Source organism: Bacillus sp. G402 (assembly GCF_051172515.1).
Classification (GTDB): Bacteria; Bacillota; Bacilli; order Bacillales; family Bacillaceae; genus Bacillus; species Bacillus altitudinis.
The window spans coordinates 230,687-274,546 of record NZ_JBPIZC010000004.1; the positions used below are offsets into that span (position 1 = coordinate 230,687).

General features: G+C 41.3%; 50 protein-coding genes, 1 rRNA gene and 1 pseudogene (1 of these 52 running past the window's edge). 35 read left to right on the forward strand and 17 right to left on the reverse strand.

The genetic code is table 11. The features are described from left to right. A protein-coding gene (locus ACSBQP_RS16830; protein ID WP_175387078.1) for an ABC transporter substrate-binding protein crosses the window boundary here: on the forward strand, positions 1 to 859 show its 3' portion. 68 nt of this gene lie to the left of the window's left edge; 859 of the gene's 927 nt are visible here — the last part of the coding sequence; its start codon lies beyond the left edge, outside the window; its stop codon occupies positions 857 to 859. Between the two features lie 12 nt (positions 860 to 871). Continuing rightward, positions 872 to 2,587, forward strand: a complete 1,716-nt coding sequence (locus ACSBQP_RS16835; protein WP_435028655.1) for an ABC transporter ATP-binding protein — start codon at positions 872 to 874, stop codon at positions 2,585 to 2,587. Between the two features lie 55 nt (positions 2,588 to 2,642). Here ACSBQP_RS16835 and ACSBQP_RS16840 read toward each other — a convergent pair whose 3' ends face one another. Beyond that, positions 2,643 to 2,969 (reverse strand): YnfA family protein, encoded by a 327-nt coding sequence (locus ACSBQP_RS16840; protein ID WP_017358827.1) that lies wholly within the window; start codon positions 2,967 to 2,969, stop codon positions 2,643 to 2,645. 354 nt (positions 2,970 to 3,323) lie between these two features. Here ACSBQP_RS16840 and ACSBQP_RS16845 point away from each other — a divergent pair, with 354 nt between their 5' ends. From ACSBQP_RS16845 to ACSBQP_RS16870, 6 genes are all read left to right on the forward strand, one after another. After that, positions 3,324 to 3,890 carry an RNA polymerase sigma factor gene (locus tag ACSBQP_RS16845; protein ID WP_008341682.1) on the forward strand — a complete coding sequence of 189 codons (567 nt, stop codon included), beginning with the start codon at positions 3,324 to 3,326 and terminating at the stop codon, positions 3,888 to 3,890. Next, entirely contained in the window at positions 3,887 to 4,645 is a 759-nt protein-coding gene (locus ACSBQP_RS16850) for an anti-sigma factor (protein WP_435028656.1), read from the forward strand. The genes ACSBQP_RS16845 and ACSBQP_RS16850 overlap by 4 nt, the downstream gene beginning before the upstream one ends. 99 nt (positions 4,646 to 4,744) lie before the next feature. Next, positions 4,745 to 5,242, forward strand: a complete 498-nt coding sequence (locus ACSBQP_RS16855) for a hypothetical protein (protein WP_417901226.1) — start codon at positions 4,745 to 4,747, stop codon at positions 5,240 to 5,242. An 89-nt stretch (positions 5,243 to 5,331) separates the two neighbouring features. Then, entirely contained in the window at positions 5,332 to 6,339 is a 1,008-nt protein-coding gene (locus ACSBQP_RS16860) for a zinc-binding alcohol dehydrogenase family protein (RefSeq protein WP_435028657.1), read from the forward strand. Positions 6,340 to 6,352: 13 nt separating this feature from the next. Next, positions 6,353 to 6,880, forward strand: a complete 528-nt coding sequence (locus ACSBQP_RS16865; protein WP_129548176.1) for a YfiT family bacillithiol transferase — start codon at positions 6,353 to 6,355, stop codon at positions 6,878 to 6,880. Positions 6,881 to 6,892: 12 nt separating this feature from the next. Further along, on the forward strand, positions 6,893 to 7,177 hold the full coding sequence (locus ACSBQP_RS16870) for a hypothetical protein (protein ID WP_217967417.1): 285 nt from the start codon (positions 6,893 to 6,895) through the stop codon (positions 7,175 to 7,177). Positions 7,178 to 7,194: 17 nt separating this feature from the next. Here the strand turns inward: ACSBQP_RS16870 and ACSBQP_RS16875 are convergent, their stop codons facing one another. Further along, complete coding sequence (locus ACSBQP_RS16875) at positions 7,195 to 7,674, reverse strand: MarR family transcriptional regulator (RefSeq protein ID WP_008341672.1); 480 nt, start codon at positions 7,672 to 7,674, stop codon at positions 7,195 to 7,197. A 168-nt stretch (positions 7,675 to 7,842) separates the two neighbouring features. Here ACSBQP_RS16875 and mprF point away from each other — a divergent pair, with 168 nt between their 5' ends. The 3 genes from mprF to ACSBQP_RS16890 all read left to right on the forward strand — a co-directional run bounded on the left by mprF (position 7,843) and on the right by ACSBQP_RS16890 (position 11,860). Further along, entirely contained in the window at positions 7,843 to 10,413 is a 2,571-nt protein-coding gene (gene mprF, locus ACSBQP_RS16880) for a bifunctional lysylphosphatidylglycerol flippase/synthetase MprF (RefSeq protein ID WP_060832188.1), read from the forward strand. Between the two features lie 93 nt (positions 10,414 to 10,506). Next, entirely contained in the window at positions 10,507 to 11,055 is a 549-nt protein-coding gene (locus ACSBQP_RS16885; RefSeq protein WP_217816680.1) for a thioredoxin family protein, read from the forward strand. A 337-nt stretch (positions 11,056 to 11,392) separates the two neighbouring features. Then, positions 11,393 to 11,860: a thiol-disulfide oxidoreductase DCC family protein gene (locus ACSBQP_RS16890; protein WP_007496690.1), complete on the forward strand. Its 468-nt coding sequence runs from the start codon at positions 11,393 to 11,395 to the stop codon at positions 11,858 to 11,860. 35 nt (positions 11,861 to 11,895) lie between these two features. Here ACSBQP_RS16890 and ACSBQP_RS16895 read toward each other — a convergent pair whose 3' ends face one another. Then, complete coding sequence (locus tag ACSBQP_RS16895; RefSeq protein WP_217816681.1) at positions 11,896 to 13,152, reverse strand: transcriptional regulator; 1,257 nt, start codon at positions 13,150 to 13,152, stop codon at positions 11,896 to 11,898. Positions 13,153 to 13,422: 270 nt separating this feature from the next. Here ACSBQP_RS16895 and ACSBQP_RS16900 point away from each other — a divergent pair, with 270 nt between their 5' ends. After that, on the forward strand, positions 13,423 to 14,010 hold the full coding sequence (locus ACSBQP_RS16900; RefSeq protein WP_235702167.1) for a nitroreductase family protein: 588 nt from the start codon (positions 13,423 to 13,425) through the stop codon (positions 14,008 to 14,010). Between the two features lie 35 nt (positions 14,011 to 14,045). On the opposite strand, the gene ACSBQP_RS16905 is transcribed toward ACSBQP_RS16900, so the two are convergent. The 3 genes from ACSBQP_RS16905 to ACSBQP_RS16915 form a co-directional block, all read right to left on the reverse strand. Beyond that, positions 14,046 to 14,201, reverse strand: a complete 156-nt coding sequence (locus ACSBQP_RS16905; protein WP_008341997.1) for a YfhD family protein — start codon at positions 14,199 to 14,201, stop codon at positions 14,046 to 14,048. A gap of 61 nt (positions 14,202 to 14,262) precedes the next feature. Next, positions 14,263 to 14,373 (reverse strand): YfhE family protein, encoded by a 111-nt coding sequence (locus ACSBQP_RS16910; protein ID WP_017358836.1) that lies wholly within the window; start codon positions 14,371 to 14,373, stop codon positions 14,263 to 14,265. A 52-nt stretch (positions 14,374 to 14,425) separates the two neighbouring features. Next, positions 14,426 to 15,322, reverse strand: a complete 897-nt coding sequence (locus ACSBQP_RS16915; protein ID WP_435028658.1) for a TIGR01777 family oxidoreductase — start codon at positions 15,320 to 15,322, stop codon at positions 14,426 to 14,428. A 95-nt stretch (positions 15,323 to 15,417) separates the two neighbouring features. Between ACSBQP_RS16915 and recX the strand changes: the two genes are divergently transcribed. Together recX and ACSBQP_RS16925 are read left to right on the forward strand one after the other, a co-directional pair. Continuing rightward, positions 15,418 to 16,209, forward strand: a complete 792-nt coding sequence (gene recX / locus ACSBQP_RS16920) for a recombination regulator RecX (RefSeq protein WP_268439293.1) — start codon at positions 15,418 to 15,420, stop codon at positions 16,207 to 16,209. 3 nt (positions 16,210 to 16,212) lie between these two features. Further along, positions 16,213 to 16,527, forward strand: a complete 315-nt coding sequence (locus ACSBQP_RS16925; RefSeq protein WP_008341991.1) for a YfhH family protein — start codon at positions 16,213 to 16,215, stop codon at positions 16,525 to 16,527. A 62-nt stretch (positions 16,528 to 16,589) separates the two neighbouring features. On the opposite strand, the gene ACSBQP_RS16930 is transcribed toward ACSBQP_RS16925, so the two are convergent. After that, positions 16,590 to 16,763 carry a YpzG family protein gene (locus ACSBQP_RS16930; RefSeq protein ID WP_003217811.1) on the reverse strand — a complete coding sequence of 58 codons (174 nt, stop codon included), beginning with the start codon at positions 16,761 to 16,763 and terminating at the stop codon, positions 16,590 to 16,592. 25 nt (positions 16,764 to 16,788) lie between these two features. After that, the gene (locus ACSBQP_RS16935) at positions 16,789 to 16,938 is read right to left on the reverse strand and encodes a small, acid-soluble spore protein K (RefSeq protein WP_003217849.1); all 150 of its coding nucleotides are present in this window, start codon (positions 16,936 to 16,938) and stop codon (positions 16,789 to 16,791) included. 116 nt (positions 16,939 to 17,054) lie between these two features. Here ACSBQP_RS16935 and ACSBQP_RS16940 point away from each other — a divergent pair, with 116 nt between their 5' ends. From ACSBQP_RS16940 to ACSBQP_RS16950, 3 genes are all read left to right on the forward strand, one after another. Then, positions 17,055 to 17,327 (forward strand): YfhJ family protein, encoded by a 273-nt coding sequence (locus ACSBQP_RS16940; protein ID WP_017358840.1) that lies wholly within the window; start codon positions 17,055 to 17,057, stop codon positions 17,325 to 17,327. A gap of 301 nt (positions 17,328 to 17,628) precedes the next feature. Next, positions 17,629 to 18,612 carry a glycosyltransferase family 2 protein gene (locus ACSBQP_RS16945; protein WP_008341983.1) on the forward strand — a complete coding sequence of 328 codons (984 nt, stop codon included), beginning with the start codon at positions 17,629 to 17,631 and terminating at the stop codon, positions 18,610 to 18,612. An 87-nt stretch (positions 18,613 to 18,699) separates the two neighbouring features. After that, positions 18,700 to 21,294 carry a YfhO family protein gene (locus tag ACSBQP_RS16950; RefSeq protein ID WP_435028659.1) on the forward strand — a complete coding sequence of 865 codons (2,595 nt, stop codon included), beginning with the start codon at positions 18,700 to 18,702 and terminating at the stop codon, positions 21,292 to 21,294. Positions 21,295 to 21,317: 23 nt separating this feature from the next. Here ACSBQP_RS16950 and ACSBQP_RS16955 read toward each other — a convergent pair whose 3' ends face one another. Further along, positions 21,318 to 22,451 carry an FAD-dependent oxidoreductase gene (locus tag ACSBQP_RS16955; protein ID WP_426995562.1) on the reverse strand — a complete coding sequence of 378 codons (1,134 nt, stop codon included), beginning with the start codon at positions 22,449 to 22,451 and terminating at the stop codon, positions 21,318 to 21,320. Positions 22,452 to 22,657: 206 nt separating this feature from the next. On the opposite strand from ACSBQP_RS16955, the gene ACSBQP_RS16960 reads away from it, so the two are divergent. Then, positions 22,658 to 23,125 carry a DinB family protein gene (locus ACSBQP_RS16960; protein ID WP_435028660.1) on the forward strand — a complete coding sequence of 156 codons (468 nt, stop codon included), beginning with the start codon at positions 22,658 to 22,660 and terminating at the stop codon, positions 23,123 to 23,125. Between the two features lie 4 nt (positions 23,126 to 23,129). On the opposite strand, the gene ACSBQP_RS16965 is transcribed toward ACSBQP_RS16960, so the two are convergent. The 3 genes from ACSBQP_RS16965 to ACSBQP_RS16975 form a co-directional block, all read right to left on the reverse strand. Further along, positions 23,130 to 23,552 carry a regulatory YrvL family protein gene (locus ACSBQP_RS16965; protein WP_435028661.1) on the reverse strand — a complete coding sequence of 141 codons (423 nt, stop codon included), beginning with the start codon at positions 23,550 to 23,552 and terminating at the stop codon, positions 23,130 to 23,132. A 67-nt stretch (positions 23,553 to 23,619) separates the two neighbouring features. Beyond that, entirely contained in the window at positions 23,620 to 24,783 is a 1,164-nt protein-coding gene (locus ACSBQP_RS16970; protein WP_035391265.1) for an oxalate decarboxylase family bicupin, read from the reverse strand. A gap of 94 nt (positions 24,784 to 24,877) precedes the next feature. Continuing rightward, a complete protein-coding gene (locus ACSBQP_RS16975; RefSeq protein WP_003217819.1) occupies positions 24,878 to 25,042 on the reverse strand; it encodes a YvrJ family protein in 165 nt (54 codons plus the stop codon). A 166-nt stretch (positions 25,043 to 25,208) separates the two neighbouring features. On the opposite strand from ACSBQP_RS16975, the gene ACSBQP_RS16980 reads away from it, so the two are divergent. Next, positions 25,209 to 25,811, forward strand: a complete 603-nt coding sequence (locus ACSBQP_RS16980) for a sigma-70 family RNA polymerase sigma factor (protein WP_047947015.1) — start codon at positions 25,209 to 25,211, stop codon at positions 25,809 to 25,811. Beyond that, the gene (gene rsoA / locus ACSBQP_RS16985) at positions 25,759 to 25,980 is read left to right on the forward strand and encodes a sigma-O factor regulator RsoA (RefSeq protein ID WP_035391262.1); all 222 of its coding nucleotides are present in this window, start codon (positions 25,759 to 25,761) and stop codon (positions 25,978 to 25,980) included. The genes ACSBQP_RS16980 and rsoA overlap by 53 nt, the downstream gene beginning before the upstream one ends. Positions 25,981 to 26,007: 27 nt before the next feature. On the opposite strand, the gene ACSBQP_RS16990 is transcribed toward rsoA, so the two are convergent. After that, the gene (locus tag ACSBQP_RS16990; RefSeq protein WP_035391259.1) at positions 26,008 to 26,988 is read right to left on the reverse strand and encodes a metal-dependent hydrolase; all 981 of its coding nucleotides are present in this window, start codon (positions 26,986 to 26,988) and stop codon (positions 26,008 to 26,010) included. Positions 26,989 to 27,179: 191 nt separating this feature from the next. Here ACSBQP_RS16990 and mutY point away from each other — a divergent pair, with 191 nt between their 5' ends. Beyond that, complete coding sequence (gene mutY / locus ACSBQP_RS16995; protein WP_017366880.1) at positions 27,180 to 28,280, forward strand: A/G-specific adenine glycosylase; 1,101 nt, start codon at positions 27,180 to 27,182, stop codon at positions 28,278 to 28,280. On the opposite strand, the gene ACSBQP_RS17000 is transcribed toward mutY, so the two are convergent. After that, positions 28,267 to 28,491, reverse strand: coding sequence for a hypothetical protein (locus tag ACSBQP_RS17000; RefSeq protein WP_008341962.1), 225 nt, complete (start codon positions 28,489 to 28,491; stop codon positions 28,267 to 28,269). The two genes, mutY and ACSBQP_RS17000, sit on opposite strands and share 14 nt — an antisense overlap. An 81-nt stretch (positions 28,492 to 28,572) precedes the next feature. On the opposite strand from ACSBQP_RS17000, the gene fabL reads away from it, so the two are divergent. The 10 genes and pseudogenes from fabL (at position 28,573) to ACSBQP_RS17050 (ending at position 38,121) form a co-directional block, all read left to right on the forward strand. After that, positions 28,573 to 29,325, forward strand: a complete 753-nt coding sequence (gene fabL, locus ACSBQP_RS17005) for an enoyl-[acyl-carrier-protein] reductase FabL (RefSeq protein WP_007496726.1) — start codon at positions 28,573 to 28,575, stop codon at positions 29,323 to 29,325. A 75-nt stretch (positions 29,326 to 29,400) separates the two neighbouring features. Continuing rightward, positions 29,401 to 29,550 (forward strand): annotated as a pseudogene (locus ACSBQP_RS17010) (gamma-type small acid-soluble spore protein); the annotation flags it as partial. Positions 29,551 to 29,724: 174 nt separating this feature from the next. Beyond that, positions 29,725 to 29,985, forward strand: a complete 261-nt coding sequence (locus tag ACSBQP_RS17015; protein WP_136945040.1) for a YgaB family protein — start codon at positions 29,725 to 29,727, stop codon at positions 29,983 to 29,985. A gap of 147 nt (positions 29,986 to 30,132) precedes the next feature. Continuing rightward, on the forward strand, positions 30,133 to 30,663 hold the full coding sequence (gene ntdP / locus ACSBQP_RS17020) for a nucleoside tri-diphosphate phosphatase (RefSeq protein ID WP_008341956.1): 531 nt from the start codon (positions 30,133 to 30,135) through the stop codon (positions 30,661 to 30,663). Positions 30,664 to 30,758: 95 nt separating this feature from the next. Continuing rightward, positions 30,759 to 32,501, forward strand: coding sequence for an ABC transporter ATP-binding protein (locus tag ACSBQP_RS17025; RefSeq protein ID WP_435028662.1), 1,743 nt, complete (start codon positions 30,759 to 30,761; stop codon positions 32,499 to 32,501). A gap of 112 nt (positions 32,502 to 32,613) precedes the next feature. Next, a complete protein-coding gene (locus ACSBQP_RS17030; RefSeq protein ID WP_435028663.1) occupies positions 32,614 to 33,636 on the forward strand; it encodes an ABC transporter ATP-binding protein in 1,023 nt (340 codons plus the stop codon). Then, positions 33,605 to 34,582, forward strand: coding sequence for an ABC transporter ATP-binding protein (locus ACSBQP_RS17035; RefSeq protein WP_435028664.1), 978 nt, complete (start codon positions 33,605 to 33,607; stop codon positions 34,580 to 34,582). Before ACSBQP_RS17030 ends, ACSBQP_RS17035 begins: the two co-directional genes overlap by 32 nt. Continuing rightward, a complete protein-coding gene (locus ACSBQP_RS17040) occupies positions 34,557 to 36,143 on the forward strand; it encodes an ABC transporter substrate-binding protein (RefSeq protein WP_335372612.1) in 1,587 nt (528 codons plus the stop codon). The genes ACSBQP_RS17035 and ACSBQP_RS17040 overlap by 26 nt, the downstream gene beginning before the upstream one ends. Positions 36,144 to 36,204: 61 nt before the next feature. After that, on the forward strand, positions 36,205 to 37,206 hold the full coding sequence (locus ACSBQP_RS17045; RefSeq protein WP_017358852.1) for an ABC transporter permease: 1,002 nt from the start codon (positions 36,205 to 36,207) through the stop codon (positions 37,204 to 37,206). 18 nt (positions 37,207 to 37,224) lie between these two features. Then, the gene (locus ACSBQP_RS17050; RefSeq protein WP_007496739.1) at positions 37,225 to 38,121 is read left to right on the forward strand and encodes an ABC transporter permease; all 897 of its coding nucleotides are present in this window, start codon (positions 37,225 to 37,227) and stop codon (positions 38,119 to 38,121) included. 29 nt (positions 38,122 to 38,150) lie between these two features. Here the strand turns inward: ACSBQP_RS17050 and ACSBQP_RS17055 are convergent, their stop codons facing one another. Together ACSBQP_RS17055 and ACSBQP_RS17060 are read right to left on the reverse strand one after the other, a co-directional pair. Continuing rightward, on the reverse strand, positions 38,151 to 39,224 hold the full coding sequence (locus ACSBQP_RS17055; RefSeq protein ID WP_007496742.1) for an FUSC family protein: 1,074 nt from the start codon (positions 39,222 to 39,224) through the stop codon (positions 38,151 to 38,153). A gap of 247 nt (positions 39,225 to 39,471) precedes the next feature. Further along, positions 39,472 to 40,767 carry a glutamate-1-semialdehyde 2,1-aminomutase gene (locus ACSBQP_RS17060; protein WP_435028665.1) on the reverse strand — a complete coding sequence of 432 codons (1,296 nt, stop codon included), beginning with the start codon at positions 40,765 to 40,767 and terminating at the stop codon, positions 39,472 to 39,474. Between the two features lie 129 nt (positions 40,768 to 40,896). Between ACSBQP_RS17060 and bcp the strand changes: the two genes are divergently transcribed. Beyond that, entirely contained in the window at positions 40,897 to 41,364 is a 468-nt protein-coding gene (gene bcp, locus ACSBQP_RS17065) for a thioredoxin-dependent thiol peroxidase (RefSeq protein WP_007496746.1), read from the forward strand. 159 nt (positions 41,365 to 41,523) lie between these two features. Beyond that, positions 41,524 to 41,961, forward strand: coding sequence for a peroxide-responsive transcriptional repressor PerR (perR, locus tag ACSBQP_RS17070; protein WP_003217782.1), 438 nt, complete (start codon positions 41,524 to 41,526; stop codon positions 41,959 to 41,961). A gap of 35 nt (positions 41,962 to 41,996) precedes the next feature. Here the strand turns inward: perR and ACSBQP_RS17075 are convergent, their stop codons facing one another. Next, the gene (locus tag ACSBQP_RS17075; protein WP_007496750.1) at positions 41,997 to 42,344 is read right to left on the reverse strand and encodes a YgzB family protein; all 348 of its coding nucleotides are present in this window, start codon (positions 42,342 to 42,344) and stop codon (positions 41,997 to 41,999) included. Positions 42,345 to 42,533: 189 nt separating this feature from the next. Here ACSBQP_RS17075 and ACSBQP_RS17080 point away from each other — a divergent pair, with 189 nt between their 5' ends. Together ACSBQP_RS17080 and ACSBQP_RS17085 are read left to right on the forward strand one after the other, a co-directional pair. Further along, a complete protein-coding gene (locus tag ACSBQP_RS17080; protein WP_435028666.1) occupies positions 42,534 to 43,412 on the forward strand; it encodes a nucleotidyltransferase-like protein in 879 nt (292 codons plus the stop codon). 318 nt (positions 43,413 to 43,730) lie between these two features. Next, positions 43,731 to 43,860 (forward strand): 16S ribosomal RNA (locus ACSBQP_RS17085); the annotation flags it as partial.

Here is a 43,860-nt window from a genome sequence, read left to right on the forward strand (position 1 = left end):
ACAGGCCAAAACAGCAGAATCAAAGCAAGAAACGAAAACGGTTGAAACAGTGAAAGGAAAGATAGAGATTCCAGCTGAACCTAAACGAATTCTCGTAGATGGATATTTAGGGAGTGTGATTGCACTTGACGTTCAGCCTGTTGGATCGACAACGCAGGATTTAAAGAACGTACACTTAAAGGGCAAGATAAAAGGAATAGAGGACATCAGTGACGAGCGTTCAGCTGAAAAAGCACTTAGCTTAAAGCCTGATCTGATTATCACAGCCGTACAGGATGAAAAAGTCTATGATGTGTACAAAAAAATAGCCCCTACCATCGTGTATCCTTACGGCTCTTTCAAAGATGCGCATGAAGAATTGACGACACTGGCAAAAATTTTAAATAAAGAAGAGGAAGGAAAAGCATTTCTCACCGCCTTCGATCAACGAATTGAGGCTGCTAGGAAAAAAGTGAAGTCTGCTTTAAAAGAGAATGAAACGGTCTCGATCATGGGCGCTTTTAAAAATGATGTCTATGTATATGGTAACGGAATTTACCGAGGCGGGCAGGCATTATATGAGCAATTACAGGTAAACCCGCCAAAACAGGTCAGAGATACGATTTTAAAAAGTAAAACAGGGTATGAAGTCATTTCTTATGAAACCCTTCCTGAATATGCAGGAGACTACATTTTCATTGATGAAAGCAACGGCGGAACATTTGATAAAAACAATTCTATTTGGAAGAGTCTAGAATCTGTCAAAAAAGAGCAGACCTATCAAATGGATACAGAGTTCTTCTGGCCTTACGATCCGATTGCAGTAGCCAATCAAGCGGAAGAGTTTGCTGACATATTGACAGAAATGTCTGATCGGTAGGAGGTCTGTCAATTGTTAAAGCGTTTCTTCTCATACTACAAACCATATATGGGGCTGTTTATATTAGATTTTTCCTGTGCGGTACTGGCAGCCTTACTCGAATTATCCTTTCCCCTTGCCATCAGTAAAGTGATGGACGATTTGCTGCCAAATGGTGATTGGGATGCCATTTGGTTTTGGGGTATTCTGCTCCTCAGTTTATACGTGATCAGCTCTACGATGCATTATGTCGTGACCTATTTTGGGCACAAATTAGGCATTAATATAGAAACGGATATGAGGAATCAGCTATTTTCTCATGTACAAAGAATGTCCTTTCGCTTCTTTGACAAAAAGAAAACGGGAAAACTCGTGTCCCGTATGACAAATGATTTAATGGATATTGGAGAAATCGCGCATCATGGCCCGGAGGATTTATTTATCGCTATCATGACACTCACGGGTGCCTTTGGCTTGATGCTGTCGATTAATTGGCAGCTGGCAGTTCTCACATTTATTGTCGTTCCATTCTTGATCGGATTATCCGTCTACTTTACGAAAAAAATGTCTGCTGCTTTTGATAAAATGTTCTCGAGTATTGGTCAATTCCATTCACGTGTGGAAAACAATATTAGTGGCATAAGGGTTGTGAAAGCATTCGGAAATGAATCACATGAAATGGACCGATTTATTGAACATAACGAGCAATTTAGAAAGACAAAGCTAACCACATATCAAATGATGGCTGTGCATACCGCTGTCAGTCATTTTCTTATTAAGAGTGTGACAGTGTTTGGCCTTGTATGCGGCGCATGGTTTGTGCTGCAAAAAAATATGACGTATGGGGAATTTGTATCATTTGTGCTATTAACAGGCATCTTCTTAGGACCCATTCAACAAATCAATGCAGTCATTGAAATGTATCCAAAAGGTGCAGCGGGCTTTAAACGATTTGTATCACTCATCGATCAATCACCTGATGAAAAGGATGCGGATGATGCCATTGAAGTTGATCAGTTAAAAGGGGATATCGTTTTTGAGCATGTGTCTTTTCAATATGAATCAGACAAACCGGTTCTTCATGACATCAATCTTGAGGTGAAACAAGGAGAGACCATTGCGGTCGTAGGTCCCTCTGGTGCTGGGAAATCGACGCTTTGCAGTTTACTGCCACGCTTTTACGAATGGCAGGAGGGAACCATTACAATTGATGGCATAGAGACACGAAAGATGACACTGCCTTCGTTGCGGAGACAAATTGGTGTCGTCCAGCAAGATATTTATTTATTCCATGGGACCATCCGAGAAAACATTTTATACGGAAAACTCGATGCATCTGATGAAGAAGTGTGGCAGGCAGTGGAGAAAGCCCAACTGAAGGATCTTGTAAATAGCTTGCCAAATGGGCTTGATACGATCATCGGTGAACGCGGGATGATGTTATCTGGCGGACAAAAACAGCGTATCTCCATTGCACGTATTTTCCTTAAAAATCCGCCAATTTTTATTTTAGATGAAGCCACATCTTCTCTGGATACGGAGACAGAATCCTTTATTCAGGGCTCACTTGAAGAACTATCTGAAGGACGAACCACGTTTATTATTGCGCATCGCCTAGCGACCATCCAGCATGCTGACCGGATTGTGGTTTTAACAAAAGAGGGTATCAAGGAGCAAGGCAGGCATGAAGACCTGCTGGAAATGGACGGGATGTACCGGCGTTTGTATGAAACACAGTTTAGAATGTAAAAGAGGAAAAGCCGGCATATTGCCGGCTTTTTAGCGTGTGATCATCATCCGACCTTTAACTACGGGGGGCAAATAACATCACACTGACACCAGCTAAACAGATCAAAGCACCCATCCAGTCATAGAAATCAGGGGTTTTGCGATCGACCCACCAGCCCCAAAACACAGCGAGAACGACAAAAACACCGCCATAGGCCGCATAAACCCGCCCAAAGGTCGGGAACTGCTGGAATGTAGGGATGACGCCGTAAGCGACCAAGATGAGGCTACCTGCGATTCCGTAGCTGACGGGTTTTGCTTCACGCAGCCACAGCCAGACAAGGTAACCGCCACCTATTTCAGCCAGACCAGCTAATAAAAAAAGAACAATCGTTACAATCATTTACGGACACTCCAGTTCTCCTGTTTCGTTCTATTATGACATGATGAAAGGATGTGTTCTACCTGATGTAAATTGAGAGCCTGACGAGAGTTTGCTAAAATCAACTGAACAGTGAATGAAACACATGGATTCTTGACTTTCCTTGAGGCGGGTGATCCAAATGGTCAATCCATCCGTTTAGTAAGTACATTCTCATGAGGAACACATTTCCTTTTTCAGCGCTCTTTTTTTCTCCTTGAAAAAAGAGTAAAGTACAAAGGAGGCTTATCTCAGCAATTTGAGTGATGAGCCATACGTGAAGATTTCATGATGAATGCATAATGCTCTTTCTCATGAAAAAGGAAGGAGATGACCATGGACACACTGAAGGATTTTGAGCTGTATCACAAGATCAAACATGATCGACACAAGCCCTCGCTTGAAATATTGTACGATCGCTATGAACGTGTGTTATATTCGTTTATTTATAAAATGACTGGAAACCGTGAGCTGGCGGAGGAAGTACTTCAAGAAGTCTTTATCAAGCTCTGGCGCGGCATAGGAGAATATAATACAGATAAAGGGAAATTTTCCTCATGGTTATTTATGATGTCACGAAACACGGCAATCGATCTATTAAGGAAACACCGAAATGAAACAGCTCTTGAAGATGAGCATATTGAATACTTGGCAGATCATCAAGAAGATGTGTCAAAAGAAGTAGAATGGAACGAAGAAAAACAAATCATACGTGAAGCAGTATCAACATTGTCGAAAGAACAGCAAACCATCATCGAAGATGTCTATTTTAAAGGAATGACACAAAAGAGCATTGCGGAAAAACTAGGCATTCCTATTGGAACGGTGAAGGGAAGAGTTCGATTGTCATTGAAGCATTTACGAACGAAACTGTCTCGCGGAGGAAAGGAGGAAGAGGCATGACTCAGTGTAAACATCAAGTCATTGATTACTTTAACGGGCATTTACAAGGAGAAGAAAAGGCGCAGTTTGAAGAGCACATCAAACATTGCTCGGATTGCAAAGAAGAGCTTGAAGAACTGACATCGCTCATGTCTGATATTCCGTTTCTAGCAGAGGACGAAACGCCTCCGGCAGGGATGAAAGACCGCATTTTATCCAGGGTATTTGAAGAAGAGATACGAGAGACAACAATCGCTGCAACATCGAACCCGCCTCAAGATCTCAAAATGGTTCGTGATGCAAATGAGATGAAACCGCCAATGAAGAAAAAAAATCAATGGCTTTTGCCTCTCGTTGCCGCACTACTTCTCATTTCTGCAGCTGGGAACGTGTATTTCTTAACAAATGGAACAGATCAAGCAGAACAACCTGTCAAAGTTGTTGCGACAAAATCACTGGCATCTGCCGAATCAGCAAAAACAACGGGTGCTTTTTCAGTGATTGAGCATCACGGCAAAAAAGAGCTTGTCGTGAGTGCCGACGGATTAAAAGATCAGCTTGATTCATCAGCTGTTTATCAAGTATGGCTCATTAAAGGAGATCAGCCTGTTCCGGCCGGTGCCTTTAAAACAGATAGCAAAGGGGAGGGCACCGTCACCTATGCGTTATCTGAAAAAGAAGCAAACGAATCATGGGATACTGTGGCTGTCACCCTTGAACCAAAAAAGGATAACAAGCTTCCGCAAGGCCCTGTCGTACTGAGTGCTGCATTTTAAGTTTGATTCATGAAGGATGCCTTTTTCAGGGCATCCTTTTTTGATAGGCAGAAGAAACCTTATGACAAATGAGACGTACTACATATAGAGGTGAGACACATGCAGCGATACATAGAAAAACAACTATTTCTCTTATCAGCTAGACACGCATTTACCGCATTTTATTTTTTGGTGATCCCATTCATTATAAAAGACCTTTTTGAATCAACTCCTTTATTTATGGTCATGATCGCTCTTTTTATCATTCATCATCTAGTGACAAGTATCGTATGGTTTTATAAATCAAGAAACATTCGAAAGCGTCAATCAGGTGACCTAACAAAACGGGGACATTTCGTTGTCCAGATCGTGCAGAGGCTCGAACAGCTCATGATGCTCGGTTTTGTGATGTTATTGATCAGTGGATCGATGCAGGGAGACATTGTGACGCTATTATTCACAATTTTTCTGTTCATCGTCGTTTTCTTGCAGCACATTCAGTTTTATTATGTTCAGTACTTTTTTAAATCGAGCGGCTGGTTCACCTATGTCCTCTCTTTACAAAAGGCTCGTCCTTCTTACATCGTGAGGGAACGAAGGGCTTTGAAGAAATCCTAAATGTGCAATCGCTTGCTGACTGATCCATCAGCATCAGAAATGTATGATAAAATGTGGAAAAGAAGCATGGAGAAAGGGAGTGCGAGCGAGTGAAAGCAGTTGGATTATTTGAGTATTTGCCAATTGAGCATGAACAAAGCTTGATCGATCAGGAGGTGGCAAAGCCCAAAGCAGCTGGCAGGGATATTTTGGTGAAAGTAGAGGCTGTGTCGGTGAATCCAGTGGATACAAAGGTGAGGTCACCGAAGAATCAGAAAGAAGATGAATTGAAAATTCTTGGCTACGATGCAAGCGGTACGGTGGTGGAAGTGGGCGAAGCGTGTACGTTGTTTCAGCCGGGTGACCACGTCTATTACGCAGGAGATATCACGCGACAAGGCTCAAATAGTGAATACCAGCTTGTGGATGAGAGAATTGTGGCGAAAAAGCCTGCAAATCTCTCTTTTGCCGAAGCAGCTGCCATGCCTCTTACAACAATTACGGCATATGAAGCGCTATTCGACCGAATGCATATGAAGCGGAATGCAGAAGGCTCGACCTTGCTGATCATCGGTGGAGCAGGCGGAGTGGGCTCTATCGCCATTCAACTCGCCAAATTAGCAAAGGCGACTGTGATCGCCACTGCATCAAGACCTGAAACAAATGAATGGTGTCTCTCATTAGGGGCTGATCATATCATTGACCATCATCAGCCGCTCTTAGCGCAGCTTCAGGAAAAAGGGATTGGCGAAGTGGATTACATTTTATGCTTAAATGATACAGATGGCCATTTCAAAGGGATGGCAGAAGCGATTAAACCTCAAGGGACGATCTGTACCATTGTTGAAAATCAGCAGCATTTAGACATTCAATTACTCAAAAATAAAAGTGCTGCATTTGTATGGGAATTCATGTTCACACGGCCGATGTACAAAACATCGGATATGATGAAGCAGCACGAGCTTTTAAAAGAAGCGAGTACATTATTTGAAGAGAAGAAGTTAAAACATACATTAACAAAGGTGCTCAGCCCCATCAATGCCGCCAATTTGAAGCAGGCACATCAAACACTTGAGCAAGGGAAGATGATAGGTAAATTTGTTCTAGAAGGATTTTAAGGAGGGGCAGTAGATGACATCATTACAATATCCGATTGGCTTATATGAACCGGTGGACCAACAAACGAAAAAGCAGCTGGAGGCATGGATTGATGAGCTGGCACTCATTCCTCAAAAGTATGAAGAGGCAGTTGTCCCATTGACAAATGATCAGCTGGATACCCCATATCGGCCAGGAGGATGGACCGTTCGTCAGCTCATTCACCACGTAGCGGACAGCCATCTGAACGCCTACTTGCGATTTAAGCTTGCGCTGACAGAAGAAACACCGCACATACGTCCATATGATCAGGAGGCATTTGCTTCACTTCCTGACAGCAAGGCGTCTATCAGTCTATCACTGCCGTTAATCAGCAGTCTGCATCGCCGATGGGTCGCATTACTTCGCGAGATGACAGAGGAAGATTTCAACGCTGCATATTACCATCCAGCCGATCAACAAACGGTGTCCTTATATGATGCAACAGGAATGTACGTCTGGCATTCACAGCATCATCTCGCCCATATCACGGAATTAATCAAAAGAAATCAGTGGAAGTAAAGGAGTCAACACATGTCTAGTAGAAGAATTGTCGGCGCTATGTTTATCTGCACGGCGGCATTGTTTTATATAGCAAAATTCGTTTTGTTTGAGATTCGTTATGGTGGAAATGTAGGTGCAGAAAGAACAATCGAGGAACTGGAAGATATACTCCCAGGCGGTACGTGGATCAGCATCATTTTTCTCATTATCGGTTTAGGTTATCTCCTGTGGGATGATCGGGAAGTCATTCGTCAATATCTTTTCACCCCAGATAAACAAGGAAAAGAAGAATTAAAAAAGACGGACCTCAAGTGACCGTCTTTTTTCCTTTTTTATCCACGTTCAGGACGAAGTGCTTTTTCTAAAATGGCTAGACCTTCATTGACTTTTTCTTTTTCTTCGTCATTGAGCCGTTGCAGGGAATTTTTAATTTTTTCATGCCCTTTTTGATAAATACTTCTGAAAATATTTTTCGCTTCCTCTGTCAATTCTACGACAATGATTCGACGGTCACGCTCAGAATGCTTTCGTTCCACAAAGTTCGATTGTTCTAACCGATCAAGCAGCCCTGTCATATTGGACAAAGAAGCCCCCATTTTTTCAGCAATTTCGGACACCTTAAGAGAGCCATGGTTATTGAGCAGCATGAGCACTTTCATTTGAGGCATACTCATATCAAGCTTCATCCATTCAGAAACATCTCCAAGTCCTGCAGCAGTGAGCACTTTCATATACAGCACCCATGTCTTTTTCTCCTCAGGAGATAGGATTTCCTCTTTTAGTACGGTGGTGTCATGAATATTATATTCCACGCTTGTTCACTTCCTTTAAGCGGCTCTTTTCTTTATATTACTGATTTTTACTTCTAATTGAAAGTATCATGAAGCTTTTGAATGTTAAACTGCATGAATTAAGTGGTATTTGTTGTATAATAATGGTCAGTTGAAATTAATGAAGCAACTTAGAAAGTTGGGAAAAACATGTGGAACAAAAAAACGGGTATGACGATCTTAAAAATGCTCTTTCCGATCGTGATCATCCTTGTCTTAATTTTTGTCGCCAAGCAGGAGCTGAGCGGCCTTTCCATTAAAAAGACGTTTTATATTATTGACAGCTTGAATCGAATGGACTTGTTTATTCTTGTCTTTCTTGGACTTGTCGCTGTTTTATCCATGTCCTTATATGATTTTATTTTAAGAAAAAGCCTTGATATGCCCATCAGCGGCTGGAAAACGATCCGAATTTCTTGGATCGCCAACTCCTTTAACAGTGTACTTGGATTCGGTGGTTTATCAGGAGCAGGGCTTAGAACGCTTCTATACAAGGAATACATAACCGATACGAAAAAACTGCTGAAAGGCATAGCCCTTTTAACATCCTCCGTTCTGCTAGGCTTATCTATTTTCAGTGATTTGATTTTAGTTAGGGTCCTGCCAGTTGAAAGTATTATTAGTCAGGAGCCGTGGTTATGGGCATTTGTCATTATTTTTGCTTGTATTGTGCCCATTTACATCATCATGGCGTCCATTCGAAAAAGCTCGATTGAGAGCGGTGAAAACGGACTGAAGCACCCGATCTATGCTTATATTGGTGCATCGTTTTTAGAGTGGCTGGCAGCTGGTCTTGTCATGTACATGGCTGTTGTCTCTATGGGGATGAACGTTGATGTCCGTATTGTATTAGGCGTCTTTGCGATTGCGTCAATCGGCGGTTTAATCAGTATGGTTCCGGGCGGATTTGGTTCGTTTGATCTGATCTTTTTACTCAGTATGCAATACATTGGGTTTGATAAAGAGATGGTACTGACAGCGCTTGTATTGTACCGCTTCGTTTACTCCATTTTCCCGTTTATTCTTGGACTTTGTCTAGCGGCATACGATTTAACTGGAACAACACTCAGGCGTCTTGAAGGCAATCCGAGAATGGCTCCTGCTATTGAAACAACGAACGTCTTAATTGTTTTGCACCGAGCGCTGCTCATCCGTCTATTGTACGGATCTTTGTCCATTTTAACGTTTGGAAGCGGTTTGCTCATTATGGCTTCCGTTGTGCTTCCTGTTGATCGTTTAGGTGTGATTACAACCATTCCACGCTTTTTGTTATCAGGATTTAATGGTCTTTCTTTAATGTTCGGGATCATTTTAATGATTTTGTCCATTGAAGTGTATAAAAGAACGAAACGGTCTTATCTATTGACAATGATTGCCTTAGCAGGCGGCTTTGTGTTTACTTTACTAAAAGGGTTTAACCTGAGTTTGATCTTTATATTGCCGGTCATCATGGTGGTATTTTTCTCGCTTCGAAATCAATTTGTGAAGCAGCAGGCCCCTTATTCTTTGAATCAGTTTGTGGCCGCCGCCGCCGGATATTTACTCGTGTTGTTTAACTATAATGTCATTGGGAACTTCATTTGGATGAAAATTGGTCATTTCCTAAGCAAGGACTATTTGGTTCATAATGAACGGCATATCACGATGACCAGTATGATTGCTTTAATTGGCGTCCCTCTTTTCTTTTTCATTAGCAAATTGATTTTTAATAAAAAAGCAGTTCCAATCGGCGAAGAAGCAGATGAAGAAAAATTAAAAACTTTTCTCGAAGAAAAGGGAGGAAATGCTCTTAGTCATCTAGGTTTTTTGGGAGACAAAAAGCTGTTTTTCTCAAGTGATGGAGAGGCGATGCTTCAGTTTGGCCGGATTGGCCGCTGCGTTATTGTGCTTGGAGATCCTTCTGGGCGTAGAGCCTCTTATCCGCTTGTACTGGAAGAATTTTTGGAGCAGACAGAAAAAGCAGGCTATCGTGTCGCTTTTTATCAAGTAGAACGTGAAGGAATGGCGCTTTATCATGACCTAGGTTTTCACTTCTTTAAGCTTGGGGAAGAAGCCATGGTCGATTTAGAAACGTTCTCTTTGTCAGGAAAGAAAAAATCAAACTTACGGGCTGTTGCAAATAAATTTGAACGAGAAGGCTATACGTTTGAAATGCTGGAGCCGCCCTTTTCAGAGGAATTGATCTCAACCTTAAAACAAATCTCTGACAGCTGGCTGGGCAAGAAAAAAGAAAAAGGATTTTCATTAGGCTATTTCCATGAAGACTACCTTCAAAAAGCACCGATTGCGATTTTAAAGGATGAACAAGGGCAGATCATATCTTTTGTGTCCTTAATGCCGATGTATCAAAAAGGAGAGATATCCATCGACCTCATGCGTCATATGCATGATGCACCGAACGGGATGATGGATGCACTCTTTATCCACCTTTTTCAATGGGCGAAAGAAAAAGGCTACACATCCTTTAACATGGGAATGGCGCCATTATCGAATGTTGGCACGTTCCACCAGTCCTTTCTGACAGAACGTTTGGCGAGTGTCATCTTCAATAACGTCAGATATATGTATAGTTTCAGCGGCTTACGGTCGTTTAAACAGAAATATAAACCAGAATGGCGCGGAAAATATTTAGCGTATAAAAAGAATACATCACTGCCTGTCACAATGGTGCTCGTCACTAAGCTGATAGGTATGGATCCAAATCGAAAACGACGTCCATAAGTCCAAAGAACCTTTACCTTTCACTAGGTGAAGGTTTTTTTAGACAAAAGAATAGCAAAAGTGGTAAAGTTGAAGGGTAAGGGGGATGTTCACATGACACTAAATGAATGGTTTACAAAGGGATTAGCTGAACGTACATATGTACACAACATGGAGAAAAATCGTGAAAACTTACTCACGGTGTACAACCAGTACGCAATTCATCAAAAGGAAAAAGAGCTGCTTCAAAAACTTCAAAAGAAAAAACTGAGAGCGCTTGTGATCACGGCAGATTGGTGCGGCGATGCGATGGTTAATGTACCTATTTTCATGCGTATTGCAAATGAAGCACTGATTGATGCGCGCTATTTCATTCGGGACGAGCACCTAGACCTGATGGATCAGTATTTAACGAACGGGACCGCAAGATCGATTCCGATTATCGTCATCATTGATCAGGACGGGAAAGAAGTGGGGAAATGGGGACCTCGCTCAGCAGAAGCTCAGCGCTTTGTCGACAAGAAAAAGCCGGATAAAGATGCACCCGATTTTGAGGAAGCATTTAAAGTGTTTGCGAAAGAAGCCGCACATCACTATACGACAGATCGTTACTTATGGAAAGATATTGAGAAAGAAATAGTAGAAGTTTTGGCAAAAATATAAACCAAAAGACTACTTCGCCGCAATGGGAAGTAGTCTTTTTTTATCTTGTTTTTGCGTTTCACCTACAAAACACCGCATAAAGATGTAGAAAAACCGCAGAATTCTATCAAATACCGCAGAAAACCGCAAAGCATCACGATTTTCCCAACCACTTTTAGTTGAAAAACCTCATATATGCCATGAAATCAGCTATTTTGCCCTTATCTAAAGGCTCATATAACGCACATCGGATGGCTTTTTCCCAATACAAGAGGCCCAGCAACTATAGTAATCTAGTTGTAATCTCCTTTGAACGAACTAAAAAAATAAATGAAGGAAAAGGGCTGGCGATCAATTTATGAAAAAAATCATCTATCTCGATCAAGAAAAAAAGAAGCTCGCTGAATCAAAGAAAAGAGAACAGCGTTCCATCAAATCACTCAGACTGCTTGTGTTTTATGACGGACAAAGTCCTTCATGTGCAAAAGCAATTGACCTGTTGAAATCACTCGATTGGAAAAACCGAATTCACTTTGAATCATTTAGACACTCACAGCTGCTGAGACTGAATAAAATTAGTGAAGAGAAGGCAGAGAAACGAATCGTGTCTATTTCCTTAGCGAAAAATCAAAAAAACTCAGGGATTTATACTTGGCTGAGAATGGCTTGTCACATCCCTGCATTATGGGGAACGGTCCCATTCATTGTACTCAGCATTTGGCTTGGCTTTGGGCAGCATGCTTACGATTATTTTGCGAGAAAACGGTACATTCATTCTGTCGAACAAGTCACCCGTCCCGATACAGATCAACAAAAAACCATCTAATCATAGAAAAAGCATGACCTTCGATCGGCAGAAGGTCATGCTTTTTTGTAATATGGGATATATGATGCTAAGTGATCAAGTAGCTTCGTTGTGTAAGACATATACGCACGCTTATCAAGCTCAGAAGCCGCATAGGAAAGTAAGGTTCTAAGAGCAAACAAGTACTCATTGTGGAGCTGATTGTGTTCAAAGTAAGGAATCGCTGCTTCTACTAAATAAGTTTTCAAATCATGAGGATTCTCTTCAATCATCAATTTATAGATTTTAATCATATATAAACAGTTTGGTTGAATACGAGGCTGTTTGAGCAGCTCGTGTATGTATGGAAGCGCCTTTTTGCGATCATATTCCGCATACAATGTCGCGATTTCATAGAGCGTTTCACAGTAACGATCTTCTATCTGTTCTTGATTAAAATAATTGAGTGAATCTAGTAAATAAGGCACAGCGGATGAGAAATCGCCTTGGCGTTTTAAGAGAACCCCGTAATAAAAATAAGCTGTCATCTTAATATAAGCATCAGGGTGAAGCGACGTGTGTAAAATCACTTCTTTTAAATATCTTTTAGCTGTTTGAAAGGCCTTTAATTCCAGTGAGATGACCCCATGAATGAGTGTACAATGAATGACCCGCTTGAAATTATTTTTTTGTCTATACAAATCCATTGCTTGATGTGTGGCCTCAAGCGCATCACCGAGATGCCCCATGGCTCCAAGTGCTTTTGCATAGTGATAATACAGGTCGCTCTGTTCAACAGAAGCGTAAGAAAAGCAGCTTTCAAGTCTTTTCAATCCTTCTTCGAGCTGACCGATTTTAATAAGATGGATGCCATCTAGATATTCAAACGTTTCTTTTTCTGTGTCAATAAAGGTTTTTTCAAACTTCTTAAGCACGCGGTGCGTTTTTAAGGCAAGCTGCTGTTTTTCTGTTAATAAATAAAATTGAAATAAGGACAAATGATACTGAATCCCTAAATCTAGCGAAAAGAACTGTTCTTCGTGTTGAATGATCATTTCTGCATTTTGCTCGGCTTGATCAAGCGCATAGAAATACATGTTCATTTGAAACTCATCGAGCAATGACAGCAGGTGACGCGCCTTTTGCGACAGCGTTTCTTGACTAATTCCAAGCCGTTCAAGCAAAAGATTGATCGTATCTTGATTGGCCTCTTTTGAGCCATTTTCAATTTTACTTAAATGAGAGACAGAACAAATTCCTTCTGCCAACTCCGATTGGGTCATATTTTGTTTATAACGATAGAGTTTGATGATTTGCCCAATATTGATTTTCATTCCATCCAGAAGCCTCCCTTCCAATCATGGGTTGAAAGCTTTTTGAAAAAATAGCCGCATGAGACAAAGTGGAAATACCTGAAATCATTTCATCATCTTGGCTTTTTTCTCAAAATTTGTTTAAAACGTAATATGATTGTAACATTACTTGAAAAAGTCAAACAACTTTTTAGCAGAGAGGTGAGGTCCTATTTGCAAACAACACATGATCATGTTTATAATGTGAATGAGAATCAATTTCAATTAAGGTTGATTGAAAGGATGACATATATGCCAGAAACAAAACAACAAACAGAAGCGTTAACGGTTCGAGACGCTGTCAGATATAGACGATCGATTCGAAAATTTAAAGAAACGCCGGTGAGCATTGAGCAGCTTCAGCCATTATTAGAGGATGCAGTCTATGCACCCAATCATAAAATCACGGAACCTTGGCGTTTTTTATATGCAGTGACGGATGAAGCAAAAGAGGTATTTGTTGAGCGGTTCATTGCTTTCTTTAAACGCAACAACCCAGACGCAAAAGAAGAAAAGATCAATCAGTACAGAGATTATTTTTCTAAAGTACCAGCACTTTTACTTGTTGTTCTAAAAGAAGACGAAAACCCAGTTGTGAGAAATGATGATTTTGCCGCTGTGAGTGCGCTCATTCAAAACTTCCAGTTGCTGGCTTGGGATCAAGGAATCGGTATGGTATGGAAGAGCGGCCGTATTTTATACGACAAAGGGTTTCAACAGGATATGGGATTAAAGGAAAACGAGCGCTTTGCCTCAATTCTTCACATTGGTTATCCAGAAGAGGTGCCTGAGGAAAAGTCACGTCAGAAGGCATCAAGCCTGCTAACTGAAATCAAATAAAAACAGACCTTTTGATAAGGTCTGTTTCTTTTTACTTATTGTTTTTTGGCACGCTGATCGGCTGCTTTCATACGTGCCATCGCTTTTACGTCATTCGGATCTGCAAGTTCTTTGGAAAATTCAACATATTCGCCATCCGTCTCTTGTGCCGCAAGCTGGTGGTTGGATTTTTTGTGTTGGTCTTTTTTCAAAGCTTTTCCCTCCTTTACAAGATCACTTTAGTTATGTGCTTGTAAAAGAGGAATATCCGTTTTATTTGTTTCTTTTTTCTGCTGCTCTTTCCGCTTTTTTGAATTCCTGCTGATACAGAACTTCCTGGGTTTTCTTCAGTTTTGAAGTCGGCTGGTGTTCTTTTTTCTTCATCAAAATCGCCCCCTCATCTCATTTTTAATAGGATGGGTGTTTTTGACAAAAATTATTCCTCTGAATGCAAAATCGCTTCTTTGAGCTCAGGGTGTAAAAATTCATAAGAAGACAGCAGTGCCTTTTTCGGCAGGGCGCGCTGGCCTTCTAGAACAAGCAATGACATGTCGCCAAGTGCGGTTTTGATGACAAAGGACGGCACCTTCAGCCAGTGAGGGCGATGAAGGACAGATGCAATGGTTTGCCCCAGCTGCTTCATTTGAACAGGATTTGGAGACGTGACATTGAGTGGACCTGATATGTGTTCATGTAGAATGGCATACGCAATGAGATGTGCTACATCCTCCACGTGAACCCAAGATACCCATTGCGAGCCAGAGCCAATCGTTCCACCGGCAAACAGCTTGTATGGCAAGGTCATAAGAGGAAGTGTGCCTTTTTCTCCTAGCACTACCCCAAAGCGTGTATAAACCGTGCGAATACCGAGCGCCTCAATTTTTTGACCTTCAGCTTCCCAAAGTTTTGACGTATAACTTAAGAAATCTGTATCGGCTGGAGGGGCCTCCTCCGTAAAATCCTCTGTCTTGGAAGTGCCGTAGATACCGACAGCACTTGCTTGAATGAGCACAGATGGTTTCGATTCCTGCGCTTCTATAATGCGTCTCACTTCTTGTGTGGATTGAATACGGCTGGAGAGAATGCCTTTTTTTGCTTTGTCCGTCCAGCGTGTGAAAATGGATTTTCCAGCAAGGTTAATCCATACATCAATCGCAGGCAATTCATGTTCAGGCTTAGCACCTTCTGTCAGCCACTGCACATAGTGTAAATGATTTTGTTCGGATTCCTTTGGATTTCTTGTTAAAATATATAGATGATGTCCTTCAGCTGCGAGCACCTTTGTGACATGCTGGCCGATAAACCCGGTTCCTCCGGTAATGGCGATATTCAATTGACATCTTCTCCTCTCATATACATACCTATATCTTTCACGATTTTGAATCAGAAGAAACATCCTGACTGTTTGAAAAAAGGAGTGATCACAGGATGCCCTATATTACGAAAATCTCTGCTCAGAAAAACAATACAGAACGCGTGAACATCTTTCTTGATGAAAAGTACGCTTTTAGCGTTGATCTAGATGTGCTCGTCCAGCATGATTTGAAAAAGGGAAAAGAGCTGGACGAAGCCGATATCATAGAGATTCAATTCGGTGATGCAGTAAAAAAAGGATTTCAGCAGGCCGTCGATTATTTATCGTATCGGATGAGATCAGTGAAAGAAGTCACCGATTATTTGACGAAAAAAGAAATACCAGCACCTGCTATTAGTGAAATTATACACAAATTAAAACATTATAAGTATGTAAATGATCTTGAATTTGCAGAAGCGTATGTAAGCACCCACCGAAAAACGAATAGCAAAGGCCCGTCAGTGCTAAAAAAAGAATTAAAGCTGAAAGGCATAGACGATGACACCATCGAACAAGCACTATCGCAATATCCAAATGATTTGCAGCTAGAGGAAGCAGTGAAACAAGTGCTAAAGCTGGTTAAGAAAGAGAAAAACCGGTCCGCAAAAGAAATTGAACAGCGTATCAAATTGCAGCTTCAGCGAAAAGGATTTTCATTTGATATCATTGATAAAGCCCTTCAAGAAGCCTATGATGGACAAGAAGAGGAAAAGGAAGAAGAAGCCCTTCACTATATGCTTGAGAAGGCAAAACGCAAGGTAGGTTATGACGGATCATTTGAGAAAAAAATGAAAGTGAAGCAATTCCTTTACCGAAAAGGATTTGATCTTGATACAATTGATCACGTTTTAGACAAAGGGGAATGACAGATGGAAAAACGCTATAGTGAAATGACAGAATACGAATTAAAGCAGGAGATTGCCGCTCTTTCTGAAAAAGCAAGAAAGGCTGAGCAGCTAGGCATTGTGAATGAATATGCCGTGTTGGAGCGGAAAATTGACATGGCGAAAGCCTATTTATTAGATCCAGCTGCTATTCAGACCAAAACGACTTATCACATCAAAGATACAGACGAGCAGTTTTATGTGGAGTATTTAAATGGGGTTTTTGCTTGGGGCTACAGAGTATCAGCGCCAAATAAAGAAGATGCCCTGCCGATTTCAATGCTTACGCAAAAGGACTGATCAATAGCCATTTGCTGAGGTAAGAAGAAAAAGGACTGATCGTTAGAGATCAGTCCTTTTCTTTACTTCGAACGTTGTTTACGGACGTTGTTCTGAAGTACGATGTCGTGCTGCGTTTGCTGCGTTTCTCCGTTGACCTGAGAGGCAGAATGTTTAGCATTCGCCCATGGTTGAGGGTAAGCGGTTGTTCTTAATTGAACAAAGTCTTCCATATACGATTTCCCATTTGAACTCATATCTCAAGCACTCCCTTTGGAAAAATTAGCGTTTCCCTGATGCCCTCATACGTTCCTGTGGACGTGTATTCGTCTCACCGTTCGGCCTTTTAGACGCATAAGCATCTGTGGCCCCTGGTTCGCCTTCAAACTTGTGATTCACTTGATTTGGAAAGCCCTTTGCTTTATTACGCATACTGATTCCCTCCAAACAATACAAATCATTTGCGTCTTTTGAAGACGTAAGGGTAGTATATGAAAAAAGAGATTTTTTTAAAAAGGCACTTTCTGCTAGATGAAGGAGGAACCAGTATGGAACAATATTTTGAGCGATTAACCGAACAACTAATGGAAAAAAACAATATGCTCACATATGAAGAAGCACGTACATGGGTAGAGCTCCTTTGGAGTGATTTTGAAACAACCTATGCAAAGGCTGGCCGCAAATATAAAGGACAGGAAACGACTGAACGGATTGTCCAAGAATGGATCGAAAGCTATGGTGCTCAGCTGCATTTATTTCAAAATAAACAATCGAAGGCAAATGAGCATTTGCAACAAAACAACAAAGGGCTACTGCATTAAAAGGGTTGCCCTTTTCACTTCTACTCATCTTTTTCAATAAACAGGAAAATATATAAATAACTAAACAATTTTATGAAACAATACCCAGTCTGTGATCAAAATTACAGGCTTTTTACAATGGATAAACTTAAAATTACATTAAATTCATGTTGGTGAAAATCACTGGAAATAAAACTCTGATATAATGTAACGATTAAGGATACATGAAATTTATGGATAATAAAAAAGGGTTTCGTTTTCTGACAAAAAAGGAATAATGAACATAACAGACTATGTGAAAAAAGTGAAGAGAAGGTGCGATATGGAACGGGAACTGCTCTCTGTTATAATTCCTTCTTACAATGAAGGTGAAAACATCAGACGAATCTTTGAGGCACTCGAGGAAGAGTTTCGCGATTTTCATTATGACTTTGAAATCATCTTTGTGAATGATGGAAGCAAAGACAATACGCTTCAATACATGAGAGAGCTCTCTCACAAAAGTGCAAAAGTCAAATACATTTCCTTTTCTCGTAACTTTGGGAAAGAAGCTGCAATTTTAGCAGGTCTTGAGCATGCAAAAGGGGAAGCTGCGATCATTATGGACGCCGACTTACAGCACCCAACGTATTTGATTCAGGATTTTGTTAGAGGCTACGAAGAAGGTTATCATCAAGTCATTGCCAAACGAAACCGTAAAGGGGACAGCAAGCTTCGTTCTTACCTATCATCGATGTATTATAAAGTGATGAACAAGGTGGTCGAAGTGGACTTGCGTGATGGTGTAGGAGATTTCCGCTTAATTTCCCGTCAAGCGATCGACGCATTGCTTCAGCTGAAAGAGGGAAATCGTTTTTCAAAAGGCCTTTTTTGCTGGATTGGCTTTGAAGAAAAGGTCATCTATTATGAAAATGTGGAAAGACAGCATGGTGATACAAAATGGTCACTGAAGAAATTATTTAACTATGGCATAGATGGCGTTATTTCTTTTAACAACCGCCCGCTGCGTATTTGTTTTTATACGGGTATTTTGATCTTATTTCTCTCTTTGATTTACATCGTGGCGACCTTTATTCAAATCGTCAGAACGGGCATCATGGTACCGGGTTATTTCACTTTAATCTCAGCTGTGCTTTTCCTCGGTGGTGTCCAGCTCTTGAGTCTAGGCGTGATCGGAGAATACATTGGCCGGATTTACTATGAAACGAAAAAGAGGCCGCATTACTTAATTCAAGAATCAAATGTCATGGAACAAGAGACAAGCTCAAAAGAACAAGACCGAGTGTTAACGCAGTTATTTAAATAACGTGGAGTCAAATAACCGGCAAGCACGAAACGCTTGCTGGGTTGTTTTGTTTCAATGAACAGTGGATCTTTTGTAGAAAGGGTTTAGATGATGAAACGTAGATGGATACTCATTGGAATGTGCCTCATTCTCGCTTTATTAGGACACTCCTTTTTCTTATATGAATATACGCAAGGCCGATATATGACGGGAGATGGGGATGGCATTTCGCAAATGCTCCCGTTTAAAAAGCTGCTGTATGATGAATACGTCAAAGGAAACTTCTTTTATTCCTATCAATTTGGTCTAGGCGGCGGTACATATACGCAATTAGGTTATTATTTTACAACATCGACTGTTTTTATGGTCACAGTTGCTGTCGTCTGGCTGTTGAATGCGCTTCACCTTATACAGTCAACAGATATTCACTTTTGGGCAAATGCTGTTATTTGGCTTAGTGTGATCAAGCTGACGGTCATTCTGTTCATCGCATACCGTGTGCTTCTTTCGATTGTGCAACATAGGCTGGGGGCGCTGACAGGTGCCGGTATTTACGGACTGTCCATTGTGTACTTTCGGCATCAAACATTTTGGGAGTTTTTCACCGACAGCATGATGTGGCTTCCGCTGCTTGTGCTCGGGGTTGAACGGATTTTTAAAACAGGCAAGCCGGCTTGGTTTATTGCGGCTTGCAGTCTCATGCTGATCAATAATTTTTACTTTGCTTACATTCACTTTATCTTTTTAGCCATTTATCTCGTCTTCAGATATATGATCAAGCTTCAAAGCGAGGAGCGAGGCTGGAAGGTGTTCTGGACCCTTGCGATCTCTACGTTGTTATCGTTTGGGATCAGTGCTGCCTTTTTTATTCCGTCTGTTTACGGCTTTCTCAATAATGTAAGACCGCCGTATGAACAGGCGATTCCTTGGTTCGAGCTGCATGATCATCTGCTGTTTACAAGCAGGGTGTATTTATTGCCGGTCATCTTTCTGATTTGTCTGTTTCTCGTTCCGCTTTACCGGAACAGATGGTTTTTCATGTTCACATCGATCAGTGTTCTGCTGATCATTTTTCACTACAGTCCAAAGATCGCGAGCGTGTTTAATGGTTTTTCTGCACCGCAGTACAGATTTGAATACATTCTTGCTTTTACAGTCGGAGCAGTCATAGCCATCACCATCAAGCATTTCTGGCAAATGGAGTGGAAGTGGAAAACACGTGCGGTTTTAGGCGCTTGGATTGTATTCCTTCTCGCAGTCGCCCTTTCAGAACGAGCAAAGGGAAATATGGATGTTGTTGTATTTACCGGAATAGGACTGCTTGTGATCAGCTTGTTCTTCCTCTCGATACATGCGGGGAAACGTCTGCACCTTCATCTCTTGTCAGCTGTGCTCATCGTTGTGAGCTTACTGACAGCAGGCGTGTATCAGCAGGGCTACTTATTTGAAAGAAGCAATATTAAGAGCGTATCAGATACGTATCTGAATAGTGAGGCGTATGCTGGACATGAGCAAATGAAGCTCATTCAGCAGATTCAAAGCCGCTCAAAAGAAGATCCGCTTGCCCGGATTGATTGGATGAACGGCGTGCGCAACAACACCCCGTTATTTGAAGGCTTTCAAGGCATGAGTGCGTATTCAAGTATATTGAATCAGCATCTGCTCCATTTCTACTGGAATGACCTGCAAATTGATATGGGGCGGGAAAGTGTCAGCCGGTATGCATCAATGGGAGACAGGGCGAATTTATACAGCCTGACCTACGGGAAGTATTATATGAGAGACAAATCGATGTCTTTCTCACCGCCGGTTTATTTTAAGCCAATATTGGAAAGCGAACATTATGAAGTGTATGAAAATACACGCCCGCTCCCATTTGCAAGAACAACGAGTACCGTCTATTCAGAAAAGTCACTAGAGCATGCGTCAGCACTTGATAAAGAACATGCGATGTTGCAAGGTGTGATCTTAAACAAAAAAGGAAATGCTGAAATCGACCAATCGCCTGATCGAATAAAGGATACAAACATTCATACTGAACAAGCGGTATACGAAAATGGCGTGCTTGATGTATACGGGGAAACGGGCGGGCTGAATATCACCCTTCCAGATGATATCGCTCGCGTGGGGGATGTGTATGTGAGCTTTTATGTGAAGCGGACCGACCGTAACGAAGGGTTTCAGTTATCTGTGGATGACTACGTCACATCACGCAAAAGCAATACGTCTATCTACAAAACAGGCGTTAATGACGTGACGATTCGAGTCCCAGCTGAAAAAATCCTTTCCATTCGAGTGCCAAAAGGGACGTATGAGCTGAGTCAATTAAAGCTGTATCATGAGCCTTATCGTACCCTTGCCCAGGCATATGAAAAAGAAAAACAGGATGACGGTAGCCAGCAAGTAAAGCTTAAAAATAACCGCTTTACGATTTCATATGATAACAAGCGCAGCGATAATTACATGGTTCTACCTGTTCCATATGAAAAAGGCTGGGAGCTCACGGTGAACGGACAGCAAACCGATATTGAACAAGCCAATTACGCCTTTATCGGTTTTCCAATAGAAAAAGGCAAAAACGAGATCGTGCTAACCTACTATCCGCCTTATATCAGAATTCTCGCATTGATTTCACTCGTCAGTTTGATCGGTGCGATCCTCTATGCACGGAGAAAACACAAGAAACACCACTTTTCATCATAAGTGGTGTTTTTTTATCTTTCATCTCATACGTAAGTTTCTTCATCCCATTCAATCGTGTATTCGTTCATTTTTTTATCAATATCGTTTTGAATACTCATGTGCTGAAATAGCGCATTCAATTCTTCTGTCCTCTTTCTTCGATCCTTTTCATAATAATAGAACGCATCTCGATAATCATGATCCCTTAGCATCTTTGCTATGAGCATGGCATCTTCTAGACTATACGATGCTCCTTGACCAACAAAAGGGTTCGCCGTATGTACCGCATCACCTACAAGAACAACACGTCCTTTTGACCACACAGGAAAATCCTTTATTTCATAGATACTTCTTGGAAAGAACATGTTAGTATGATCGATGATGTCAGAAAGGTGTTTAGGAATGTTCCAATGTTCCATTTGTTTATATAATAACTGTCGGATGGTTTCTTTATTGGCTTTCTCAAAATGTTTTGTAGGTAACTTCTCAGGACACTGAGAGAAAGCTTGCCATAAAATATTCATTTTATTTGTTGGATGCGCTTTCCCAAAAATGAATTGAAAGTTTCCGTCATTGTAAAAATAACTTGTTGCCTCATCCAATACAAAATCCTTCACAAACGATACTCCTTGTAGTCCCCAAAAACCGCTATAGTCTAATTTAGCATTAAACGCAATAGCCTCTCTTGTTTTCGAAAAAGTTCCATCTGCTCCTATTACGATATCACCTGTTATCTCAGTTTCATCTTCAAAAAGAACCTGAACGGAATAAGGCTGCTGTGTGATTGAGATTAACTTTTTGTTGTATTTCACTTCTATTCCTTGACGGTGAACTTCTTTTAAAAGTGATTTGATGATTTGGTCTCTCATGACGTTCAGTAAAGGGGCATCATAATATTTTTCGCTATAATTGTGAAAGATCGCTTCTACTTCATTTTCACTGTTTATTTGCTGGATCTTCTTTATCACGGTTGCATTTGCTATCACTTCATTTTTACACCCGATTCCATCCAAAATCTTTACCCCATTCGGAGATAGTAAAAAACCTGCTCCTGTTTCTAATTCTTCATCTGACCTGCTTTCATAAATCGTACTTTCCATTCCAGCCTTTTTTAAAAATAAAGCAGTAGCCAATCCTGCTACACCACTGCCGATAATGATTACATTTTGAGATTTCATCATTTTTCCTCCCCTTTTATAAACAGACCGGTCGGTTTATTTTAGTGCAAAAAAATAAACTTTTTCATATAGGACAGCGTATCACAATTCCCCCTCTTCATTTGGTAATTAAAGTATATGATAATATGTTATAAATGATTTCGCAAGAATGAAACTAACCAATTTCTGATCAACTTCTTTTAAAAACATGAAGGGGATAACAAAACATGAACAAAGACACCGTGATAAAACACTATGAACACACCTTTGAATGGGTACAGTCACTAACGAAAGTAACAGAAGAAGAATGGCGTAGCGCCATCGCTGAGGGAAAATGGAGTATTGCTGAGATCATCGCTCATTTCGTTCCGTGGGATGAATTTATTTTACAAGATCGCCTAAAAAAATTTTGGAACAATAAAGCGTTACCTCAGGCACCTGATGTGCATGAAATGAACCGGCAGTCAGCCGAAAGAGCAAGAAAGGAAGAGAGAAGCGAGACGATCGGGCGATTTATTGCTGTTAGAACAAAATTGCTTCAAGAAATGAAGAAAATCGAAGCACCTCGCTGGACTACACCCTTTCTGATCGGTCAAACCGAGCTGACGTTATCAAGTTATTTTGAAGGCTTGATTAAACATGATCTCCATCATATGGAGCAGATTAAAAAAGTACTCTCTACAGAAAGACGATAGAGCGTCAAGAGGCTTCCTTATCAAACGAAAACGTCGCATAATCAAACAAAAAATGAAAAAACCAAAGACTTAGTGCAAAGAGAATTTCTTCAGAAGTAGTCAGCAAAATGCCGTCAACCAATTCATCTGATAAGTAGACAGCACCCCAAATAAACAAAAGGTGAAATAAAACGGCATAGAAAATGATGGATCGTTTTTTGGACCGACACTTACGAACAAACCGCATGAGCACGTGTTCCAGATGTTCAAAAGAGATCCCAAGTACAACATAGATGCCCATAAACAGAATCAACGATAAAATCGATTGATAAAAAGCACCGGTCAAATGAAAGAACAGCACACAAAACAACAAAAATATGTAACAGACAGCTGATAGCGCCATGAGCCATTTCAGCCCTTGCCATAAAGCGTGAACAGATTGTTGCATGGGTAAACAACACTCCTTTACATGAAGATACCTGCAAAAAGGACAGCCTTTTTGCAGGAAGGTGGAATTAATCCTCTTTTTTAGGTGCAGCGATGACAGGATGTTTTTCAGTATCAAGCAATTTCAAGAATTCTTCGCCTTGATCTAAATGATCCAAAACAAGCTGTTTCGGTGTAACCGCAAGCCACTGATTGAGCGAGATATCTGCATAATGGTCGCTCTTGAAGATTTCTAAGAAATAAAGCGGTTCGTCACCTGTATTTTCTACATAATGCCCCATCGCAAATGGCACATAGCCAACATCTCCCGCCTGATAGTTAAAGGTTCTTGCATGTCCATCAGAAGCAAATACCGTCATTCGAGCTTTTCCAGAAATGAAATATTGCCATTCATCCGTATTTGGATGCCAGTGCAGCTCACGGATGGCACCTGGATCAACTTTCACAAGAGCGGATGCAATCGTTTTAGACGCTTTAAAATTGGTAGAGTCCGCAATCCACACTTGTCCGCCGCTTGACGTAATTGGCTCCTGTTTTAACAGCTCATATTTAAAGGAATTCGGGACCTCTCCTTGCTCTGTTTGCACCTTGTCACACTCAAGGGAACCAGGAATTCCTTTTTGGAAAATATACTTTTCTTTCTCTGGCAGCTTGTTAAATTGTTCTTTTGTCATTCCAAAGTTTTGGAGAACGATTTCCTCTGGCGTATGGGCAAGCCAATCAGTCACTTGGAACGTACTATTTTCAGAGAAAGACCCATCATCAAACACAAGCAAGAATTCCGCTCCCGGTTCAAGTGCTTGGATAGAGTGCGGCAAGCCAGAAGGGAAGTACCATAAATCTCCCTCAGTCACATCCTCTGTAAAATTCCGCCCCTCTGCATCAACCGATGTAATTCGGGCTTCCCCATAAATCATGTACGCCCACTCCGCTTCCTTATGCCAGTGCAGCTCGCGAATCGCACCAGGCTTTAGCCGCATGTTCACAGAGGCAAGACTTTTAGAAATTGGCAGTTCACGTACCGTTACCTCGCGGGCATAGCCGCCTTTTTCTAAACGGTTGTGCGTATCAGAAAAAGAATATTTCATGTTGGGAACCGTTCCATGATCGGTTTCTGGTGGCGTGAGCATATCTGGGTTTTGTCTGTCTCGCTCGAGATTACGTGGAATTTTGACCGTTGCTCCTTTTTCTCCTCGAATCGGTTGCGGTACACCATTTTGCTTTTCACTCATGATAAAATCCCCTTTCAACATCGTATTGTGTGAGGTGACAAAAGGCCTTTCATTTCGCCCTCGTTTTCATAAGGTGAAACGAATCAAGAAGATGTCAATCTGATTCATCATTTTTTTGAACAGCGACCAATCGTTGGATGAGCTTGCTTAATTCATCAAACTTTCGTTCAAAACGTGTCAGCAAATAAACCGTTAAAATGGCAGGGAAACCAGCCTGACCAAGCTGCTTCAGCCATTCCTCCGAAAAAAAGGTCTCCATTTGTCTCACCTCCCAGCGAATGCTCGTCTTCTCTATAAGTGGTATGAAAGAAGAAATAGGAAATCAAAGGGGGAGAAAATGAACCATTAGACCCGTTTCAAAAAGTTTACTTTTTTTAACTTTTGTCCACTTAATGCAAGTAGAGAGAACAAAGGGGAGGATGCACATGGATTATCGGCTGTTATTGAAAGCAAAATGGAAGGAAATCGTTGACCACCCGCTCATTCAGCAATTTTTAAGCAATCCTAAAAACCAGCAGCTGCTCCGGCAAGTCATGGAAGAGCCAAACGAAGAAAATGCGAAAAAACTAGATTCCGAGTTCAAACAGTTTTATCAAAAAATCCGCATCATCAAGTATATTTCCACAATGATCCGCATCTTTTCAGTCGACTTTGATAAACGAGTGAAAAAAAAGCAGCAACGTTTTCCACTCATACTCGATCATCCCGATACACAAGAAGTGAAAGATCCTGTTCAAACAGATACGTATGAAGCCGTGCTCTTCAACCAGCAAGACTTAGGGGAGCACCTGCAAGACCCAAGATTGTACAAGGCCTACCAGCAGCTCACAGACAAACAAAAAATGGTCTTAACCCATATTTATGTTGAAGGTCAAACAATGAAAGAAATAGCCGACCGGCTAGGCGAAACGAGACAAAACATCTCAAACATCCACAAAAAAGCGCTCAACAAACTAAAAGAAGAAACAGGGGGAGATGTCCGTGCACGAAGACAAAATGACCAATGGAGAAATGGAAGAACTCATTGAAACCTTCACACCCATGATCAAAAAGAAACTACAAAACACGGCATATCAAGAAAGAGAAGACCTCGAACAAGAACTCTATATCAAACTCATCGAAAAAGTAGACTGGCTGATTTACCAAGAGGGACCTGGCTTTTGGGAGTTTATTGTGGAATATATGACGAAGATGTAAGAGTTGTAAGCACAAAAAAAGACTCGCTCACACAGAGCCGAGTCTTAATTTTTTTTGCAGTTTTTCTTCACTGAAAATCCAGCCGGTATAGGAATTTTTGATTTGGTGGTCCATGTCGATATGGCAGATCGCGACAAAAGGATAGTGACCTTTGCTGCGGTAGCGCAAATCAATGAACCGTACTTCATAATGATCCTTGTATTTATCCACTTCCCACCGGTAGACAGGGGAGAAGGAGAGAAAGGCTGATATGTTTTCATCTTGCTTGGCAATTTTCATAATCTCTGTATCAGGGACCGGCACACGGTTAAAGGTGTCTAAAATGATGATCTCACCATTCATACTGCGTCCAACATGGAAAGAGGATTTACATTTCACAGCAATACGCCATTGTCTAAACTTCATTGTAGGCGAAATGATTATTTCCTCAATCTCATCGAATCGTGCACGCAGCTGGCGTTTAATCTGAAGCTGCATGATGACTCTGACGATATAATAACAGAAAATCACGGCATACAGCGTAATAAACGTATAGCCGGGATGCCCGCCAATCGCCCAAACGACAATGGCGACAAGATGTGTAAAAAAGATAAACGGATCAAACGTGTTAATGATCCCAAGCGCTACCCATTTTTTTGAAAATGGACGAATGGCCTGCGTGCCGTAAGCATTGAAAATATCGACAAACACATGAAGCACGACGGCTAATAGTGTCCATAACCAAAGGTGAAGTAAATTTGCCCCCGGCACAAATGGGAAAATCACAGCCGGAATCAGCAATGACCAAAACAGTACAGCCGGAATGGAATGAGTAAATCCTCGGTGATTTCTTATATAAACTGCATTATTTTTTAGTTTTAGCACAGTATCAATGTCTGGTGCTTGGGAGCCGGCGATGGTCGCGATCATCACGGCGTGTGCCATGTGTGGATCTGCGCTGACGGCTGGATCTAAAAGCGCAAGTCCCCCAAGAGAAATGCCCATTACTACATGAGTACCAGTGTCCAATTGATTACCTCCTAGTTGTCATGCTTAGGAACAATCATACAAAGTATACGTTTCTCATCAAGACTATGTGCAAAATCACTTTTGCTTTATCCCGATTTAATGTAACATGTTAACGTATCTACAAACAGTATACAACAAATAAGGTTCTTTTCAGAACGTTAGCTCTCGGTTCGATAAGAAGGAGTATAGAGATGAAAGACATTCAAGAAAAGCTGGACCGCAAAGATATTGCGGGTTTTCAGCATGATTTAATCGATTGGTATGAAAAAGAACAACGAACACTTCCATGGCGTGAAAATCAAGATCCATACCGCGTCTGGGTATCAGAAGTGATGCTCCAGCAAACGAGAGTGGATACGGTCATTCCGTACTTCAACCGGTTTATGGAGCAATTCCCGACGGTGAAAGATCTTGCTTTAGCTGATGAAGAAAAGGTCATGAAAGCATGGGAAGGTCTGGGCTACTACTCAAGAGTGCGTAATTTACAGGCTGCTGTGAAAGAAGTATATGAATCCTACGAGGGCGTTGTCCCTGATACGAAAGAACAATTTTCAAAGCTGAAAGGTGTAGGTCCGTATACGAGCGGCGCAGTGCTGAGTATCGCTTATAACAAGCCATACCCTGCGGTAGACGGCAACGTGATGAGGGTCATTTCCCGTATCTTGTCCATATGGGATGATATTGCAAAACCAAAAACGAGAAACATTTTCGAATTTGCGGTTGATCAGCTCATTTCCCGGGAAAAGCCGTCAGAATTCAATCAAGGGCTAATGGAGCTAGGTGCACTTATTTGCACCCCAACCTCTCCTGCATGCCTCATTTGTCCTGTAAACATGCATTGCTCAGCACTGGAGGAAGGCGTTCAGCATGAGCTGCCGGTGAAAAGTAAAAAGAAAAAGCCGACTGCGAAATCAATGGCAGCGGTGGTGTTATTTGATGATGCAGGCCACCTCTATATTCATAAGCGTCCAAGTACAGGTCTGCTTGCGAATTTATGGGAGTTCCCAAACATGGAAACAATGAAGGGAAGAAAAACGGAAAAAGAGCAGCTGATTGATTTCTTAAAAGAGGAAGCGGGTGTACAAGCAGAACTTGGTGATTTAGAAGGCACCATTCAACATGTATTTACCCACCTCATCTGGAATATTTCTGTTTTCTTTGGACGTGTGACCTCTGTATCTGATGACACGATGCTGAAAAAAGTCACAACAGAAGAATTTGAGGCATATGCTTTGCCAGTCTCACATCAAAAAATATGGAAGATGGCACTTGAACAGCCTAGTCATATTTAACCGTTGTACCATGGGTATAATCGGCTTCATTTCGGTGCAGACCCCCGCGGTTTTCAATTTCAGAAATGATTTCTCGATACTTAGATTGCCCTTCTTCGTTTAAATAAGGTAAAATTTGTTGGAAAGCATGATGAAAAAATGCAAGCTCAGTATCTTTCCATTGATCCTTTGACATCATGCCAAGCTGGCTTAAATCGCGTCCGACATACATGAATGTAACCTCCTAATAGGAACTTTCCTATTAGTGTGAAGCGAATGGACGAAAACTATTCAAATCAGGAGATGAACCATAATGAACAAGCGTAAATGTGCACTAATTACAGGCAGCAGTAGAGGTGTCGGGAAAGAAGTAGCCCTTCGCCTGGCTGAAAAAGGATATGACATTGTCATTAACTATGCAAGAAGCAAAAAAGCAGCACTTGAAACAGCTGAAGAAATTGAAGCGATGGGTGTTAAAACATTAGTTGTCAAAGCCAACGTTGGTCAGCCAGAGAAAATCAAAGACATGTTCCAGCAAATTGACGAAACGTTTGGCCGTTTAGACGTATTTGTGAACAATGCGGCATCTGGCGTTCAGCGCCCAATCATGGATCTTGAAGAAAATCATTGGGACTGGACTATGAATATCAATGCGAAGGCCTTGTTATTCTGCGGACAAGAAGCAGCCAAATTAATGGAGAAAAACGGCGGCGGACATATCGTCAGCATTAGCTCACTAGGCTCTATTCGCTACCTTGAAAACTACACGGTGGTCGGTGTATCTAAAGCAGCACTAGAAGCTTTGACACGCTACCTATCCGTTGAGCTGTCACAAAAAAATATCGTCGTAAATGCCGTATCAGGCGGCGCCATTGATACAGATGCACTCAAGCACTTCCCAAATCGTGAAGAGCTATTAGAAGACGCTAAGAAAAATACACCAGCAGGCCGTATGGTGGAAATTAAAGACATGGTCGACAGTGTAGAATTCCTTGTATCAGGCAAAGCAGATATGATTAGAGGACAGACGATTATCGTCGATGGCGGACGTTCTTTGCTTGTTTAAAAAAATCATGAATAAGATGTACACCTTCTGCACAAATTAATGTGCGTGGAGGTGATAATGATGGATAAACAACAAAACAAAACAAACGCACAACAAGTGAAAAAACAAAACCAAGCTGCTGCACAAGGCGGTCAATATGGCACTGAATTTGCTAGCGAGACTGACGCACAGCACGTAAAAAAATACAACCAAAAAGCTGAGCAAAACAAACAACAAAACAGCTAATCACTGAAACAAAGGGAAGCACTTCATCTACGAATGAAGTGCTTTTCTTTTTGCCTCTCCCCACCATCCGACAAAACCTGTAAAACCTCTACATAAACAGTCAAAGGACTTCTTCCTTCTTTCAAGAAATGGTATAGATACAAAAAGTGGAATCGAAGGAAAGGGAGGAGTTAGATGTCTGATTTCGATCAGCTTGTCAAAGAACAAATGCAGCTTATGGATCAGCTGCTCGATGTACAAGGAGAACTTGATCTGTACTTAGAGACAGAAAAACAATTGCTGCAAGGTGAAAAAAAGGAAGAGCGGCATAAGCTTCATGATCAAATCAAACAGAAACGAGAGGAACTGCAAAAAGTCCAAACACTATTTACAAAACAGACTGAACAAGTCATCAATTCGTATAAACAAATGGAGAAGAGCTCAACCGTGATGTAAAAGAGTGTGCCGTTCAATTGGGTTGAATGGCTTTTTCATTTCATTTTTTAATGATGTAACGGTATAATATAATAGAGACATGTTTAGTTGGGAAATTAGGTCTTTGGACTGTTAGGTTTGTTTGTTATAGAAAGTAGGGGAGAAAATATGGGCTATCCCAAGGAAGGAGAAACCATCCAAATTCAAAGCTATAAACATAATGGCTTGATCCACAGGATTTGGAATGAAACCACCATTCTGAAAGCAACGGAATTGTGTATCATTGGTGCAAACGATCGAACAATGGTGACTGAATCCGATGGCCGAACATGGATGACAAGAGAACCGGCTATTTGCTATTTTCATGCAAAACAATGGTTTAATGTCATTGGGATGCTTCGAGATGATGGGGTGTATTATTACTGCAACATCAGCTCTCCTTTTGCGACAGATGAAGAGGCGATTAAGTATATTGATTACGACTTAGATGTCAAAGTCTTTCCGGACATGACGTATAATATTTTGGATGAGGATGAATATGCAGATCATAAGAGGCAGATGAATTATCCAAAAGAAATCGATAGTATCTTACGAGAGCATCTAAATACATTACTGCATTGGATTCACCAGCGGAAGGGACCGTTTGCTCCAGAATTTGTGGATATGTGGTATGAACGTTTTTTGCGTTATACAAAATAAGTAACAGCAGCTAAAACCTGTTTGGCTTTTCAAAGCCAACAGGTTTTTGATTGCGTACGGATAAGAGGCACTGATAGATTGGGAAGGAGATTTACATGGGGGTCATAAAACGTTACATGGCTTTTGTAACACCGTATAAAAAACAGATTGCATTGACAATGGTGATCGGAATGATTAAGTTCTCGATCCCCTTAACATTGCCTCTGCTTTTAAAGTATGTCATTGATGATGTCATTCAAGGCTCTGGATCGGCTGAAGAAAAAACATCCACTCTCTTTATTATTATGGGAATCATGCTTGTATTATTTTTAGTGATGAGACCGCCTGTTGAGTACTACAGACAATACTATGCGCAGTGGACAGGCAGTAAAGTATTATTTGATATTCGGGAAAAACTGTTCTCGCACATTCAAAAGCTAAGCCTTCGTTATTACGCCAACACGAGAACAGGGGAAATTATTTCAAGGGTCATCAACGATGTGGAGCAAACAAAGGAATTTGTCATCACAGGGCTTATGAACATTTGGCTTGATTTGATGACCGTCCTGATTGTGATAGCCATTATGTGTACACTGGATCTTAAACTCACCATTGTGTCTGTCATTATTTTTCCGCTGTATGCGTTAGCAGTGAAGTATTTTTACGGACGGCTTCGCAAACTGACAAAAGAGCGGTCGCAGGCACTCGCTGAGGTACAAGGGCACCTGCATGAGCGAGTACAAGGAATGCCTGTCATTCGCAGCTTTGCGATTGAAGAATACGAACAAGAGAATTTTCACGATGAAAATAAAAATTTCTTAAACAAAGCGATCAATCATACGAATTGGAATGCCAAAACATTCGCCGTCGTCAATACGATCACAGACATTGCGCCGCTGCTCATCATTGCTTTTGCTGGCTATACCGTCATTAACGGGTCGCTTTCAATTGGGACAATGATTGCCTTTGTCGGCTATATTGACCGGATGTACAACCCGATTCGTCGTCTCATTAACTCATCGACGACTTTAACTCAGTCAGTAGCCTCAATGGATCGTATTTTTGAGTTTATTGATGAACCGTATGAAGTAACAGACAAGCCCAATGCAAAAGAAGCCAATCACTTAAAAGGAGAGGTAGAATTTAAAGATGTGACGTTCCGTTACGAACATACACAGGAAGAGATTTTACACAATATCTCCTTGAAAGTAGAAAAAGGTCAAACTGTTGCGCTTGTAGGAATGAGCGGCGGAGGGAAGTCGACACTCGTCAGCTTAATTCCAAGATTTTATGATGTTACAAGCGGATCACTCGAAATTGACGGCATTGATATTAAAGAGTACAAGGCAAGAAGCCTGCGTAATCAAGTCGGAATGGTGCTCCAAGATACATTCTTATTCAGTGACACCATAAAAGAAAATATCGCTGTGGGAGACCCGGAAGCATCCTTTGAGAAAATTGTGTCGGCTGCCAAAGCGGCTAATGCGCATGATTTTATCATGTCTCTTCCTGAAGGATATGACACGAAAGTAGGAGAACGTGGCGTAAAGCTATCAGGCGGTCAAAAACAACGAATTTCAATTGCAAGGGTATTTCTTAAAAATCCACCGCTGCTTATTTTAGACGAAGCGACGTCTGCACTTGATTTAGAAAGTGAACATTACATTCAAGAAGCGATGCAGAAGCTGGCAAAAGATCGCACAACTTTTATTGTTGCGCACCGTTTATCAACGATTACACATGCGGACCTCATTGTGGTCATGGAACAAGGCCAGATTGTGGAAAAAGGATCACATGAAGAATTAATGAACCGAGACAGCCACTATCGCCATCTATTTACCATTCAAACATTAAATTAGTAGAAGCCTATCCGATTCTAGCGGATAGGCTTTTTTATGCTTGTCAAAAACATGACATATTTCCCAGCTTGTCTCAATACAATTTTAAAAAGTATGACGGGGTGGTGAAGATGTGAAAGAACAAGAAGTATTGCTAGATGTCAAACAGCTGTCCGTTGCCTTTCAGCAAAAAAAGCAGAGAGTGCCGATCGTCCATGACATCTCATTCTCTATTCAAAAAGGAGAAACCTTAGGTATTGTGGGCGAATCTGGCTGCGGGAAAAGCATCACATCGATGTCTTTAATGGGGCTGAATCACCAAACAGAAACAACAGGTCACATACAATTTGAAGGTCAAAACCTGCTGTCACTTTCGGAGAAACAATGGCGAGAGGTCAGAGGGAATGACATCTCAATGATTTTCCAGGAACCCATGACTTCTCTCAATCCACTCATGACCATCGGCAAGCAAATGACAGAAGCCCTTTTTACACATCAGGCCATCAGCCAAAAAGAAGCAAAAGCGAAAGCGGTAGATTTGCTTCAAACGGTAGGCCTGAAACAAGCAGCGTCATTACTCAAAAAATATCCACATGAACTATCGGGCGGCATGCGTCAGCGTGTGATGATTGCGATGGCGATGCTGTGTCACCCAAAGCTCATGATTGCAGATGAACCAACGACTGCACTTGATGTCACCATCCAAGCACAAATTCTTCGTTTGCTCAAAAAGTTAAATGAAGAGATGGACACCGCTATTTTATTTATTACTCATGATTTAGGCGTCGTGCGGCAAATATGCCAGCGTGTCATGATTATGTATGCCGGTCGAATCGTAGAAGAAGGAACCGTTGACCGTATTTTTCAAAAACCTCTGCATCCCTACACAAAAGGTCTTTTCGCCTCTGTTCCATCATTTAAAGAGAAAAAAGAAAAACTCATGTCTATTGCGGGTCATGTACCTAAGCCAGGAGCTATTCGGTCCGGCTGTCAATTTGCACCACGCTGTCCATATCAAATGACGCAATGTCTTGAAAAAGACCCATCTTTACAATCCATTTCACACAATCACCGCGTCGCATGTTTTCTAATGGAAGGAGGAGAAGACACTGAATCACCCACTATTGCAAGTGAATCAACTGACGAAGCGTTATGACACATCGGCATTTTTTTCTAAACACAAACAGACGACTATGGCTTTAAATCAAGTGTCCTTTCACGTGAAAGAAGGAGAGACGCTCGGCATTGTGGGCGAATCTGGCTGCGGGAAATCAACCCTTGGCAAAAGCTTAATGAGATTAATCGAACCGACTTCTGGCTCAATCCAAATGAAAGGAAAAGAAGTGATGCTTCTGAAAGAACGAGACATGCGTTCCTTCAGAAAAGACATTCAAATGATTTTCCAAGATCCATACGCTTCCTTAAATCCACGAATGAAAATCAAAGACATTTTAGAAGAACCGCTCATTGTTCATAAACATGGAACAAAAGCAGAAAGACAAAAGCGGGTAAAAGAGATGTTGCACATTGTTGGGTTTGACCCATCCTATGGAGACCGTTATGCGCACCAATTCAGCGGCGGTCAGAGGCAGCGTATTGGAATTGCTAGGGCGCTGATTACTCATCCAAGTCTTGTGATTGCCGATGAGCCAGTTTCCGCTTTAGATGTATCGGTTCAAGCGCAAATATTGAATTTAATGCTCGAATTGCAAAAGACGCTTTCTCTGACGTACTTGTTTATTTCTCACGATCTAGGCGTTGTCAAGTATATGAGCGATCGAATTGCAGTGATGTACGCTGGTCGTATTGTAGAAATGGGTCCTGCGGAGGACGTATTTCACAAGCCGCTTCATCCTTATACATCGCTTCTTCTGACATCCATTCCACATATGGATCACGTGCTGGAAACGCAGGATGTGTCAGCGGAAGAATCCACCCTGGTGTCAGAAGAGGGCTGTCCTTTCTATAAAAGATGTCCAAAAAGGTGGGCGCAATGCTTGCAAGCTGTTCCGCCTTTGTATGAGGAGAAAACAGGCCATGCAGCCGCGTGCTATTTATATCAAAAGGAGGAACACAATGAAGAAGACATGGTTATTCAGTAGTTTCATTTTTGTGCTGGCACTTGCGTTATTTCTAGGGGGCTGTTCATCTTCATCAACATCAGAAGAAAAAGCCACAAAAGACACTCTCGTATTCGGCAGAGGAGGGGACTCTACGTCACTTGATCCGATTACAACAACAGAAGGCGAAACCTTCAAGGTCACAGAGAATATGTTTGAAAAGCTTTTGAATTACGGTGAAAAAGACACGACCATCCATCCGGGCCTCGCAACAGAATGGGATGTTGCAAAGGACGGAAAATCGTACACGTTCTACTTAAGAGAAGGTGTGAAATTTCACGATGGCACAGACTTTAATGCAGAAGCAGTGAAATTCAACTTTGACCGCTGGATGAATGGAGATGCCGAAAAATTTCCTTACTACGGCATGTTTGGCGGCTATAAAAAAGATAAAGGGCATGTCATTAAAGACATCATCGTCAAAGGAGAGCATGAAATTGAATTTCAACTCAAACGCCCGCAAGCAACATTTCTGAAAAACATCGCCATGTCACCATTTGGTATCGCTAGTCCTGCAGCAGTTGAAAAAAGCGGTGATTCATTTAGAGAAAACCCAGTTGGCACAGGACCATTTAAGTTTAAAGAATGGAAGCAGAACGATCGTATTGTCTTAGAAAAGAACGAAGATTACTGGCAAAAAGATAAACCAAAACTGAAACAAATCATCTTCCGCTCTATTCCTGAAAACTCTGCTCGTTTAAATGCGCTTAAAACAGGCGAAATCGACTTAATGGATGGCGTCAATCCGTCCGATTTAGATGGTATTAAAACAGACAAAGCGCTCCAGCTGATTGAAAGACCATCCATGAACGTAGGTTATATCGGGCTGACAGTGACTAGAAAGCCGCTTGATAACAAGTTGGTTCGTCAGGCGCTCAATTATGCAGTTGATAAAGAATCAATCATCGAGTCGTTTTATGGAGGACTTGCTGAACCAGCAAAAAATCCACTTCCTCCGTCATTAGAAGGCTACAATGACGAGATTGAGCCATATCCATATAATCCGGAAAAAGCAAAAGAACTATTGAAAGAGGCAGGCTTCCCTGACGGTTTTCGCATCAAGCTTTGGGCAATGCCTGTGCCGCGCCCATATATGCCAGACGGGATGAAGGTAGCTGAAGTCATTCAGTCAAACTTTGAAAAAGTTGGTGTCAAAGCCGAAATCGTCACATATGATTGGGCGACTTATTTAGATAAAGCAAGTAAAGGCGAAGCAGATGTGTTCTTATTAGGATGGACAGGGGACAATGGCGATCCTGATAATTTCATCTATACATTATTAGATAAAGACAGTATTGGCGGTAACAACTATACATTCTTCCAAAACGATAAAATGCATGACATCCTCATTGAAGCGCAGACCGATACGGATCAAAAGAAGCGAAATGAATTATATCAAGAAGCTCAAGAAATCATTCATGATGAAGCGCCTTGGATTCCATTAGTCCATTCAATTCCAATGCTTGCCGCATCTAAAGATTTAAAAGGCTACCAGCCGCATCCGACTGGTTCCGAAGCATTGACTGACGTATATTTCGAATAAGCAAATAAGGGAGATCGTTTGATCTCCCTTATCCAAACAATGAAAAGGCGGTGAAAGCTGTTTGTTTGCTTATTGTATGAAGCGAGCAGGAATGCTCATTCCAGTACTGATCGGAATGACCTTAGTTGTATTTTCTATTATACGGTTTATCCCTGGAAATCCGGCGCAGGTCATCTTAGGACAGCGGGCAACGAAAGAAGCAGTAGAGCAATTGACGATTCAGCTTGGTTTAGATCAGCCGTGGTACGTACAATATGGTCACTACATGCTGGGGCTTTTAAAAGGTGATCTAGGGACTTCCATACGAACAGGAGCGGCTATTGCCCAGGAAATGAAGCCTTACTTATTCGCTACATTAGAATTGACTTTCTTCGCTATGTTGCTGGCGATTATTGTCGGTGTGAATGCCGGAATCATTAGTGCGTGGTTTAAACATTCTTTCTTTGATTATGTGGCCATGTTTATTGCGCTCATTGGGGTGTCCATGCCGATTTTCTGGTTAGGCTTAATGGGACAGTGGCTATTCTCGATTGAATTAGGTATTTTGCCGACTACAGGACGAGAAAACGTCAGAAATCCGGTAGAGTCGATCACCTATATCCATACGCTGGACACGATTTTGCAAGGAAGATTTGATCAATTCTTTGACAGCATCAAGCATTTAATTTTACCAAGTACCGCTCTCGCAACGATTCCTGCTGCGATTATTGCAAGGATTACGAGGGCAAGTATGTTGGAAGTCCTTCATTCAGATTTTATTCGAACAGCAAAAGCAAAAGGGGTACGTTCATTTTTCATCATTTATCAGCATGGGCTGAAAAATGCGCTCATTCCGATTTTAACGATTATTGGTCTTCAAACAGGTCTCTTGCTAGGCGGAGCCATTTTAACAGAAACGATCTTTGCTTGGCCGGGAATTGGGCGATATATTTACGATGCCATTAGCTATCGTGATTATCCTGTTATTCAAACTGGCATTCTTGTTGTTGCGCTCATATTTGTGCTGATCAATTTCATTGTGGATATCTTGTATGCAGTCATTGATCCGAGGATTAAATACTAGAGAAGGGAGAGTGACGACATGGAAGCGCAAAAAGAGCTTCAAGCACCTAAACAAAAGGAAGAACGCTCTCAATCACTGATTCTTGAATCGATGAAACTGTTCTTTCAGCACAAGCTGGCGGTCATTGGCACTGTGATTGTCTTTTTATTTCTGATCCTAGCAATCTTTGCACCGCTCATTGCTCCTTATGGAATCAACGAGCAGTCACTAGGCGAACGATTTAGTGCCCCTTCAGCTGCGCATTGGTTTGGTACGGATGATTTCGGGAGAGACATATTTTCTAGAGTCGTGCATGGAGCTCGGATTTCATTATGGGTGGGTTTCTTCTCCGTTCTCGGGTCGGTTATTTTAGGAACATTGCTTGGATTGATGGCAGGTTACGGCGGTAGATTGCTGGATGCTGTCATTTCAAGACTATTTGATATTTTACTCGCTTTTCCTAGCATTCTATTAGCGATTGCGATCGTTTCCATCTTAGGACCTTCCTTACAAAATGCCCTTATTGCCATAGCGATTATTAACGTCCCCACATTTGGCCGGCTGGTTCGTTCAAAGGTGCTGAGCATTAAGCAAGAAGAATATGTTTTAGCAGCAAAGGCAGTCGGGATGTCACACCGCCGCATCGTTCTTCGTCACATTCTGCCAAATAGTATGGTGCCGGTCATCGTTCAAGCGACGCTTGCGATTGGTACTGCCATTATCGAAGCGGCCGCTTTAGGATTTTTAGGATTAGGTGCACAAGCGCCAAGTCCAGAGTGGGGGAAAATGCTTGCCGATGCGAGACCTTATCTCGTACAAGCGCCATGGACTTTATTTTTCCCGGGGATTGCGATCATGCTGACGGTTCTTGGCTTTAACTTGATGGGAGATGGATTAAGAGACACCCTTGATCCTAAAATGAAGAAAATAAAATAAGACCGATTCTAAGAATCGGTCTTTTCTATTTAAGCTTCTTTTTCTTCTGTCTCAATCTCACTATCTTTTGGGTGATACGTTTGGAAGCTTGTAATCAAAGTATCTAGATGCTCCAATTCATCACGGTATTCAATAATGCTCGACATCACATTCAGCATATTGTAATCCAGCAAGTCGTTTTCTTGATTTTGCTGGTGCTGAATAAATGATTTCGTTAATGCTTCAAGACGAAGAGAGCATTCATTTTGAAATTCATCGTCCTGCGGTTTCATTTTTCCAACAAATTTCATTAAGGTACGTTCATGCCAATAAAGTAAATAATCAATCTCATCTGTTAAGCTCTCTCTGAAATGCTCTGGCATCAAATGAATTTCATTTTCTAACTTATGAAGCTTTTTCAGCAAGTACAGCGCTCGATTAGACGTCATGATTGCCTGTCTGAATAAAACAAGCTTTCTAGATTTGACATAAGTTGTTTTCTTTAAATAGCTTCGTTCTTCTTTGTATAACAAGTAAATGTGATCTAATTTGATCATGCGTTCTTTTATTTGATCGATGTCATCCTTTAAAGTGGAATGATCAGTAGACTGTCTGGAGCTCAGACGGATCCATTTTAAAATCTCCTCCGTATTTTCCATAATGTGATGAACAAGCTTTGTTTCATACTTTGGCGGCAGGAAAATCAAATTCACTAAAAATGAAGAAAGTACGCCTAACACCACAGTTGCTGTTCGAATTAAGGCAAAGGAAAGGAAATGATCCCCTGCACTTTCTAAAATCGCGATGACGGTTACGAGTGCAATCGGAATCGTGTGTTCAATCTTCAGCTTTAAATTAATCGCAATGACCATGACGGCAGTTAAGCCGATGATGACTGGTCCTGTGCCAAAAAGCAGACCGAACGTAATGGCAAGTGCTGCTCCAATAATATTGGCTTGCACTTGATCAACAATCGTTAAAAATGATCGATAAATAGATGGCTGGATAGCAAATACAGCTGCAATTCCCGCGAAGACGGGTGTCGGCAACCCAAGCCATGTTGCCAGGTAAAGCGCGAGTACAATGGCAATACCAGTTTTTAAAATACGGGCTCCAAGTTTCATTGGTTTTGTCCCTGCATTCCTTTCTTTTCGATAATAGATGACCACTTGTCATATATCATAAATATTTTGATGAAACAACTAAGTAATATACAGCGGTCTTCCGAAATATTCAAGTGATTTTTGAAAGTTCATGAAAACATCAAAAGAAGGTATTGAGAAAAAATGTAACAGATTCACTCGCTTTTGACAATCAAGAGCTGGTAAATAAAAAAACAGACGCATGAATTTACGTCTGTTTTTCTCTTCATTATGATTGTTTCAGTTGTTCAAACGCATGATCTACCGCTTTGAGCGTTTCAGAAATATCATTTTCAGAATGTGCAATGGTTAAGAACCACGCTTCATATTTAGAAGGAGCGAGGTTAATACCTTGTGCGAGCATGAATTTAAAGAAACGGGCGAACATTTCACCATCCGTATTTTCAGCCTGCTCGTAGTTCACAATCGTTTCCTTTGTAAAATAAATGGTGAGAGCACCTTTTAAGCGATTCACTGTAATATCTACTTGATGTTTTTTTGCGTGGGCTAAAATCCCCTCTTCTAACATGGCCCCGAGCTGATCAAGGCGTTCGTAGACCCCTTCTTCTTTTAACACTTCCAAGCATGCAATACCAGAAAGGATGGAGGCGGGATTTCCTGCCATCGTACCAGCTTGATAGGCTGGTCCAAGCGGGGCGACTTGCTCCATAATTTCTTTTTTGCCGCCGTAAGCGCCGATTGGAAGACCGCCGCCGATAATTTTACCTAATGCAGTGAGGTCAGGTTTTACTTGAAGCAAGTCCTGTGCACCACCATACATAAAGCGGAAAGCTGTAATGACTTCATCATAGATGACTAGAGCGCCTTTTTCATGAGTCAGGTCATTAATCTGCTGCAGGAAACCGTCTTTAGGCTCTACGATGCCAAAGTTCCCGACAATTGGCTCAACAAGAACAGCTGCTACTTCATCACCCCAGCGGTCTAATGCTTCTTTGTAGCTGTCTATATCGTTGAATGGAACGGTAATGACTTCATTTGCAATACTTTTAGGCACGCCCGCTGAATCTGGTGTTCCTAAAGTGGAAGGTCCAGAGCCAGCCGCAACTAGCACAAGATCAGAATGACCGTGGTAACATCCGGCAAACTTAATGATCTTTGTTCTACCTGTATAAGCGCGAGCGACACGGATTGTCGTCATCACAGCTTCTGTACCTGAATTGACAAAACGAACTTTATCCAAAGCAGGCATCGCTTCCTTCAGCATCTTAGCAAAAGTGACTTCATGCTTCGTTGGTGTTCCGTAAAGGACACCCGTCTCGGCTGCTTTCGTGATGGCTTTTGTAATATGAGGATGAGCATGTCCCGTAATAATTGGACCGTATGCTGCCAAATAGTCGATATAACGGTTTCCGTCAACATCCCAAAAATAAGCGCCTTCGCCTTTTTCCATTGCAACAGGTGACCCGCCGCCCACTGCTTTATATGAACGAGATGGGCTGTTAACCCCTCCAACAATATGCTCCAGCGCCTCTTGGTGTAATTTTTCTGATTCGGTGAATTTCATAAATAGCCTCCTATCTCAACGTATCACGTCGTCTATCATTATTTTAACATGCCAATGCAAGCGTCCTTAGTTGAATATCTTCTCGAAATTGGATAGGCTAATGAAAAAATAGGTTGGAGGGATTGTATCATGACAATCGAAGTGGGGCAGCAAGTACCTGATATTGAATTACTCGGTGATAATGGAGAGAAAGTAAAGCTCTCTGATTTTAAAGGGAAACACATTGTCCTTTATTTTTATCCAAAAGATATGACGCCAGGGTGTACAACGGAAGCCTGTGATTTCCGTGACCGCCATCAAAGCTTTGCGGAATTAGATGCTGTGATCATCGGCGTAAGCCCAGACGGTCAAGACAAGCACCAAAAGTTTAAAGAAAAACATGACTTACCTTTCCTGCTTCTTGTAGATGACGAACAAAAATTGTCTGAAGCTTTCGGTGTATGGAAGCTGAAAAAGAACTTTGGTAAGGAATACATGGGAATTGAACGCTCAACGTTTCTCATTAATAAAGAAGGAAAGCTTGTGAAAGAGTGGCGTAAAGTAAAGGTGAAAGATCATGTGGAAGAAGCGCTTGAGGAACTGAAAGCTCACGCTTAATATGTTGACGTGATGAGATCGGCAGTCGTGCCGGTCTTTTTTGTATAGAAGAATAGGTAAAAAAGAGGATTGTAATTGACAAAGTTTCGGCTCTGGGGGTACACTATTTATAAAGATTATAATATAAGAATATTTTTGAAAAGAGAGGTGCATGATGAAATGGCTGCTCACGAACTAAAAGACGCTTTAGATGCTCTAAAAGAAACCGGTGTTCGAATTACTCCGCAGCGCCATGCCATCTTGGAGTTTCTCGTAAATTCTATGACACACCCAACCGCGGACGATATATATAAGGCACTTGAAGGGAAATTTCCTAATATGAGTGTAGCAACGGTTTACAACAATTTACGAGTCTTCCGGGAATCTGGATTAGTAAAAGAATTAACGTATGGGGATTCCTCAAGCCGATTTGATTTTGCGACATCTGACCATTACCATGCGATTTGTGAAAACTGCGGAAAGATCGTTGACTTTCACTATCCTGGCCTTGATGAAGTAGAACAGCTTGCATCCCATGTGACAGGCTTTACAGTAAGTCATCATCGCTTGGAGATCTATGGCACTTGTCAAGAATGTGCAAAAAAAGAAAATCATTAATGAAAAAGCTGACCAGTTGAATGGTCAGCTTATTTTTATGACTTTTTTCGATTGTAGGATTCATCAAACTCTTTGCCTTCTAATGCTGGATCGAGTGTAAGTGGCTCTCTGCAATGCATGCACATGTCCACCCGCCCAAGCACTTTTGTTTCCTTCTCACAGCCTGGACATACGACCCGGACTGCCTTCGTAGAAAGCATACCGATCCAAAAGTAAACGGCTGTACTCAATCCAATCGATAACACGCCGAGTAGCATAAAGAAGGTCGACAGCCAGACCGATTCCTTGAAGAACACACCGATATACATGATCAAAAAACCAACAAAAACCAAACTAAGTGCAAATGTTCTGATTTTATTAATCTTACTGGAGTATTTCGCCATCCCTAGTCCCCCTTATCTCCAATATAGCACATTTTACCTTTCTGTTTGAATTAGTTATAGAGTTTTGTGAATAAATTGCTTATAATGATTCAACGATCTTTTTTCATGTATTGAAGGAATTTTGATTCTATGAGGAGAAATACATAGCATTAGAGAAGAACCTTACACCCGAGTATTGGAGGAATCACTATGGAAAATCTTCTCCGTCCTATTTATCAAGAGAGAGCAAGTCATCCAGATACATTAGCTGTGATTATAGTAGAAAGAAGACATAAAGTATCTTCTGAGACGGATAACTTTGATGCAGCGCTTCTAGTCATCGTAAAGGATGCAAAAGAACCGTTATTTATTAAGCACTATGAATCCGGTCACCAAACAGCTTCTTTAAATGTTGTCACAGATGATCAGTTGAAGGAATGGATTACCTTAGGTACCAACAGACGGATTATTGATTGGATTTTAAACGGAAAAGTCCTGTTTGATCGAAATGAATATATTTTCAACTTGATTGATGAACTGAGTACATTCCCGTTTTCTAACCGTAAGCTCAAAATTGGTTTAGAATATGGCAAGCTCATTCGCAGATATATAGAAGGAAAAGCATTTTTTGAATCAAATCAATTCCTCGATGCATATAATTCCATTGTGCATGCCCTGCATCATCTGGCGCGTATTGAAGTGATTGATAAAGGCTTCCACCCAGAAGTGACCGTTTGGAACCAAGTACGTCATATGGAGCCGGAAGTATATAAACTTTATTCAGAGTTGATTGAAAGCCACGAAAGTCTTCATAAGCGGTTAGAACTTTTATTCCTAGCGAATGATTTCTTGATTCATTCAAAAGCAGAAATTGGTGCGGCTCATTTGCGTCATGTCATGGAACAGCAGGATATTTGGCTGTTTGGCGAGCTTCTTGCACATCCTGATCTCAAACATTTCACACCTGATCTTAGTGTGATGATTGATTTCTTTGTGGAAAAAGGAATTGTGCTAGTAGAGCCAATTGAGACGAAGGGGCAAAAAATCTATCATCGAGGATATTTTGTTAAAAAAGATATTGACGTATGAATATTATGATGGTATATTATTAAACGTCGCTAATGAGCAACTGAGTTGCTTTGAAAGAAAAGCGGACAAAAAGAAATTCAGAAAAACACTTGACGCACACGGTGCTCAAATGTTATATTAAGAAAGTCGCCTCTGAGCGATAACGAAGATGATCTTTGAAAACTAAACAAGACAAAACGTACCTGTTAATTCGAGTTTTTATAAAAAAATCCTATGATACATCATAGGTAGTCAGTCAAACGCTGACGAGGCAGGAAATGATCACATGCTAAGTTCGCTACATCGTGTAGCAACGCATGTGTGATATGCATCCTGCATACCTCGGAGAGTTTGATCCTGGCTCAGGACGAACGCTGGCGGCGTGCCTAATACATGCAAGTCGAGCGGACAGAAGGGAGCTTGCTCCCGGATGTTAGCGGCGGACGGGTGAGTAACACGTGGGTAACCT

Excerpts from the sequence above, each read along its gene's own strand:
- ACSBQP_RS16840 (WP_017358827.1), bottom strand. The coding sequence starts at position 2,969 with ATGATTGTAACGATTGTTCTTTTTTTATTAGCTGGTCTGGCTGAAATA.
- ACSBQP_RS16845 (WP_008341682.1), top strand. The coding sequence starts at position 3,324 with ATGGACACACTGAAGGATTTTGAGCTGTATCACAAGATCAAACATGAT.
- ACSBQP_RS16850 (WP_435028656.1), top strand. The coding sequence starts at position 3,887 with ATGACTCAGTGTAAACATCAAGTCATTGATTACTTTAACGGGCATTTA.
- ACSBQP_RS16855 (WP_417901226.1), top strand. The coding sequence starts at position 4,745 with ATGCAGCGATACATAGAAAAACAACTATTTCTCTTATCAGCTAGACAC.
- ACSBQP_RS16865 (WP_129548176.1), top strand. The coding sequence starts at position 6,353 with ATGACATCATTACAATATCCGATTGGCTTATATGAACCGGTGGACCAA.
- ACSBQP_RS16870 (WP_217967417.1), top strand. The coding sequence starts at position 6,893 with ATGTCTAGTAGAAGAATTGTCGGCGCTATGTTTATCTGCACGGCGGCA.
- mprF (WP_060832188.1), top strand. The coding sequence starts at position 7,843 with ATGTGGAACAAAAAAACGGGTATGACGATCTTAAAAATGCTCTTTCCG.
- ACSBQP_RS16885 (WP_217816680.1), top strand. The coding sequence starts at position 10,507 with ATGACACTAAATGAATGGTTTACAAAGGGATTAGCTGAACGTACATAT.
- ACSBQP_RS16890 (WP_007496690.1), top strand. The coding sequence starts at position 11,393 with ATGAAAAAAATCATCTATCTCGATCAAGAAAAAAAGAAGCTCGCTGAA.
- ACSBQP_RS16895 (WP_217816681.1), bottom strand. The coding sequence starts at position 13,152 with ATGAAAATCAATATTGGGCAAATCATCAAACTCTATCGTTATAAACAA.
- ACSBQP_RS16900 (WP_235702167.1), top strand. The coding sequence starts at position 13,423 with ATGCCAGAAACAAAACAACAAACAGAAGCGTTAACGGTTCGAGACGCT.
- ACSBQP_RS16910 (WP_017358836.1), bottom strand. The coding sequence starts at position 14,373 with ATGAAGAAAAAAGAACACCAGCCGACTTCAAAACTGAAGAAAACCCAG.
- recX (WP_268439293.1), top strand. The coding sequence starts at position 15,418 with ATGCCCTATATTACGAAAATCTCTGCTCAGAAAAACAATACAGAACGC.
- ACSBQP_RS16925 (WP_008341991.1), top strand. The coding sequence starts at position 16,213 with ATGGAAAAACGCTATAGTGAAATGACAGAATACGAATTAAAGCAGGAG.
- ACSBQP_RS16930 (WP_003217811.1), bottom strand. The coding sequence starts at position 16,763 with ATGAGTTCAAATGGGAAATCGTATATGGAAGACTTTGTTCAATTAAGA.
- ACSBQP_RS16935 (WP_003217849.1), bottom strand. The coding sequence starts at position 16,938 with ATGCGTAATAAAGCAAAGGGCTTTCCAAATCAAGTGAATCACAAGTTT.
- ACSBQP_RS16940 (WP_017358840.1), top strand. The coding sequence starts at position 17,055 with ATGGAACAATATTTTGAGCGATTAACCGAACAACTAATGGAAAAAAAC.
- ACSBQP_RS16945 (WP_008341983.1), top strand. The coding sequence starts at position 17,629 with ATGGAACGGGAACTGCTCTCTGTTATAATTCCTTCTTACAATGAAGGT.
- ACSBQP_RS16950 (WP_435028659.1), top strand. The coding sequence starts at position 18,700 with ATGATGAAACGTAGATGGATACTCATTGGAATGTGCCTCATTCTCGCT.
- ACSBQP_RS16955 (WP_426995562.1), bottom strand. The coding sequence starts at position 22,451 with ATGAAATCTCAAAATGTAATCATTATCGGCAGTGGTGTAGCAGGATTG.
- ACSBQP_RS16960 (WP_435028660.1), top strand. The coding sequence starts at position 22,658 with ATGAACAAAGACACCGTGATAAAACACTATGAACACACCTTTGAATGG.
- ACSBQP_RS16965 (WP_435028661.1), bottom strand. The coding sequence starts at position 23,552 with ATGCAACAATCTGTTCACGCTTTATGGCAAGGGCTGAAATGGCTCATG.
- ACSBQP_RS16970 (WP_035391265.1), bottom strand. The coding sequence starts at position 24,783 with ATGAGTGAAAAGCAAAATGGTGTACCGCAACCGATTCGAGGAGAAAAA.
- ACSBQP_RS16975 (WP_003217819.1), bottom strand. The coding sequence starts at position 25,042 with ATGGAGACCTTTTTTTCGGAGGAATGGCTGAAGCAGCTTGGTCAGGCT.
- ACSBQP_RS16980 (WP_047947015.1), top strand. The coding sequence starts at position 25,209 with ATGGATTATCGGCTGTTATTGAAAGCAAAATGGAAGGAAATCGTTGAC.
- rsoA (WP_035391262.1), top strand. The coding sequence starts at position 25,759 with ATGTCCGTGCACGAAGACAAAATGACCAATGGAGAAATGGAAGAACTC.
- mutY (WP_017366880.1), top strand. The coding sequence starts at position 27,180 with ATGAAAGACATTCAAGAAAAGCTGGACCGCAAAGATATTGCGGGTTTT.
- ACSBQP_RS17000 (WP_008341962.1), bottom strand. The coding sequence starts at position 28,491 with ATGTATGTCGGACGCGATTTAAGCCAGCTTGGCATGATGTCAAAGGAT.
- fabL (WP_007496726.1), top strand. The coding sequence starts at position 28,573 with ATGAACAAGCGTAAATGTGCACTAATTACAGGCAGCAGTAGAGGTGTC.
- ACSBQP_RS17015 (WP_136945040.1), top strand. The coding sequence starts at position 29,725 with ATGTCTGATTTCGATCAGCTTGTCAAAGAACAAATGCAGCTTATGGAT.
- ntdP (WP_008341956.1), top strand. The coding sequence starts at position 30,133 with ATGGGCTATCCCAAGGAAGGAGAAACCATCCAAATTCAAAGCTATAAA.
- ACSBQP_RS17025 (WP_435028662.1), top strand. The coding sequence starts at position 30,759 with ATGGGGGTCATAAAACGTTACATGGCTTTTGTAACACCGTATAAAAAA.
- ACSBQP_RS17040 (WP_335372612.1), top strand. The coding sequence starts at position 34,557 with ATGAAGAAGACATGGTTATTCAGTAGTTTCATTTTTGTGCTGGCACTT.
- ACSBQP_RS17050 (WP_007496739.1), top strand. The coding sequence starts at position 37,225 with ATGGAAGCGCAAAAAGAGCTTCAAGCACCTAAACAAAAGGAAGAACGC.
- ACSBQP_RS17055 (WP_007496742.1), bottom strand. The coding sequence starts at position 39,224 with ATGAAACTTGGAGCCCGTATTTTAAAAACTGGTATTGCCATTGTACTC.
- ACSBQP_RS17060 (WP_435028665.1), bottom strand. The coding sequence starts at position 40,767 with ATGAAATTCACCGAATCAGAAAAATTACACCAAGAGGCGCTGGAGCAT.
- bcp (WP_007496746.1), top strand. The coding sequence starts at position 40,897 with ATGACAATCGAAGTGGGGCAGCAAGTACCTGATATTGAATTACTCGGT.
- perR (WP_003217782.1), top strand. The coding sequence starts at position 41,524 with ATGGCTGCTCACGAACTAAAAGACGCTTTAGATGCTCTAAAAGAAACC.
- ACSBQP_RS17075 (WP_007496750.1), bottom strand. The coding sequence starts at position 42,344 with ATGGCGAAATACTCCAGTAAGATTAATAAAATCAGAACATTTGCACTT.
- ACSBQP_RS17080 (WP_435028666.1), top strand. The coding sequence starts at position 42,534 with ATGGAAAATCTTCTCCGTCCTATTTATCAAGAGAGAGCAAGTCATCCA.